The 57,671-nt window shown below is 63.9% G+C and carries 46 protein-coding genes and 3 pseudogenes (2 of these 49 cut by a window edge); 37 read left to right on the top strand and 12 right to left on the bottom strand.

Going from position 1 to position 57,671, the window contains the following annotated elements:
- The 3 genes in view from KR541_RS35605 to KR541_RS35595 are tightly spaced (at most 18 nt apart) and all read left to right on the top strand, a layout consistent with a single transcriptional unit that may run on beyond the window.
- Positions 1-310, top strand: the 3' portion of a protein-coding gene (locus KR541_RS35605) for an acyl-CoA synthetase (RefSeq protein ID WP_089490204.1). 1,358 nt of this gene lie to the left of the window's left edge; the window shows 310 of its 1,668 coding nt (coding positions 1,359-1,668); the start codon falls outside the window, past its left edge; the stop codon is at positions 308-310.
- A gap of 13 nt (positions 311-323) precedes the next feature.
- Positions 324-1,091, top strand: a complete 768-nt coding sequence (locus tag KR541_RS35600) for a 3-hydroxyacyl-CoA dehydrogenase (RefSeq protein WP_050016180.1) — start codon at positions 324-326, stop codon at positions 1,089-1,091.
- Between the two features lie 18 nt (positions 1,092-1,109).
- The gene (locus KR541_RS35595; protein WP_089490205.1) at positions 1,110-2,300 is read left to right on the top strand and encodes an acetyl-CoA C-acyltransferase; all 1,191 of its coding nucleotides are present in this window, start codon (positions 1,110-1,112) and stop codon (positions 2,298-2,300) included.
- A 137-nt stretch (positions 2,301-2,437) separates the two neighbouring features.
- Here KR541_RS35595 and KR541_RS35590 read toward each other — a convergent pair whose 3' ends face one another.
- The gene (locus KR541_RS35590; RefSeq protein ID WP_089490206.1) at positions 2,438-3,130 is read right to left on the bottom strand and encodes a TetR/AcrR family transcriptional regulator; all 693 of its coding nucleotides are present in this window, start codon (positions 3,128-3,130) and stop codon (positions 2,438-2,440) included.
- A 320-nt stretch (positions 3,131-3,450) separates the two neighbouring features.
- Here KR541_RS35590 and KR541_RS35585 point away from each other — a divergent pair, with 320 nt between their 5' ends.
- The 8 genes from KR541_RS35585 (at position 3,451) to KR541_RS35550 (ending at position 13,997) form a co-directional block, all read left to right on the top strand.
- The gene (locus tag KR541_RS35585) at positions 3,451-4,731 is read left to right on the top strand and encodes a Zn-dependent hydrolase (RefSeq protein WP_050016174.1); all 1,281 of its coding nucleotides are present in this window, start codon (positions 3,451-3,453) and stop codon (positions 4,729-4,731) included.
- 129 nt (positions 4,732-4,860) lie between these two features.
- Positions 4,861-6,198, top strand: coding sequence for an NAD(P)-dependent oxidoreductase (locus KR541_RS35580; RefSeq protein WP_216090206.1), 1,338 nt, complete (start codon positions 4,861-4,863; stop codon positions 6,196-6,198).
- 55 nt (positions 6,199-6,253) lie between these two features.
- A complete protein-coding gene (gene preA, locus KR541_RS35575; RefSeq protein ID WP_050016169.1) occupies positions 6,254-7,570 on the top strand; it encodes an NAD-dependent dihydropyrimidine dehydrogenase subunit PreA in 1,317 nt (438 codons plus the stop codon).
- Between the two features lie 101 nt (positions 7,571-7,671).
- The gene (locus KR541_RS35570) at positions 7,672-9,180 is read left to right on the top strand and encodes an NCS1 family nucleobase:cation symporter-1 (RefSeq protein WP_216090205.1); all 1,509 of its coding nucleotides are present in this window, start codon (positions 7,672-7,674) and stop codon (positions 9,178-9,180) included.
- Between the two features lie 65 nt (positions 9,181-9,245).
- A complete protein-coding gene (gene hydA, locus KR541_RS35565) occupies positions 9,246-10,703 on the top strand; it encodes a dihydropyrimidinase (RefSeq protein ID WP_124557664.1) in 1,458 nt (485 codons plus the stop codon).
- Between the two features lie 248 nt (positions 10,704-10,951).
- Positions 10,952-12,226, top strand: coding sequence for a NupC/NupG family nucleoside CNT transporter (locus KR541_RS35560; protein ID WP_027786234.1), 1,275 nt, complete (start codon positions 10,952-10,954; stop codon positions 12,224-12,226).
- Between the two features lie 39 nt (positions 12,227-12,265).
- Complete coding sequence (deoA, locus tag KR541_RS35555) at positions 12,266-13,582, top strand: thymidine phosphorylase (protein WP_124557663.1); 1,317 nt, start codon at positions 12,266-12,268, stop codon at positions 13,580-13,582.
- A 25-nt stretch (positions 13,583-13,607) separates the two neighbouring features.
- The gene (locus tag KR541_RS35550) at positions 13,608-13,997 is read left to right on the top strand and encodes a cytidine deaminase (protein ID WP_216090204.1); all 390 of its coding nucleotides are present in this window, start codon (positions 13,608-13,610) and stop codon (positions 13,995-13,997) included.
- Positions 13,998-14,040: 43 nt separating this feature from the next.
- Here the strand turns inward: KR541_RS35550 and KR541_RS35545 are convergent, their stop codons facing one another.
- The 4 genes from KR541_RS35545 to msrB form a co-directional block, all read right to left on the bottom strand.
- The gene (locus KR541_RS35545) at positions 14,041-15,156 is read right to left on the bottom strand and encodes an aromatic ring-hydroxylating oxygenase subunit alpha (protein ID WP_050016159.1); all 1,116 of its coding nucleotides are present in this window, start codon (positions 15,154-15,156) and stop codon (positions 14,041-14,043) included.
- Positions 15,157-15,401: 245 nt separating this feature from the next.
- Complete coding sequence (msrA, locus tag KR541_RS35540; protein WP_216090203.1) at positions 15,402-16,145, bottom strand: peptide-methionine (S)-S-oxide reductase MsrA; 744 nt, start codon at positions 16,143-16,145, stop codon at positions 15,402-15,404.
- Between the two features lie 60 nt (positions 16,146-16,205).
- Positions 16,206-18,083: a cytochrome c biogenesis protein DipZ gene (locus KR541_RS35535; protein ID WP_216090202.1), complete on the bottom strand. Its 1,878-nt coding sequence runs from the start codon at positions 18,081-18,083 to the stop codon at positions 16,206-16,208.
- A gap of 35 nt (positions 18,084-18,118) precedes the next feature.
- Positions 18,119-18,649, bottom strand: a complete 531-nt coding sequence (gene msrB / locus KR541_RS35530; protein ID WP_050016152.1) for a peptide-methionine (R)-S-oxide reductase MsrB — start codon at positions 18,647-18,649, stop codon at positions 18,119-18,121.
- 55 nt (positions 18,650-18,704) lie between these two features.
- On the opposite strand from msrB, the gene KR541_RS35525 reads away from it, so the two are divergent.
- From KR541_RS35525 to KR541_RS35465, 12 genes and pseudogenes are all read left to right on the top strand, one after another.
- Complete coding sequence (locus KR541_RS35525) at positions 18,705-19,106, top strand: Arm DNA-binding domain-containing protein (protein ID WP_124631976.1); 402 nt, start codon at positions 18,705-18,707, stop codon at positions 19,104-19,106.
- Positions 19,107-19,229: 123 nt separating this feature from the next.
- Positions 19,230-19,745 (top strand): annotated as a pseudogene (locus KR541_RS35515) (integrase core domain-containing protein); the annotation flags it as partial.
- A gap of 257 nt (positions 19,746-20,002) precedes the next feature.
- Positions 20,003-21,883, top strand: a complete 1,881-nt coding sequence (tssF, locus tag KR541_RS35510; protein ID WP_050016150.1) for a type VI secretion system baseplate subunit TssF — start codon at positions 20,003-20,005, stop codon at positions 21,881-21,883.
- Between the two features lie 147 nt (positions 21,884-22,030).
- Entirely contained in the window at positions 22,031-25,030 is a 3,000-nt protein-coding gene (locus KR541_RS35505; protein ID WP_050016148.1) for a type VI secretion system Vgr family protein, read from the top strand.
- Positions 25,030-25,899: an ankyrin repeat domain-containing protein gene (locus KR541_RS35500; RefSeq protein ID WP_050016146.1), complete on the top strand. Its 870-nt coding sequence runs from the start codon at positions 25,030-25,032 to the stop codon at positions 25,897-25,899. The genes KR541_RS35505 and KR541_RS35500 overlap by 1 nt, the downstream gene beginning before the upstream one ends.
- Before the next feature lie 43 nt (positions 25,900-25,942).
- Complete coding sequence (locus KR541_RS35495; protein ID WP_050016144.1) at positions 25,943-26,386, top strand: hypothetical protein; 444 nt, start codon at positions 25,943-25,945, stop codon at positions 26,384-26,386.
- A gap of 65 nt (positions 26,387-26,451) precedes the next feature.
- Complete coding sequence (locus KR541_RS35490; RefSeq protein ID WP_050016142.1) at positions 26,452-26,910, top strand: DUF1795 domain-containing protein; 459 nt, start codon at positions 26,452-26,454, stop codon at positions 26,908-26,910.
- Between the two features lie 21 nt (positions 26,911-26,931).
- Positions 26,932-31,179: an RHS repeat-associated core domain-containing protein gene (locus tag KR541_RS35485; protein ID WP_050016140.1), complete on the top strand. Its 4,248-nt coding sequence runs from the start codon at positions 26,932-26,934 to the stop codon at positions 31,177-31,179.
- Between the two features lie 9 nt (positions 31,180-31,188).
- Positions 31,189-31,713 (top strand): SMI1/KNR4 family protein, encoded by a 525-nt coding sequence (locus KR541_RS35480; protein ID WP_080334338.1) that lies wholly within the window; start codon positions 31,189-31,191, stop codon positions 31,711-31,713.
- 69 nt (positions 31,714-31,782) lie between these two features.
- Complete coding sequence (locus KR541_RS35475) at positions 31,783-32,208, top strand: NTF2 fold immunity protein (RefSeq protein ID WP_080334341.1); 426 nt, start codon at positions 31,783-31,785, stop codon at positions 32,206-32,208.
- Between the two features lie 234 nt (positions 32,209-32,442).
- Positions 32,443-33,003 carry a double-CXXCG motif protein gene (locus KR541_RS35470; RefSeq protein ID WP_235356264.1) on the top strand — a complete coding sequence of 187 codons (561 nt, stop codon included), beginning with the start codon at positions 32,443-32,445 and terminating at the stop codon, positions 33,001-33,003.
- A gap of 1,496 nt (positions 33,004-34,499) precedes the next feature.
- On the top strand, positions 34,500-34,964 hold the full coding sequence (locus tag KR541_RS35465; RefSeq protein ID WP_050016137.1) for a hypothetical protein: 465 nt from the start codon (positions 34,500-34,502) through the stop codon (positions 34,962-34,964).
- A 64-nt stretch (positions 34,965-35,028) separates the two neighbouring features.
- Here KR541_RS35465 and KR541_RS35460 read toward each other — a convergent pair whose 3' ends face one another.
- Together KR541_RS35460 and KR541_RS35455 are read right to left on the bottom strand one after the other, a co-directional pair.
- Positions 35,029-35,232 (bottom strand): hypothetical protein, encoded by a 204-nt coding sequence (locus KR541_RS35460; RefSeq protein ID WP_216090201.1) that lies wholly within the window; start codon positions 35,230-35,232, stop codon positions 35,029-35,031.
- A gap of 243 nt (positions 35,233-35,475) precedes the next feature.
- Positions 35,476-35,772 (bottom strand): H-NS histone family protein, encoded by a 297-nt coding sequence (locus KR541_RS35455; RefSeq protein WP_060733711.1) that lies wholly within the window; start codon positions 35,770-35,772, stop codon positions 35,476-35,478.
- Between the two features lie 981 nt (positions 35,773-36,753).
- On the opposite strand from KR541_RS35455, the gene KR541_RS35450 reads away from it, so the two are divergent.
- The 5 genes and pseudogenes from KR541_RS35450 to KR541_RS36885 all read left to right on the top strand — a co-directional run.
- Positions 36,754-37,734: a hypothetical protein gene (locus KR541_RS35450; RefSeq protein WP_124631880.1), complete on the top strand. Its 981-nt coding sequence runs from the start codon at positions 36,754-36,756 to the stop codon at positions 37,732-37,734.
- A 457-nt stretch (positions 37,735-38,191) separates the two neighbouring features.
- The gene (locus tag KR541_RS35445; RefSeq protein ID WP_160300524.1) at positions 38,192-42,808 is read left to right on the top strand and encodes an RHS repeat-associated core domain-containing protein; all 4,617 of its coding nucleotides are present in this window, start codon (positions 38,192-38,194) and stop codon (positions 42,806-42,808) included.
- A 17-nt stretch (positions 42,809-42,825) separates the two neighbouring features.
- Positions 42,826-43,227 carry a hypothetical protein gene (locus KR541_RS35440; RefSeq protein WP_050016129.1) on the top strand — a complete coding sequence of 134 codons (402 nt, stop codon included), beginning with the start codon at positions 42,826-42,828 and terminating at the stop codon, positions 43,225-43,227.
- A 60-nt stretch (positions 43,228-43,287) separates the two neighbouring features.
- Positions 43,288-43,410, top strand: a pseudogene (locus KR541_RS35435) (H-NS family nucleoid-associated regulatory protein); the annotation flags it as partial.
- 120 nt (positions 43,411-43,530) lie between these two features.
- A pseudogene (locus KR541_RS36885) lies at positions 43,531-43,954 on the top strand (ISNCY family transposase); the annotation flags it as partial.
- A gap of 93 nt (positions 43,955-44,047) precedes the next feature.
- On the opposite strand, the gene KR541_RS37100 reads toward KR541_RS36885, so the two are convergent.
- The 3 genes from KR541_RS37100 to KR541_RS35425 all read right to left on the bottom strand — a co-directional run bounded on the left by KR541_RS37100 (position 44,048) and on the right by KR541_RS35425 (position 46,317).
- The gene (locus KR541_RS37100; RefSeq protein WP_221624147.1) at positions 44,048-44,494 is read right to left on the bottom strand and encodes a site-2 protease family protein; all 447 of its coding nucleotides are present in this window, start codon (positions 44,492-44,494) and stop codon (positions 44,048-44,050) included.
- Between the two features lie 135 nt (positions 44,495-44,629).
- Positions 44,630-44,899 carry a hypothetical protein gene (locus KR541_RS35430; RefSeq protein ID WP_050016127.1) on the bottom strand — a complete coding sequence of 90 codons (270 nt, stop codon included), beginning with the start codon at positions 44,897-44,899 and terminating at the stop codon, positions 44,630-44,632.
- Positions 44,900-45,402: 503 nt separating this feature from the next.
- A complete protein-coding gene (locus KR541_RS35425; protein ID WP_050016122.1) occupies positions 45,403-46,317 on the bottom strand; it encodes a helix-turn-helix domain-containing protein in 915 nt (304 codons plus the stop codon).
- Positions 46,318-46,642: 325 nt separating this feature from the next.
- Between KR541_RS35425 and KR541_RS35420 the strand changes: the two genes are divergently transcribed.
- From KR541_RS35420 to KR541_RS35395, 6 genes are all read left to right on the top strand, one after another.
- Positions 46,643-47,716, top strand: coding sequence for a porin (locus KR541_RS35420; RefSeq protein ID WP_050016121.1), 1,074 nt, complete (start codon positions 46,643-46,645; stop codon positions 47,714-47,716).
- Positions 47,717-47,820: 104 nt separating this feature from the next.
- Complete coding sequence (locus KR541_RS35415) at positions 47,821-48,144, top strand: hypothetical protein (protein WP_011660795.1); 324 nt, start codon at positions 47,821-47,823, stop codon at positions 48,142-48,144.
- A 151-nt stretch (positions 48,145-48,295) separates the two neighbouring features.
- Positions 48,296-49,543: an MFS transporter gene (locus KR541_RS35410; RefSeq protein WP_050016119.1), complete on the top strand. Its 1,248-nt coding sequence runs from the start codon at positions 48,296-48,298 to the stop codon at positions 49,541-49,543.
- 38 nt (positions 49,544-49,581) lie between these two features.
- On the top strand, positions 49,582-50,448 hold the full coding sequence (locus KR541_RS35405; RefSeq protein ID WP_213346789.1) for a dihydroorotate dehydrogenase electron transfer subunit: 867 nt from the start codon (positions 49,582-49,584) through the stop codon (positions 50,446-50,448).
- On the top strand, positions 50,441-51,418 hold the full coding sequence (locus KR541_RS35400) for a dihydroorotate dehydrogenase (protein WP_176016397.1): 978 nt from the start codon (positions 50,441-50,443) through the stop codon (positions 51,416-51,418). The genes KR541_RS35405 and KR541_RS35400 overlap by 8 nt, the downstream gene beginning before the upstream one ends.
- The gene (locus KR541_RS35395) at positions 51,418-52,734 is read left to right on the top strand and encodes a hydantoinase/carbamoylase family amidase (RefSeq protein WP_216090199.1); all 1,317 of its coding nucleotides are present in this window, start codon (positions 51,418-51,420) and stop codon (positions 52,732-52,734) included. Before KR541_RS35400 ends, KR541_RS35395 begins: the two co-directional genes overlap by 1 nt.
- A gap of 67 nt (positions 52,735-52,801) precedes the next feature.
- Here the strand turns inward: KR541_RS35395 and KR541_RS35390 are convergent, their stop codons facing one another.
- Positions 52,802-53,362 (bottom strand): SLOG cluster 4 domain-containing protein, encoded by a 561-nt coding sequence (locus KR541_RS35390; RefSeq protein WP_050016115.1) that lies wholly within the window; start codon positions 53,360-53,362, stop codon positions 52,802-52,804.
- A gap of 274 nt (positions 53,363-53,636) precedes the next feature.
- Here KR541_RS35390 and KR541_RS35385 point away from each other — a divergent pair, with 274 nt between their 5' ends.
- From KR541_RS35385 to KR541_RS35375, 3 genes are read left to right on the top strand one after another with little or no spacing between them, the layout of a single operon-like run.
- Entirely contained in the window at positions 53,637-54,863 is a 1,227-nt protein-coding gene (locus KR541_RS35385) for an aromatic ring-hydroxylating dioxygenase subunit alpha (protein ID WP_050016111.1), read from the top strand.
- Positions 54,860-56,257, top strand: coding sequence for an SLC13 family permease (locus KR541_RS35380; RefSeq protein ID WP_050016109.1), 1,398 nt, complete (start codon positions 54,860-54,862; stop codon positions 56,255-56,257). Before KR541_RS35385 ends, KR541_RS35380 begins: the two co-directional genes overlap by 4 nt.
- Before the next feature lie 22 nt (positions 56,258-56,279).
- A complete protein-coding gene (locus KR541_RS35375) occupies positions 56,280-57,251 on the top strand; it encodes a PDR/VanB family oxidoreductase (protein ID WP_050016105.1) in 972 nt (323 codons plus the stop codon).
- Positions 57,252-57,553: 302 nt separating this feature from the next.
- Here the strand turns inward: KR541_RS35375 and KR541_RS35365 are convergent, their stop codons facing one another.
- Positions 57,554-57,671: the 3' end of a LysR family transcriptional regulator gene (locus KR541_RS35365; RefSeq protein ID WP_244138001.1), read on the bottom strand. The gene runs 761 nt beyond the window's last position; only the last 118 of its 879 coding nucleotides appear in the window; the start codon falls outside the window, past its right edge — the gene reads right to left on this strand; the stop codon is at positions 57,554-57,556.

The following is a 57,671-nucleotide window of genomic DNA, read 5'->3' as shown; positions in this document are numbered from 1 at the left end:
TTACCGGATCGGCCCGTTCGACGTGGAGAGCGCGCTGATCGAGCATCCGGCCGTCAGCGAGGCCGCCGTGATCGGCGTGCCCGACCCGGAGCGCACGGAAATCGTGAAGGCGTTCGTCGTCCTGTCGAAAGGGTTCGACGGCACGCCCGAACTGGCCGAGGAATTGAGTCTGCACGTGAAGCGGCGGCTGTCCGCTCACGCTTATCCGCGCGCGATCGACTTCGTCGACGCGCTGCCGAAAACCCCGAGCGGCAAGATCCAGCGCTTCGTGTTGCGCAAGATGGAAGCCGAGAAGGCCGCTCAACCCTGAATATGGACTGCCAATGAATATCAAGGATCGCGTTTTTCTGATTACGGGCGCCGGTTCCGGCCTCGGCGCCGCGGTGGCGCGCATGGTCGTTGCGCAAGGCGGCAAGGCCGTGCTGCTGGACGTCAACGACGAGGCGGGAGCGAGTCTCGCCAACGAACTCGGCGCGGCCGCGCGCTTCGTGAAGACCGACGTGACGAGTGAAGCCGACGGTCAGGCGGCCGTCGCGGCAGCACGCGACACGTTCGGCCGCGTCGATGCGCTCGTCAATTGCGCGGGCGTCGCACCGGGCGAGAAGGTCGTCGGCCGCGACGGCCCGCATTCGCTCGACCGCTTCGCACGGGCGGTATCGATCAACCTGGTCGGCACGTTCAACATGATCCGGCTGGCCGCCGAAGCGATGTCGAAGCAGGACGCTGACGCGGAAGGCGAGCGCGGGGTGATCGTCAACACCGCGTCGGTCGCGGCGTTCGACGGGCAGATCGGACAGGCCGCGTATGCGGCGTCGAAGAGCGGCGTGGTCGGCATGACGTTGCCGATCGCACGCGAGCTCGCGCGCTTCGGCATTCGCGTCGTGACGGTCGCGCCCGGCATCTTCGCGACGCCGATGATGGCCGGCATGCCGCAGGACGTGCAGGACGCGCTCGGCAAGAGCGTGCCGTTTCCGCCGCGGCTCGGCCGCCCGGAAGAATTTGCGGCGCTGGTGCGCCACATCGCCGAGAACACGATGCTGAACGGCGAAGTCATCCGTCTCGATGGCGCGTTGCGCATGGCACCGCGCTGACACTGGAGGAAGCGAATCATGACGACTCAGGATCCGATCGTAATCGTGGGCGCGGCGCGCACGCCGATGGGTGGTTTTCAGGGCGACCTGGCGGCGGCCAGCGCCAGCGACCTCGGCGCGGTGGCGATTCGCGCGGCGCTCGAGCGCGCGAACGTGCCGGCCGAACGCATCGATGAAATCGTGTTCGGCTGCGTGCTGCCGGCCGGCCAGGGTCAGGCGCCCGCGCGCCAGGCCGCGCTGAAGGCTGGGCTGCCGCTCGCGGCGGGCGCGACCACGGTCAACAAGATGTGCGGTTCCGGGATGAAGGCGGCGATGTTCGCGCACGACCTGCTGCTGGCGGGTTCGGCGGGCGTGGCCGTGGCGGGCGGGATGGAGAGCATGACGAATGCGCCGTACCTGCTGCCGAAGGCGCGCGCGGGCATGCGAATGGGGCACGGGCAGGTGCTCGACCACATGTTCCTCGACGGGCTCGAGGATGCGTATGAAAAAGGCCGCCTGATGGGCACGTTCGCCGAGGATTGCGCGCAGGCTTACCAGTTCACGCGCGAAGCGCAGGATGCGTTCGCGATTGCGTCGCTGACGCGCGCGCAGCGCGCGATCGCGGAAGGGCATTTCGTGTCGGAGATCGCGCCGGTGGCCGTGAAGGCGGGCAAGACGGAAAGCGTCGTGTCGATCGACGAGCAGCCGGGCAAGGCGAAACTCGACAAGATCCCGACACTGAAGCCCGCGTTCCGCGACGGCGGCACGGTGACGGCCGCGAACGCCTCGTCGATCTCGGACGGCGCGGCCGCGCTCGTGATGATGCGCCGCTCGGAAGCCGAGCGCCTCGGCCTCACGCCGAAGGCCGTGATCGTCGGGCATTCGACCTATGCGGACAAGCCCGGCCTGTTCGCGACCGCGCCGATCGGCGCGCTGCGCAAGCTGTCGGAGAAAACCGGCTGGAGCCTGCGCGACGTCGATCTGTTCGAGATCAACGAAGCGTTCGCGGTGGTGCCGATGGCCGCGATGCGCGACCTCGACCTGCCGCACGAGAAGGTGAACGTGCACGGCGGCGCGTGCGCGCTCGGGCATCCGATCGGCGCATCGGGCGCGCGCGTGATGGTGACGCTGCTGGCCGCGCTCGAAACGTACGGCCTGACGCGCGGCATCGCCTCGCTGTGCATCGGCGGCGGCGAAGCGACGGCGGTTGCGATCGAGCGGGTCGCGTAATACATCGCGTAACGCATCGCATCGCATCGCACGCTCGCACGCTCGCACGCTCGCGGCATCACGGGCGGCGCGTATCGCACGGGACATCCCGTGTGGTGCGCGCCGCCCGTTTTTATTCGGCGGATCGTCGTGTCGCGCTACGGCTTCGCGTTCGGCGACACCGCGCCGCACGCACGAATCACGAGCTGCACGACCTGCTCGGTCTTTTCGTCGAACGCCTTCTTCGTGAACGCGCGCTTGCCGCTCAGCGCGCGAATCTGCGCATCGAAATCCGCGTAGTGCTGCGTGGTCGCCCAGATCAGGTACATCAGTGCATGCGGGTCGATCGGCGCAAGCAGCCCGCGTGCGATCCAGCCTTCGATCACCTTCACGCGGGTGTCGAACCACGGCTTCACGCGTTGCGACAGGATGTCCTGCATGTGCTCCGCGCCGTGGATGATCTCGTTGGCCCACACCTTCGAGCCGAGCGGGCGTCGCTGCGACAGCGCCATCTTCGCGCGCACGTAGCCGCCGATCGCCTCGACCGGATCGTCGCCGGCCTCGAACGAGCCGGCCGCGCGATGCCAGTCCTCGAACAGGTCGTCGAGCACACGGCGGTACAGCGCGAGCTTGGTCGGGAAGTAGTAGTGCACATTCGCCTTCGGCAGACCCGCGCGCTCCGCGATCATCGCGGTGCTCGCGCCGGCGAGCCCGCGTTCCGCGAATACGGCCTCCGCGCACGCGAGCAGATGCGCTTCGTTGGACTCGCGGATGTGCGCCTTGCGTCGCCGCAAAGGCGCCGGCGCTTCGTCCCGGTCGGTGGCTTCGATCGTCGCCTCGTCATGTCTCATCGTTACCCTCGCGCGGCGGCCATGCCGCGTTGGGCTTCATTCTAGCCGCTGATTCGCGTCGCGCGCACGCAGATGGATGCCGCCACGCCGCGGCGATGCTGCGTTGCGATGGCACGTTTCTCGCTCCGGTGCGTCGCGCAAGAAAGACGTTGCGCTGGTCATTTTGATCGTCTAAAACCTGTCCAATCGGACAGGATTTAACGCGTTTCGCGAACCGACAGGGCATGCACGGCATCTGGGCGGCGTGCCCCGAAACAGGTCTCACATGCACCGGCACAGACCGGGCCGACGACATCACCGACCCCACAGGAGCGATACGAATGAACGCGGTATCGGAAACAGTGAAACGGGCAGCTTTCGACACGTCGATCAAGGTCGATGGCAGGCGGTTGTGGGACAGCCTGATGGAAGTCGCGAAAATCGGTGCGACCCCGAAGGGCGGTGTGTGCCGTCTCGCGCTGACCGATCTCGACAAGGCTGGCCGTGACCTGATCGTCGGCTGGGCGAAGGCCGCTGGCTGCACGGTGACGGTCGATACGATGGGCAACGTGTTCATGCGCCGCGCGGGCCGCGTGGCCGACGCGGCGCCGGTCGTCACGGGCTCGCACGCGGATTCGCAGCCCACCGGCGGGCGTTTCGACGGCATCTACGGCGTGCTCGGCGGCCTCGAGGTGATTCGCAGTCTGAACGATCACGGCATCGAGACCGAGCATCCGGTCGAGGTCGTGATCTGGACCAACGAAGAGGGTTCGCGCTTCGCGCCGGCGATGGTCGCGTCGGGCGTGTTCGCGGGCGTGTTCACGCTCGACTACGGGCTATCGCGCAAGGACGTCGACGGCAAGACGATCGGCGAGGAGCTCGCGCGCATCGGCTACGCGGGCGACGTGCCGTGCGGCGGGCGCAAGCTGCACGCGGCGTTCGAGCTGCATATCGAGCAGGGGCCGATTCTCGAAGCGGAGTGCAAGACGATCGGCGTCGTGACCGACGCGCAGGGACAGCGCTGGTACGAGATCACGTTCACTGGCCAGGAAGCGCACGCGGGACCGACGCCGATGCCGCGCCGCCGCGACGCGCTGCTCGGCGCGTCGCGGGTAGTCGATCTCGTCAACCGGATCGGCCTCGATCATGCGCCGTTCGGCTGCGCGACGGTCGGCATGATGCAGGTCCACCCGAACTCGCGCAACGTGATTCCCGGCCGCGTGTTCTTCACCGTCGATTTCCGTCATCCGGACGATGCCGTGCTCGCGAAGATGGACGCGGCGCTGCGCGACGGCGTCGCGCGCATCGCGGGCGACATCGGGCTCGACACCGAACTCGAGCAGATTTTCTACTACAAGCCGGTCGCGTTCGACCCCGCCTGCGTGGCGGCCGTGCGTGATGCGGCCGACCGCTTCGGCTACTCGCATCGCGACATCGTGTCGGGGGCGGGCCACGACGCGTGCTATCTGGCGCAGGTCGCGCCGACGTCGATGGTGTTCGTGCCATGTATCGACGGCATCAGCCACAACGAGATCGAGGACGCGACGCCCGCATGGATCGAGGCCGGCGCGAACGTGCTGCTGCACGCGATGCTGTCGCGTGCGTGCGAGCCGGCTTCATGACGGATCGGGTATAGCGCGGCCAGTAGACCGCGCACAGTTCGACCGTAGCATTCCTAAGCATGACCGCCCCGACTGTGCATTCGCAGCCGGCGGGGACGGCTTTGTCTCCACCCAGTCGAAGGAACGCGTATGACCACCCAGCCAACCGGCGATATCGCCGCGCATCGCCTGTCGTCCACGCAACTCTCGTGCGAATTCGCCGATATCGCACCGCTGCTCGATCCGACCGCGGCGGCGGCTGCCGCCAGCCGCTGCCACTACTGCTACGACGCGCCGTGCGTGCACGCGTGCCCGACGCAGATCGACATCCCGAGCTTCATCCGCAAGATCGGCAACGGCAACCTGAAAGGCGCGGCGATGGACATCCTGTCCGCGAATCCGCTCGGCGGGATGTGCGCCCGCGTGTGCCCGACCGAGATCCTGTGCGAAAGCGCTTGCGTGCGCAACCATCAGGATGCACAGCCGGTCGCGATCGGCGCGTTGCAGCGGCACGCGACCGACTGGGCGATGGAGACCGGCGCAGTTCAGTTCCGGCGCGCGCCCGAGACGGGCCGCCACGTGGCGGTGGTCGGCGCTGGGCCGGCCGGGCTCGCCTGTGCGCACCGGCTCGCGCTCGCCGGGCACCGCGTCACACTGTTCGACGCGCGGCCGAAGGCCGGTGGCCTCAACGAATACGGGATCGCCGCGTACAAGACCGTCGACGATTTCGCGCAACGCGAAGTCGAATGGCTGCTGTCGGTGGGCGGCATCACGCTGGAAACGGGTATGGCGCTCGGACGCGACGTCACGCTCGACGCATTGCGCGAACAGCATGACGCGGTATTTCTCGCGATGGGCCTCGGCGGTGTGCGCACGCTCGCGATCGACGGCGAGCAACTGGGCGGTGTGATGAACGCGGTCGATTTCATCGAGCAGGTGCGGCAGGCGGACGGGTTGGAGAACGTGCCGGTCGGGCGGCGCGTGGTCGTGATCGGCGGCGGCAACACGGCGATCGATGCGGCGGTGCAGAGCCGCAAGCTCGGCGCCGAGCGCGTGACGATGGTGTACCGGCGCGGCGTGGATGCGATGAGCGCGACGTGGGCTGAGCGCGAGTTCGCGCAGAAGAGCGGCGTCACGCTCGTCACGCACGCGAAGCCGGTGCGTATCGCAGGTACGGACGGGCAGGTCACGGGCGTCGAATTCGAGGCCGCGTCGGGGGAGCGTTTCAGCGTCGACGCGGACATGGTGCTGAAGGCGATCGGCCAGATGCTCGTGCCGGACGGCGTCGCGGCGGAATTGCTGACCGCGGACGGTTCGCGTATCGCGGTCGATGCGGACGGGCGCACGGCGCTGCCGGACGTATGGGCCGGCGGCGACTGCGCGGCGACGGGCGGCATCGACCTCACGGTGCAGGCCGTGCAGGACGGCAAGCGCGCGGCCGCGTCGATCGACGCGACGCTCGCGGCGCGCGACGCGAAGGCGGCCTGAACGCGCGACGCACCGCACGCACACCGAACACGACCCCCTTCTCACGGAGCCGAACATGGCCGATCTCCGCTGCACCATCGCAGGCATTACTTCTCCGAATCCCTTCTGGCTGGCGTCCGCGCCGCCGACCGACAAGGCCTACAACGTCAATCGCGCGTTCGAGGCGGGCTGGGGCGGCGTCGTCTGGAAGACGCTCGGGCTCGATCCGCACGTCGTCAACGTCAGTTCGCGCTACGGCGCGGTGCAGTGGAACGGCCAGCGCATCGCGGGGCTGAACAACATCGAGCTGATCACCGACCGTCCGCTCGACGTGAACCTGAGAGAAATCGCGCAGGTGAAGCGCGACTGGCCGGACCGCGCGCTGATCGTGTCGCTGATGGTGCCGTGCAACGAGCGCGACTGGAAATGGATTCTGCCGCTCGTCGAGGATACCGGCGCCGACGCGGTCGAACTCAACTTCGGCTGTCCGCACGGGATGAGCGAGCGCGGGATGGGCGCGGCGGTCGGGCAAGTGCCCGAATACGTGGAGATGGTCACGCGCTGGGTGAAGGAAGGCACGAAGCTGCCGTGCCTCGTGAAGCTCACGCCGAACATCAGCGACATCCGGATGGGCTCGCGCGCCGCATACAAGGGCGGCGCGGACGGCGTGTCGCTGATCAACACGATCAACTCGATCGTCGCGGTCGATCTCGACCAGATGGCGCCGATGCCGACCGTCGACGGCAAGGGCACGCACGGCGGCTATTGCGGGCCGGCGGTCAAGCCGATCGCGCTGAACATGGTCGCGGAGATCGCGCGCGATCCGGAAACGCCGAACCTGCCGATCTCGGGCATCGGCGGCATCTCGTCGTGGCGCGACGCGGCCGAGTTCATGGTGCTCGGCGCCGGCAGCGTGCAGGTGTGCACCGCCGCGATGCATTACGGCTTCCGGATCGTGTCGGATCTCGCCGACGGCTTGTCGAACTGGATGGACGAGAAGGGCTACGCGACGCTCGACGACATCCGCGGCCGCGCGGTGCCGAACGTGACGGACTGGAAATACCTGAACCTGAAGTACGACATCAAGGCGCGCATCGACCAGGATCGCTGCATCCAGTGCGGGCTGTGCCATATCGCGTGCGAGGACACGTCGCATCAGGCGATCACGGCGACGAAGGACGGCGTGCGGCACTTCGAAGTGATCGATTCGGCGTGCGTCGGGTGCAATCTTTGCATGCATGTGTGTCCGGTCGAGCAATGCATCACGATGGAGCGCGTCGACGCGGGCGACTACGCGAACTGGACCACGCATCCGAACAATCCGGCGAGCGCGGAGGCGGGGCCGAGTGCAGGCGCCGCGGCGCCCGAGAAGCACGCGAAGCAGGCTGCCTGACCGGCGTCCGGCGATGCGGGGCATCCTGCACCGCCGCCTTTCGTTCCACCCGGGCCGGCATCGCACGATGCCGGCGTTGACGTTTTCGTGGAGTGTGTTCGATGAATCACGCAGCGATTCCCGCCGATCCCGACAGCGCCGCGGCGCACGGCGGCAGCCTGTACAACGACGACCTCGCGCCGACGACGCCGGCGCAGCGCACGTGGAAGTGGTACCACTTCGCGGCGCTGTGGGTCGGGATGGTGATGAACATCGCGTCGTACATGCTCGCGGCCGGGCTGATCCAGGAAGGCATGTCGCCGTGGCAGGCGGTGATGACGGTACTGCTCGGCAACCTGATCGTGCTCGTGCCGATGCTGCTGATCGGCCATGCGGGCGCGAAGCACGGGATTCCGTACGCGGTGCTCGTGCGCGCGTCGTTCGGCACGCAGGGCGCGAAGCTGCCGGCGTTGCTGCGCGCGATCGTCGCATGCGGCTGGTACGGGATCCAGACCTGGCTCGGCGGCAGCGCGATCTACACGCTGCTGAACATCCTGACCGGCAACGCGTTGCACGGCGCGACGCTGCCGCTCGTCGGCATCTCGTTCGGGCAACTCGCGTGCTTTCTCGTGTTCTGGGTGTTGCAGCTGTACTTCATCTGGCACGGCACCGATTCGATCCGCTGGCTCGAAAGCTGGTCCGCGCCGATCAAGGTCGTGATGTGCGTGGCGCTCGTGTGGTGGGCGACGTCGAAGGCGGGCGGGTTCGGCTCGATGCTGTCGGCGCCGTCGCAGTTCGCGGCGGGCGGCAAGAAGGCCGGGCTGTTCTGGGCGACCTTCTGGCCGGGCCTGACCGCGATGGTCGGCTTCTGGGCGACGCTTGCGCTGAACATTCCTGATTTCACGCGCTTCGCGCATTCGCAGCGCGACCAGATGATCGGTCAGTCGATCGGGCTGCCGCTGCCGATGGCGCTGCTGTCGGTGGTGTCGGTCGTCGTCACGTCGGCGACCGTCGTGATCTACGGCAATGCGATCTGGGATCCGATCGACCTGACGAGCCGGATGACCGGCATCGGCGTGGGCATCGCGCTCGTGATCCTCACGCTCGACACGATGTGCTGCAACCTCGCGGCGAACCTGGTCGGTCCTGCTTACGATTTTTCGAGCCTGTGGCCGAAGGCGATCTCGTACCGCACGGGCGGGATGATCACCGCGACGATCGCGATCGTGATGATGCCGTGGAAGATCCTCGCGACGACGGACGGCTATATCTTCACCTGGCTCGTCGGCTATTCGGCGCTGCTCGGGCCGGTCGCGGGCATCCTGATGGTCGACTATTTCCTGATTCGCGGCACGCAGCTCGACACGCGCGCGCTGTTCGACGAGCGCGGCGGCTTCAGCTATGCGCGCGGCTGGAACCCGGCCGCGCTCGTCGCGCTCGCGGTCGGCGTGCTGCCGAACCTGCCGGGCTTCGTGCATACGGCGTTTCCGGCGTCGTTTCCGAACGTGCCGGCGTTCTTCAACACGCTTTACACGTACGCGTGGTTCGTCGGCCTCGTGCTGGCGTCCGGCGTGTACGGCACCTGGATGAAGTGGCGCGCCGGACCGCGCGCGCAGATCGCGAGCGCATGACGCGCGAGCCGGAGGCGACTCGCGCGCGGCATGCGGCACCCGACAGTCAACGAGGAGGCAACGACATGGCAATCCTGATTCGTGGCGGCACCGTGGTCGATGCGGACCGCTCCTATCGCGCGGACGTGCTCTGCGCGGACCCGCAGGACGGCGGCACGATCCTGCAGATTGCGGAGCGGATCGACGCGCCGGCCGGCGCAACCGTCGTCGACGCGCACGACCAGTACGTGATGCCGGGCGGCATCGATCCGCATACGCACATGGAACTGCCGTTCATGGGCACGACCGCGAGCGACGATTTCTATTCGGGCACGGCGGCCGGGCTGTCGGGCGGCACGACGAGCATCATCGACTTCGTGATTCCGAGCCCGAAGCAGCCGCTGATGGAGGCGTTCCGCGCATGGCGCGGCTGGGCCGAGAAGGCGGCTTCCGATTACGGTTTTCACGTGGCCGTGACGTGGTGGGATGAGAGCGTGCACCGCGACATGGGCACGCTCGTGCGCGAGCATGGCGTGTCGAGCTTCAAGCACTTCATGGCGTACAAGAACGCGATCATGGCCGACGACGAGGTGCTCGTGAACAGCTTCACGCGTTCGCTCGAACTCGGCGCGCTGCCGACCGTGCACGCGGAGAATGGCGAGCTCGTGTTCCAGCTGCAAAAGGCGCTGCTTGCGCGCGGGATCACGGGGCCGGAGGCGCATCCGCTATCGCGGCCGCCCGAGGTGGAAGGCGAGGCCGCGAACCGCGCGATCCGCATCGCGCAGGTGCTTGGCGTGCCGGTGTATATCGTGCACGTGTCGGCGAAGGACGCGGTGGACGTGATCACGCGCGCGCGTAGCGAAGGGCTGCGCGTGTTCGGTGAAGTGCTACCGGGGCATCTGGTCATCGACGAGGCCGTCTATCGCGATCCGGACTGGACGCGCGCGGCGGCCCACGTGATGAGCCCGCCGTTCCGCTCGGCCGAGCATCGCGAGGCGCTGTGGCGCGGGCTGCAGTCGGGGCAGCTGCATACGACGGCGACCGATCACTGCGTATTCTGCGCATCGCAGAAGGCGATGGGCCGCGAGGATTTCACGAAGATCCCGAACGGCTGCGGCGGCGTCGAGGATCGCATGTCGGTGCTGTGGCATCACGGCGTGAATCACGGCCGCATCACGCCGAACGAGTTCGTGCGGATCACGTCGACCAATGCCGCGCAGATTTTCAATCTGTATCCGCGCAAGGGCGCGGTGCAGGTCGGCGCCGACGCCGATCTCGTCGTGTGGGACCCGGCCGCGACCAAGACGATCTCGGTGAAGACGCATCACCAGCAGGTCGACTTCAACGTGTTCGAGGGGATGACGGTGCAGGGCGTCGCGACGCACACGCTCACGCGCGGCGCACTCGCATGGGCCGACGGCGACTTGCGCGCGGTGCGTGGCGCGGGCCGCTATCTGAAACGTCCGCCGGCGGCTGGCTACTACGAGGCCGCGCGGATCGCGAACCGGCTGCGCGAGCCGCATCCGGTCGAGCGCGCGGGTTGAACGATGCGTGTCGCGCGGGGCGTGTCCGTTCTGACGGCACGCCCCGCGCGTGTTTTAGCGGCGTAGATAGAACAACTGATCAAGTTCTCGAAGACGAAAACAGAAACGAGCGATGCCATTGATCGCGGCGATTTTGGCGACGTTGCGGGCGTGCATATCGAGCGAGTAACATCCACCCACCCGATCACGCGGGTCGCGGGCACGGGCCGCCCGCCGGACAGTTCAAATAGTGAGAAAGGAGCACAAAGGTGGATATTCTGCGCAGTCTCCTCGGTATGCTGTTTCTGTTGCTGGTCGCGTATCTACTGTCGAACAACCGCCGCGCGGTCAGCGCGCGGACCATGATCGCCGCGCTGCTCACGCAGTTCGCGATCGGCGCGCTCGTGCTGTTCGTGCCGTCCGGCCGCGCAGCGCTGGCCGCGGCCGCGAACGGCGTCAATCGCGTGCTCGACATGGGCAATCACGGCATCGCGTTCGTGTTCGGCGGGCTCGTCGACGCGCGGATGTTCCAGTTGTTCGGCGATGGCGGGTTCGTATTCGGCCTGCGCGTGCTGCCGATGATCATCTTCGTCACCGCGCTGATCTCGGTGCTGTACTACATCGGCGTGATGAAGTGGATCGTCGCGATTCTCGGCGCGGGGCTCGCGAAAGTGCTGGGCGTGAGCCGCATCGAGGCGTGCTCGGCCGTCGCGACGATCTTCCTCGGGCAGAGCGAGATGCCCGCGCTCGTGAAGCCGTTCGTGCGCAACATGACGAGCGCCGAGATCTTCACGGTGATGGCGAGCGGGATGGCGTCGGTCGCGGGCTCGGTGCTGGTCGGCTATGCCGGCCTCGGGGTGAAGATGGAGTACCTGCTCGCCGCGTCGTTCATGGCGGTGCCGGGCGGGCTGCTGTTCGGCAAGCTGCTGTTTCCGACCGTCGAGCCGAGCCGCGTGGTGGTCGACGGCCTCGATTTCGACGACAAGCGCGCCGCCAACGTGATCGAGGCGGCTGCATCCGGCGCGTCGGTCGGCCTGCGCATCGCGATCAACGTCGGCGCGATGCTGATCGCGTTCGTCGGGCTGATCGCGCTGATGAACCTGATCGTCGGCGGCGCGGCCGCGTTCGCGGGCTTTCCGCAGGTCACGCTGGTCGGCATCATCGGCCACCTGTTCGCGCCGCTCGCGTGGATCATCGGCGTGCCGTGGCACGATGCGACGCTGGCCGGCAACTTCATCGGCGAGAAGCTGATCTTCAACGAATTCGTCGCGTATGGCGACCTGTCGCCGTACCTGAAGGGCGGCGCGCATGCGGCGGCGGCCGGCCTGCAGGTGCTCGACCCGAAGACGCTCGCGATCGTGTCGTTCGCGCTGTGCGGTTTCGCGAACTTCTCGTCGATCGCGATTCTCGCGGGCGGCTTCAGCGCGGTCGCACCGGAGCGCCGCTCGGACGTCGCGCGGCTCGGCTTGCGCGCGCTGACGGCCGCGACGCTGTCGAACCTGATGAGCGCGGCGATTGCCGGGCTGTTTTTCTCGCTGCATTGAACCGTGCAGCAGACTCCGACCGATCAAGGCGAGGCAACGATGTTTCTACCGCAGGAATTCATTCGCAGGAAGCGCGACGGGCAGCCGCTCGATCGCGACGGGATGGCCGCGTTCGTGCGCGGCGTGACCGACGGCAGCGTGACCGAGGGCCAGGTGGCCGCGTTCGCGATGGCCGTGTATTTCAACGACCTGAGCACCGACGAACGCGTCGCGCTGACGCTCGCGCAGCGCGATTCGGGCGACGTGCTCGACTGGCGCGCGCTCGATCTCGGCGGGCCGGTGATCGACAAGCATTCGACGGGCGGCGTCGGCGATGTCGTGTCGCTGATGCTCGGGCCGATGGTCGCCGCGTGCGGCGGCTACGTGCCGATGATTTCGGGGCGCGGGCTCGGACACACCGGCGGCACGCTCGACAAGCTCAGCGCGATTCCCGGTTACGACGTGATGCCCGAGACGGACGCGTTTCGCCGCACGGTGCGCGAGGTCGGCGTCGCGATCATCGGGCAGACCGCGCGGCTCGCGCCGGCCGACAAGCGCATCTATGCGATCCGCGACGTGACGGCGACCGTCGAATCGGTCGCGATGATCACCGCGTCGATCCTGTCGAAGAAACTCGCGGCAGGGCTCGACGGGCTCGTGATGGACGTCAAGGTCGGCTCCGGCGCGTTCATGCCGACCGCGGAGAAATCGGCGGAACTGGCGCGCAGCATCGTCGACGTCGGCAACGGCGCCGGCATGAAGACGACCGCGATCCTCACCGACATGAACCAGTCGCTCGCGCCGTGCGCGGGCAATGCGCTCGAAGTGGCGTGCGCGATCGACTACCTGACGGGCAAGTCGCGTCCCGCGCGTCTGCACGACGTGACGATGGCGCTGTCGGCCGAATTGCTCGTGACCGGCGGGCTGGCGCGCGATGCCACCCACGCACGCGAGAAGCTGCAGCAGGCGCTTGATTCCGGCGCGGCGGCCGAGCGTTTCGCGCGGATGGTCGTCGCGCTCGGCGGCCCGGCCGACCTGATCGACGCGCCCGCGCGGCATCTGGCGCGGGCGGCCGTGATCGTGCCGGTGGCGGCACCCGCGAGCGGCGTGGTGCAGCGCGTCGATTGCCGCGCGCTCGGGCTGGCGGTGGTCGCGCTCGGCGGCGGCCGCACGCGCGCGGAGGACGCGATCGACGTCAGCGTCGGCTTGACGGCGCTTGCAGAGATCGGGCAGCGCATCGAGGCGGGCGAGCCGCTCGGTTTCGTGCATGCCCGCGACGAAGCGGCCGCGGCCCACGCGGCGGACGCCGTGCGCCACAGCTACGTGCTCGGCGAGACCGGCGAAGCGCCGCCGACCCTTTACCAGCAGATCGGCTGACCCTGCTCCCGGAGGCATCACCACGATGGAACGAGACGAACTGATCGAACAGGCGAAGGCGGCGCGCGAACGCGCGTATGCGCCGTATTCGCGCTTCAAGGTCGGCGCGGCGCTGCTGGCGTGCGACGGCACGGTGTTCCACGGCTGCAACGTCGAGAACGCGTCGTACGGACTGTGCAATTGCGCGGAACGTACGGCGCTGTTCGCGGCGATCGCCGCCGGCCATCGGCCGGGGGATTTCGCGCGGCTCGCGGTCGTCGGCGACACGGACGGCCCGATCGCGCCGTGCGGCGCATGTCGTCAGGTGATCATCGAGATCGGCAAGCCCGATATCGAGGTGATCCTCGCGAACCTGAAAGGGGCCGTCGAGGTCACGACGGCCCGCGCATTGCTGCCGGGCGCGTTCACGCTGTAACGACACGCGCGGCGGCGAGCCGCCGCGCGTCGCATGCGTCATGTCACGCGCTGTCGCGCGCGTCGCGGATCGGGATCACGGTGCGTGCGCCGCACTGGCGCAGCAGGTCGCGCAGCTCGTTGATGACCGGAAACACCTCGTGGTTCCAGTCGGCGCCTTGGGCGTCGTGCGCTTCCTGCTCGCGCTCGACGATCCAGCGATCCTCGCGGAAGATCCGCTCGGTGAACCACACGAGCAGCGGCCACGCGAGATCGAGCGCGAACGGGATGCCGGGCTTGTGGATCGACAGCAGCCCGAACGTGCGGTTGGTGCGCTGTTCGGCGTCGAGCGGCACGTAGACGATCCACAGGTCCATCACGAGCGTGCCTTCGCTCGAGCGGATCTGCAGCGTCTGGTACGGGTAGCCGGTGCGCACCGTCATCACGCTCTTGTCGGACTGGTCGGCCGGCTTCTTGCTCGCGCCGAACACGAGCGCCTCGCCGACCGGCTGCTTGCCTTCCATCCGCGCGAACGTGTAGTCGACCTCGACCCAGTCGTCGCCGCGGCGGCGGCCCACGGAGCGCGCGCGCATCTGCCCCATCTGCTTGCGATGCAGGAACTGATGGTTCATGTCCATCAGGTTCTCGTGCATGAACGAGTAGTGGCACTTGACCTCGCGGCCGAAGCGGCGCGTCTTGTACGCGGGATTGTCCGCGGATTCGAGCGCGGGGAACGGCCGTTCGTCGGCGAGCGTCGCGTCGCCCGGGAACACGAAGATCAGCCCATGCGCTTCGCGGCACGGATACGCGCGCACGCCGTTGGGCAAGCGCTCGCGGCCGAGGTAGGGCACGTCGACGCAGCGGCCGCTGTCGCACGCGTAGGTCCAGCCGTGATAGCAGCAGCGCAGCGTTTCGCCGCTCACGACGCCCGCGTGCAGCGGCACCTGGCGGTGCGCGCAACGATCTTCGAGCGCATACACGGCGCCCGATTCGGTGCGCACGAGCACGATCGGATCGCCGGCGAAGCGCACGCCGAGCGTCTTGCCGCGCTTGAGCTCGCGCGACCACGCGAGCGGGTACCAGTGATCCGGGTGAATGGGCACGCGGCGCAGGTCGCGCACGACCGCGCCGGTGGACGGTTCTTCGAGGGTGTTGCTGTCAGGCAAAGGCACTGCGCGCATGCGTGACGCCTCCTGGCGGGACTGAATGTCGAACGCCGCAAGAAGCGGCGGGAATCAGGAGAGTCTACGCGAAGTTGCCGATCGCGGCGGATGCGATGCGGGTTTGCCCCGGCATCGCGTCCGCCGGTTCGTTGATCCGGCGCAAACGGGACGCCGCTGGTGCGTGGTGCCGGCGGCTCTGCCGGGCGACGGGCGGCAACCCCGTCATGCCGCGAGCAGACGGTCGCAAGCGATTCATGAACGAATCATAAGCGGGCTTCGCGCCATAGCACCGGGTCGGCGCGGTACAGCGCCGGGAAGCGCTGCTTCAGCCCGGCGACCTTCGGCAGGTCGTTGAACGCGATATACGGCGCGTCGGGGTGCAGTTCGAGGTAGTTCTGATGATAGGCCTCGGCCGGATAGAAGCCCTTGTAGGCTTCGACACGCGTGACGACGGGCGCCGCAAACACATGCGCGCCGCCGAGCTGCGCGATGTACGCGGTCGCGACCGTGCGTTGCTGCGCGGTGGTCGGGAAGATCGCGGAGCGGTACTGCGACCCTTCGTCGGGGCCCTGCCGATTCAGCTCCGTCGGATCGTGCGCGACCGAGAAGAACACCTGCAGCAGCCGGCCGTACGTGACCTGGGTCGGGTCGTAGACGATGCGTACCGATTCCGCGTGCCCCGTGAGCTCCGAGCCGACGAGCGCGTAGTGCGCGGTTTCGGACGCGCCGCCCGCGTAGCCGGCGGTCACCTGCTTCACGCCCTTCACGTGCTCGAACACGCCTTGCACGCCCCAGAAGCAGCCGCCGGCGAACACGGCCGTCTCGTCGTGCGACGCGCCGGGCGTTTCGTCGAGCGTCGGCGCGGGCACGGTGCGCATCGGCTCGGCGGAATGGACGATGCGCTGGTAGCCGAACACGGCGGCCGCCGCGACGGCGATGGCGCCGATGCGGCGCAGCATGGCGGCGCGCCGGCGTCCGGCGGCATCGCGGATAGGGATCGGGTTCATGTTTTGCTCCTTCGGAATGCGTTGGGAAAAGCGGCGCCCGGATGGCGGTAGCGCGCGCGATCAGCCGAAAGTGAATGCGTACGCATCGACCCCCGGATCGAGAAACTCGATCGCGAACGTGCGGTCGGCGATCGTGCCGGTCTGCCGGACGAGCTGGTACAGGCGCTGGCCGGTGACGGTGCCGTAGCCCTGCGCGTCGACATCCGTGCCATGCGCGGCGCCGGGCGCGGCGCCGTCGAGCGTCACGCGAAAGCGCACGGGCCGGCCGCTCGTGCCCGGGCCGAGCACCAGGTGCAGGTCGCGTGCATGGAAGCGGTAGACGATCCGGCCATCCGGCGCGGCCAGCGACGCGTGCTCGGCGCCGACGTTCCACGTGCCCGCGAGGCCCCAGCCGTTCAGATCCGGGCCGGCCGGCGCGTCGTAGCGGTGCGCCGCATCGCGCACGACGCCGCCCGGCGACGCGAAGCTTTCCGCGCGCGCATAGCCGACATAGGTTTCGGGTGAGCGGACGTCCGCGCTGTCGGCCGCCGCGAGCGCACCCTTCGCGGGCGCGCCGGCGAGGCCGAGCGGCACGTTCAGCGCGTCCGGGTGGCCGGCTTCGGCGAGCAGCGACTGGATCGCGCGTTCCGACTGCGCGTATTCGCCTTCGCCGAAGTGGTGATGGCGGATCCGCCCTTGCGCATCGATGAAGTAGTGCGCGGGCCAGTATTCGTTGTTGAACGCGCGCCAGATCGAATAGCCGTTGTCGATCGCGACCGGGTAGTCGATGCCGAGGTCGTGCACGGCCTTCTTCACGTTGCCGATGTCGCGCTCGAACGCGAATTCCGGCGCGTGGACGCCGATCACGACGAGCCCGTACGACGCGTACTTGCGTGCCCACGCAGTCGTGTACGGCAGCGTGCGCAGGCAGTTGATGCACGAATACGTCCAGAAATCGACCAGCACGACCTTGCCGCGCAGCCCGGCCGCCGTCAGCGGCGGCGAGTTCAGCCACTGCACCGCGCCGTCGAGCGACGGCAGCGTGCCTTCGACCGGCAGCGCGGACGCGGTGGCGCCGGCCGCGCGCATCATCGCGCTGCCGGCCATCGCACCGCCGCCGGCCGGTGCGCCATCGGCTGCGGCGGCCATCATCGCGCCGCCCGTCGCGTCGTCGGTAGCGGCGGTCGCAGCCGGTGCCGCCGGTGCCGCCGGTGCCGCCGGCGCGCCGTTCGAGCGGCCGCCGAGGCGGTCGACGAGCTTCGTTTCGAGCCCGCCCGTGGTGACCGTCGACAGTTGCGCGAGGGCGCCGGTATCGAGGCCGAGCGCGATCGCGCCGACGCCGGCCAGGAGCGCCGCGCCGATCCCGCGGCGGATCCATTCGCCGGCACCGAGCGAGCGCTTCATCGCGGCGAACACCTTGCCGCCGATCACGAGCGCGACGCCGAGCGACGTCGCCGCGCCGGCCGCATATGCGACGAGCAGCAGCGTCGTGCCGACGCTCGCGCCGCGCAGCGCGGCGCCGGTCAGCACGAGGCCGAGGATCGGGCCCGCGCACGGCGCCCACAGCAGGCCCGTCGCGACGCCGAGCAGCAGCGACGACGCCGGGCCGGCCGGGCGGCCGTCGCGTTGCGCGAAGCCGGTGAGCCGGTTGCCGACGGAGACGAGCGGGCGCGTCAGGTGCTCCGCGAAACGCGGCATCAGCAGCGTCAGGCCGAACACGGCGAGCAGCACGATCGCGATCCAGCGGCCGGCCTGGTTGGCCTGCGCGACCCAGCCGCCGCCGACGGCGGCGAGCGTCGCGACGACGGCGAACGTGAGCGCCATGCCGGCGAGCAGCGGCAGGCCGGTGCGCACGAACGGCTGGTCGGCGCGCGCGAATACGAACGGCAGCACGGGCAGGATGCACGGGCTCAGGATCGTGAGCACGCCGCCGAGATAGGCAAGGACGATGAGCAGCATGAGGCGTTCTCCAGTCGGATGGGAGCGGGGCCGGATCAGGCGGCAGCCGGGTGGAACGCGAGCGCGAGGCCGTTCATGCAGTAGCGCAGACCGGTCGGCGCGGGGCCGTCGTCGAACACGTGGCCGAGGTGGCCGCCGCAGCGGCGGCAGTGCACTTCGGTGCGGACCATCCCGAACGACGCGTCGGTGTCGGTGCCGACAGCATGGTCGAGCGGTTTCCAGAAGCTCGGCCAGCCCGTATGGCTGTCGAACTTGGTGGCCGACGAGAACAGCGCGAGGTCGCAGCCGGCGCACGCGAACGTTCCGTGCCGGTGCTCGTCGTTCAGCGGGCTGGTGAACGGCCGCTCGGTGCCGGCTTCGCGCAGGACCGTGTATTGGGCGGGCGTGAGCCGGCGATGCCATTCGGCGTCGCTGAGCGTGATCTCGAACGGGGCGGCCTTCGGCGAGCCGGCCGGCGGCGCGGCGAACGCGCGGCCGACCAGCGCGCGGTGGCCGGCGGACGACAGCGCCGCGAGCGCGGCGAGGCCGGTGGCGCCGGCGAACAGCAGATGTCTGCGGGTGGGCATGATGGGCTCCTGGAAGCAGGTGCTGAAAACATGCGCCCATCGTAGGCGGCGGCCGGTGTCGAAGTCCTCACGGAAAGTTAAACGAATCGTGATTGTTTTTTGGGTGATCCGGCCAGGTCCGTTGAAATCCGTCAAAGCCCCATCCATCAAGGGGTTGCGGGAAGTTGGTGGTCCACCAACTTCTGCGGAAATTCTCCACGAGCCGCAACTTTTTAGTGTTTTTTTAGTGTTTGCGATGTGGGGTAGGCTCTGCGTAGAGATGCGCGGGCCAACCCGGTTGCAATATCAAAGGAGGGCGATCATGGGTGCTCTGACGGTTAGACAAATCGAAGCCGAGAAGGCGACCGGGAAGTTGTATTTCCTCTCGGATGGGCGCGGACTGTTCCTGCGCATCGGCCCGGATGGCTCGATGGAGCAGCCCCCTGAAACGCCGGACACAGTCACCCACTTACAATAACGGGTAGGCATAAGACTGTGTTTTTGACTAACACCAGGCAGGAAGTGATGGAAGTGTTGACGGGCCCGGTGCGTCGGCGGCGCTGGACGGCGGAGCAGAAGCTGGCGATGGTCCGCGAGAGTTTCGAATCAGCGATGGTGTTCCGATAGATTCGAGTTTCGCTGTGACAACGGCGAGCCGCTGCGCGTGACGTTTGCGCTGGACTGTTGCGATCGTGAGGCGATGAGCTGGGCGGCCACGACGGCAGGCCACAGCGGTGACATCGTGCGCGACGTGATGCTGGCTGCAGTGGAAAATCGGTTTGGCAACGAACTGCACACCCCGTCCGAAATCGAGTGGCTGAGTGACAACGGCTCGGGCTACACGGCCGACGACACGCGCCGGTTCGCAGTGGCCATCGGCCTGAAGCCATTGACCACGCCGGTGTGCGGCCCGCAAAGTAACGGGATAGCCGAGAGCTTCGTGAAGACGATGAAACGCGACTACGTCGCCTTCATGCCGAAGCCGGACGCAGCGACTGCCGCACGCAACTTGGCCATCGCGTTCGAGCATTACAACGAGAAGCATCCTCATAGCGCGCTGAAATACCGCTCGCCTCGCGAGTTCCGGCGCTCGATGGATTCAGCAACCTTAGTGTGATGCCGTGTCCGGTATTACAGGGGCAACTCCAGTTTTGACACCACCGAAGCCCAGAGGGCTGTCACGAGGGCCATAGTGGCTGCCCTCGCTTCATAAAATCGGCGGTGCTCAGGGCTTGCGTATTTCGAGCATTCTCATTTATTCGCCCCCGACTCGATAAATTCGAGATAAGCGTGCGCGGTGCCCGGTTAGAATCGGCGCGTCTACCTATGAGCACGGTACCGATTGACAGATCGGCGTGACCATCTGAAACGCGTATGGCCATCGAACCCGAGGATCTTCTACCGCATTTTGAGCGTGAGCTGGGTCTGCTGCGCCGTTCGACGCGCGCATTCGCCGAGCTTTACCCCAAAGTCGCGGCTCGTCTTGCGATGTCCGGTGAGCACTCGGATGACCCATATGTCGAACGGCTGCTGCAATCGTTCGCGTTGATGTGCGCTCGGCACGACATCCGACTCGAAGATGAGGTGCCGGAGTTTACGCACGCGTTGATTGACACGATCCACGGAGCGTTCCTGCGGCCGTTTCCATCTTGTGCGATGGCCCAATTTCGCGTGGATCGAGACAGCAAGCAGACTGAGCCGCGGCTTGTTCCACGCGGCACGCAGCTGGTGGCGCCGAATAGCCGTCAGGTGTTCCGCACCGCCGCCGACGTCACGTTGGTGCCGGTGGCTGTCTCCGGCGTACGTTACGCGACGTCGACCGTCGCGCCGATGCAAACCCCACTGCCGCCCGACACGACGGGGATTTTGTCTTTCACCCTTGAGCTCACATCGCCGTCAACCCAGTTCTCGGATGCTCCAGACATGCTGCGGCTGCATTTGGCGGGGGAGAGGGAGGTGGTGGCCGCGCTCGCCGACGGCGTGCTGTTGCACGCCACGCGTGCCTTTGTTGAACTGGACGGCAACGGGCGCTGGCGTCGGGTGGACATGCCGCTGGCGGCCGCAGGTTTCGACGATGCCGACGCGCTGCTTCCGCCGCCTCCCGACAACACGATTGCTCCGTTTCATCTGTTGATGGAGTACGGCGCGTTTCCCGCTCGATTTGACAACCTCGATCTGAATTTGGCGCGGTTGGAACGGTTGGCGGTTGGCGCGCGCCGGATCACGTTGCATTTGGCCCTTGCCGGCATCCATCCGGACTCACGTCGCGCTCAACGGTTGGTCGGAGCGTCGGCCGACAATCTCCGGCTATTTTGCACACCAGTAGTCAACTTGTTCTCGAGCAATGCGGAGCCGATCGAAACGAAGGCCGGGCAAGCGTACTATCCGCTGAAACCGTTTTCGCTCAAGACCGCAGCTACGAGCGAGGTGTGGTCAGTTGACCAGGTTCGCATAACGACCGCCCGGGGCACCGCGATTTTGCCGCCCTTCGAATCTTTGCAGCACGCGTTTGGCGCAGCGCCAGGCCTGTATTGGGTTGTTTTGCGCGACGAAGCCAGGCGCGCGCCGAAGCCGCCTTCCGAGCCCGGGAAGACGGGACAGGAAACGCCGCGCGGACAGGCAACTGGAGCGCGCGCAGACGGGTTGCGTGGCTTGGAACTCGCACTTGTGAATGCTCGCGGCGAGCCCGTTGATCCGGCCGCGCAGCGCCAACTCGACATCGTGCTGTCTTGCACAAATGGCAACCTGGTGGACATACGCGAACGCCAGTTGGCCGTGCGCGATGGAGACGCCGGTGACGAAATCGAGTTATTGGCGCAGCCCAGCGCAAGTCCCGCGCCGATGCTTCGTCGCGGCGAGCTGTGGGAATTGATGTCGTGGCTGGTTCCGCAGGCAGTGCGGCTGAACGCCGAAGGCCTCAATGAATTCAAGCGGCTGTGCACCCGCTTCGGCAAGTTTGCCCCCGACGCCGGGCGGCGTTTCGACGCGCTCGTATCCCTGTCGACTGAACGGGTGCGGCGCTGGATGCCGGGCAAGCCGGCTTCAGCGTTCGTCCAAGGATTGGAGATCCGGCTCGTGATTGACGAGCCGCGTTTCGTCCAATTCAGTCTCGCCGGATTGGGGCGCGTGATGGATCGATTATTTTCCCCGTACGTTCCTGTCACCAGCTTCGTGCAAATCGTCTTGGTCTCGGCGGAGACCTGTGCGGTATTGCGACGCGGTGAACCCTGCGCCGGCACCCAACCACTTATTTGATTGGCGGGTGGAGAGGGTATCAGCAGGGAAATTGCAAAGGAATTTCAGGTATCTTTCGCTGGCAAACGTTTTGTCCTACAGTAGCGGGGCCTCAAGTTGGTGAGCCAATTGGGGACAGAACCTGAGACGAAAATAAAGGGAATTCAAATGAGTTTCGCCCCGAATGGCGGTATTCCGGCTGGTTCCGGCGGGAATCTGTTCGGCTCTCTGAGCGCGCTCGGCGGCCTTGCCGGGCCGGTTGCGTCCACGGTAGCAGGCCAGATTGGCCCGCTCGCCGGCGTCGCAAGTCATATCGACACCGTGCAACGCGCCGTCCAGCTCGCGCAGACCGGTTTCTCGCTGATGAACAAGACGCCGGCCGCGATTGCGGACGCGCTCAACAATGCGGCCGGCGGCGTTGCTCGACTGACTCAGCTAAATCGATACGTGACCATCGATTCGCCGCTCGGTCCGGACGTGCTGCTGGTCAGCACCGCGGTTATCGACGAACACGTCAATCGGTTGCCGGAGATCCACCTGGATTTGCTGTCACACCAGCATGATCTGGTGCCCGACCAACTGATCGGGCAACCGATCAAGATCCGATTCGACCAGAGCGCACGGCAGTCCACGCTTGAGCGCATCGTGTCGTCAGGCGCCACCGACAGCATCCGTTACTTCGACGGCTACGTCACGTCGTTCGATCGGGCGGGCAATCCGGGCAAGGTGACGCAATATCAAATGACGGTGGCGCCGTGGTTCTGGTTTCTGACGCGCTCGACCGACTGCCGGATTTTCCAGAACAAGACCGCGCAGGATATCCTCACCGAGATTTTCCAGGATCACGGGTTCACCGATTTCGAATTCGACATCCGGACTGCGCAGAAGCCGCTCGAATATATCGTGATGTATCAGGAGTCGTATTACAACTTCTGCGCGCGGCTGATGGAGCAGGAAGGCCTGATCTGGACGCACCGCTACGAAAAGGAAAAGCACTTCCTTGTCGTTGGCGATACGAATTTCGTTTTCCGTCCGATCGACGGGCTGGCCAATTTGCCGTATGCCGCCACTGCGGCGAGTGAAGACAACGGCATCGACCAGTTGCATGAAGGTCGGCGCTTCGGCGTCGGCAAGATCGCCTTTCGCGACTTCAATCACCAGAACCCATCGTCGCCGCTGATGCTGGTGCAGGCCGAGCCGGAGAATCTGCGGCATGCGGGGCTCGAGACAACGGAGCGTTTCGAACACCAGTCGTTGTTCGATCACGGCGATGATGGCGACCGTTACGCTCGCATTGCGATGCAAGCAGAAGAAGCAAGCGCGCATCGGTATACGGGCAGCGGCTATGCGTGGCGGATGACCACTGCAGGCAGCGTGACGGTGATGAACCATCCAGTCATGGCCAACAATCAGGAATACGCCATCCTGCATGTTCGTCACGAGGCCGTGAACGATTACACGGAACACAACGCAAAGCTGCCGTACCGCAATACATTTTCTCTGCTCCCGAAGAAGTTTCCGTATCGTTCACCCAGAAATACGCCGAAGCCCGTCATTCATGGCACGCAGTCGGCAATCGTGGTCGGCCCAAAGGGCGAAGAAATTCACACGAACGGCAGTGCCGTGAAGGTGCACTTCCTGTGGGATCGCCGCGGCAAGTTGGACGGCTCGGATTCGATGTGGATCCGCGTGTCCCAACCGTGGGCGGGTGACGGGTGGGGGGCGGCCGCCATCCCGCGGATCAATCAGGAGGTCTTGGTCGCGTTTAATCAAGGGGATCCCGACAATCCGGTCATTGTGGGCCGCGTCTACAACGGCCAGCAGGGCAACCCTTATCACGGTGCTGCCGGACAGACGATGGGGATCAAGAGCCAGACCCACAAGGGCGCGGGCTCAAACGAATTGCGATTCTCCGACGTGAACGGCGCACAAGAAGTCTTTCTGCACGCGCAGAAGGATATGAACACGGTCATCAAGGATTCGGAAACGCACACGGTCGAAGCCGGCGGTCGCACGGTGTCGCTGCTCAAGGGCAGCGAGACGAAGCAGATCGCGCAGGGCGGATTGAAGGAAACCATCGCGTTGACGCGCGACACCACGGCGAACGTGATCAATACGAAGGCCATCGCGAGCAAGGCCGGGCCCGGCATGCAAAGCCATCAGGCGAGCGACGGCATCGAGCATCGTGTCGGCGATGGCGTCGTGACAATGACGCCGGACAGCATCAAGCTGACCTTCGGTCCGTCAACGATCGTCATCAACGCGAACGGCATCTATCTCGACGGGCCTGTCATCCATCTGAATCGCGGCAGTGCGCAATCCGCGGAACAGGCGCTCGCGCTCGAGTGGGCGGCAGAGCAGGCGACGATCGCGAAGGGGCTGGCGAGCCCCGACCCGGCGACGCGCGCGGCGGCGGCCAAGCTGGCGAGCTCGCTGAAGGCGCAGCAACTGGCGAAACTCGCGGATCACGTGTATCACCCGAACGATCCGCCGCCGACCGGGTGGAAGATGGCGACCAACGATCCGGAAGCATTGAAGGCGTTCGGCCTCAAGCCGAGCGATTTCGAGAAAAGCGGTAGCAACTTCGGGTCGCAGATGTATATCCCGGATCCGAATGTCTTCGGCGACAGCATGAAGCCGACGATCGCGTTCAAGGGTACCCAGCAGCTCTTCGGCGAAGACATGAGCAACAACATGGCGCAAGGGCTCGGCGCCGATGCGCCGTACTACCGCAATGCGGTCACGATCGGCAAGAACATCGAGACCACGGGCGCGTCGGCCGGCGTCGATTTCACCGGGCATTCGCTCGGCGGTGGCCTGGCGTCCGCTGCAGCCGAGGCCAGCGGCGGTTCGGCTGTGACCTTCAATGCTGCAGGCCTCAATCCGGAGACGGTCGCGCAATACGGCGGAACAGCCCAGCCGGCCAACATCACGGCCTATCGCGTCGACGGCGATATCCTGACCGGCCTGCAGGAAGGCCGACTCGGGCCGATCAGCGACGGTACGGCGGCACTGATGCCCAAGGCGGTTGGCAGCCCCGTCACGCTCGACGGCGAAAGCGTGACCACGGTCGGCCGTCACCTGATGGGTGACGTGACGAACGGGATCAACCAGCAGGTCGCGAAGGATCAGCTCGACCTGGTCTCCCAACTGAATTCATCTCACTGATGCGATACAAGAAAGCGATAACCGCCGGCGCGATTGCCGCACTCGTTGGAGTGTCCTCGCCGCTGTGGTGGCCCACTCAAGCCCAAGGGACGAACATGACTGGCTTCAAGCGTTACGCACCGGAAGATTTCTTTTCGGGGCAGCAACTCACGTTGGCTCAGGCCATTCATGACGGCGATCTCACCCGCGTTCAGCAGCTCGCGCACAAGACCGATCTGAATGCGCCGGGCGCGAAGAATACGACGCTGCTGTCGTATGCAGTTCAGGAAATCGTTCCGGTCAAGAACGACGCGTCTAATCCGCGCTTCCAGATCATTTCGGTGCTCGTGAAGAACGGCGCGGACCCCAAGGCGCCGGTCGGTGCCAGCGGCGGATCGGTAGTCGACGTCGCATTGCGGGCCGATACGCCCAACCTCCTGCGCGTGTTGTTGAACAGCGGGCTCGATCCCAACTGGCAATACAACGGCGACACGCCGATGATTTTTGCAGTTGCAGAGAACCGGCTGCTGCCCCAGCTGAAGCTGCTGGTTGAGCACAAGGCGAACGTGAATGCTCGTGATTCGCTCGGAAAGACGGCACTCTTCGAGGCGACGATGATTCAGCAGTGGGATGTCGTCGATTACCTGCTCGCGCACGGCGCGGATCCGAAGATTGCCAGCCAGCTCGGCGTGTCGTACGGATGGGTGCTGCAGAACGAGTTGAAGAACCATACGTCTGCGGACTCGCCGGCGCGTACGCGTATCGAAGAGATTCGTCGCAAGATCGTTACGGCCGGCGCGCCCTGGCCGCCACTCGATCCGAAGGCGCAACGCTCAGCGATGCGCGCACGCGGCGAGAAGGTCGTGACACCTGCCGGCCAGACGGATTGAACGCATGCGCGACCGTTGAAGTGTCGTGCAATGGATTCGGGAAATGACGAACGTTCTTGATTCGACGCCGCGTGTCAGGCGAGAGGTGGTCCTCGGCGTATCCGGGGCGCTGTACGTGCTCTCGCTGACGATGCCGGCGATGCATTTCGAGAAAGAAGCGTCGCTTAGCGGGCTGTCGGTTCTCGCTCAGGGCTGGTGGGGACTGTTCATGCTCAATCCGGCATGGCTCGCCAATCCGCTCTACGTCGTTGCGGCTGTCCAGCTCGCCCGGAACCGATATACCCGCGCGAGTCAGCTTTCGGCCGCTGGGCTCGCGTGTGCGCTCTGTTCATTGTTCACGACAAAGTGGTACTTCAACGAAGCAGACGCGACGCCGATATCCGGCTACGGCGTCGCGTTTTACGTGTGGCTCGTCGCGCATATCGTATTGCTCGCGGGCAGTTTGCGCTTGCACCGGGAAAGCATCGTCGCGTTGCAGGGAAAATGAGCGTCGGCGCGTGTGCGCGTTGATTTCAACCCATTCCAACAACTACACATCACGAGAGAACTAGCATGACGGATTCCGAAAACCGTATTCGGATTCACGAAGGCAGCATCGTTCTGCCGGACGGTTTCGAGGATCGCACGACCAACCTCTTCGTGCCGGCCGATACGGCTGCGCAACCGAACCTCAGTGTCGCACGCGACTGGCTCAAGGACGGAGAGACCCTTGCGCCGTATATCGATCGGCAGATCGCGCTGCTCAAATCGAGGTTGCAGGGACACCGGGTGCTTTCGCGCCAGGCTGAACGGCTTGGACCTGAAACCGATGGAATGCCGGGGGAGCGCATCGACGCTGCCTATCGGAACGGCCCCAAGACCGTTTTTCAACGGCAAGGCGCATTCATTGTTGCCCCAGGACGCGTGCTGATCTTTACCGCTTCGAGCGCGAAGAGCTTCGGCGAAACGCTCGACGCATTGTGGCGCGACTGGCTCGACGGCTATCGTCCGGCAGAACAAGAGTCGGCATAACAACAGCAAAGGACCATCATCGTGTACGAAGCCGCACGAGTCACTGACCCGATCGATCACACCAGCGCGCTCGCGGGCTTTCTGGTCGGCGCCGTGCTGGGCATTGCCCTGATCGCCGCAGTCGCCTTCGCCACATTCACATGCGGATTCGGCGTGGCCTTGCTGGCCGGCATGATGGCCGGTATCGGAGCGCAGGCTCTCCTATCAATAGGGGAGTCGATCGGGAAGATGTTCAGCTCGCAATCCGGCAACATCATTACCGGCTCGCCGGACGTCTACGTCAACTCCCTTTCGGCGGCCTATGCGACGCTGAGCGGCGTGGCTTGCAGCAAGCACAATCCCATTCCGCTTGTCGCGCAAGGATCGACGAACATCTTCATCAACGGGCGGCCAGCGGCGCGGAAGGACGACAAGATCAAGTGCGGCGCGACAATCTCCGGCGGTTCGCACGATACGTTCTTTCACGGCGGCACGCAGACTTACCTGCCGGTCGACGACGAAGTGCCGCCGTGGCTGCGAACGGCGACGGAATGGGCGTTCGTGCTGGCGGGGCTGGTCGGCGGCTTAGGTGGGTTGTTGAAGCAGGCTGGCGGGCTGTCGCGCGCGGTCCTTCCTTGCGCTGCGAAGTTCATCGGCGGGTACGTGCTCGGTGAGGCGTTCGGACGGTACGTCGCCGGGCCCGCGATCAACAAGGCGCTCGGCGGGATGTTCGGCAACCCAGTCGACGTCACGACCGGAAGAAAGATCCTGTTGGCCGAATCGGAAACAGACTTCGTGATCCCGAGCCCGATGCCGGTTGCGATCAAGCGGTTCTATTCGAGCAGCATTGACTATGCGGGGACGCTCGGGCGCGGCTGGGTCGCCCCGTGGGAGCTTCGTTTGCACGCTCGCGACGGACGCCTTTGGTACACCGACGCGCAAGGGCGCGAGAGCGGATTTCCGTTGCTGCGTGCCGGGCAAGCCGCATTCAGCGAGGCCGAGCAACGGTATCTGACCTGTACGCCCGACGGCCGCTACATCCTGCATGACATTGGCGAGACGTATTACGACTTCGGCCGATATGAGCCGGACTCCGGCCGCATTGCTTGGGTGCGCCGCATCGAGGATCAGGCGGGACAGTGGTGCCAGTTCGAGCGCGATAGCCGCGGCCGCGTCACCGAGATTCTGACGTGCGGCGGATTGAATGCCGTGCTCGATTACGAGCAGGAACACGGACGGCTTAGCGCGGTCACGCTCGTTCATGGCAATGAGCGCCGCCTGGCCGTCGCTTACGGATACGATGAGAACGGCCAGCTGGCGTCGGTGACGGACGCAAATGGGGCGGTCGTGCGCCAGTTCACATATACCAACGGCCTGATGGCGAGTCATGTGAACGCACTGGGTTTCACGTCGAGTTACATGTGGTCGACGATCGAAGGGCAGCCCCGGGTTGTGGCGGCGCGTACCAGCGAGGGCGAGGACGCGACGCTCGAATACGACATCGAAGGCCGCCAGACCCGCGTTCGTTACGCCGATGGTCGAACCGCGCATTGGCGCTTCGACGCACAGTTTCAGATTGTCGAGTACACCGACCTCGATGGCGGCGTTTACAGAATCAAGTACAACGACGCCGGCATGCCGGTGATGCTGATGCTGCCGGGAGAGCGCACGGCCGAGTTCGAGCACGACGACGTGGGTCGGATCGTCTCTGAGACGGATCCGCTTGGCCGCACGACACGCACTCGCTATGACGGCAACAGCATGCGGCCCGTGGAGATTGTCGGGCCTGACGGTGGTGCCTGGCGTGCAGAATACGATCCGCAGGGTCGGCTGCTGGTGAGTCAGGATCCGCTTGGCCGCGAAAACCGTTACGAGTATCCGAAAGGGCTGACCTCGCTCCCGCTCGCGCACATTGATGCACTGGGGGGACGTAAGACTCTGGAGTGGAATAGGCTTGGCGAGCTCGTCGCGCGCACTGACTGTTCCGGCAAAGTGACGCGAACCACTTTTGATCCGTTCGGTCTGCCGGTTATGCGTGAGAACGCGCTTGGTCAGCGCATCACGTACGATGTGCGTCCGACCGGCGAGCCGCGCCGCATCACATATCCCGACGGAAGTTCGGAGGCCTTCGAATACGATGCAGCCGGGCTTATGGTTCGGCACGTTGGCCTCGGCGGAAGGGTCCGACAGTCGCTGCGCAATGCGCGTGGCCAGGTCGTCGAGATAAGCGATCCAGCAGGGCGCCGGACCCGTTATCGGTACGATGCCGACGGGCGGCTTCGAGAGCTACTGCAGGACCGCGCATGCTATGCGTTCACGTACAGTGCCGGCGGTCGGCTCTTGACCGAGACGCGACCGGACGGCGTGGAACGGCGGTTCGGGTATGGGGACGCTGGCGAATTGCTCACACTTGATATCGTAGGGGCCCCGGTCAATGGCGCTAATGCGAATCGCCCGATTCGCACTATTCGCTTTGAGCGCGACCGGATGGGCAATCTGAAGGTTCAGCATACGCCGACCGAGGTAACCCGCTTTGAGCGCGACAAGGGCGACCGGACTGTGAAAGTTGAGCGTACGCCAACTCCAGCCGGTATTGCGCTTGGCATCACTCCGGACGTCGTGAGTTTCGAATACGACAAAGCGGGTCGCCTTATGGCCGAGCACGGCGTGAACGGCACAGTGGAATATGTGCTCGATGCGCTCGACAACGTGACAAAGCTAGCGCTGCCGCACGACCAGAGCTTGCAGATCCTGCGGTATGGTTCAGGCCACGTTCACCAGATCCGTTGTGGCGATCAGGTGGTGAGTGACTTCGAGCGTGACGATTTGCATCGTGAAGTGATGCGCACACAGGGGCGGTTGACTCAGCGTTCCGCATACGATCCGCTTGGTCGGAAAGTCTGGCAGTCGGCAGGATTCCAACCCGAAGCGCTGGGTCGTGGGCGCGGGCACTTGTGGCGGAATTACGGCTACGACGCCGCTGGCGAGCTCATCGAGATGAGCGACGGCCTCCGTGGCAGTACGCAGTACAACTACGATCCTGCCGGGCAGCTGACCCGGCGGGTGAACACGATGGATCGGCAAGTTGAAGAATTCGCGTGGGACGGTGCCGGCAACCTGCTTGACGATGCGCAGCGCAGTAGCCGGGGGTACGTCGAAGGCAATCGCCTGCTCATGTGGCAAGATCTCCGTTTCGAGTACGATCCGTTTGGCAATCTCACGACGAAGCTGCGCGGAGCGAACCAGACGCAGCGGTTCACCTACGACGGGCAGAACCGACTGATCGCAGTCCGAACGCACGACGCGCGTGGCACGGTCGAATCTCGGTTCGAATACGACCCGATCGGGAGGCGGATTGCGAAGACGGATACCAGTTACGACCTGCGTGGCGTAAAACTGCGCAGCGAGACGAAGCGGTTCGTATGGGAGGGGCTACGGCTCGCCCAAGAGGTGCGCGAGACTGGCGTGAGCAGTTACATATACAGTCCAGATGCGTCGTACTCTCCAGCGGCACGCGTTGATGCGGTTATCGCGAACGCACTGGCGGCGGCAGCGATCGACACGGCGAAGCTGGCGTCGCGGATATACCACTTCCATACGGATCTGGTGGGCGCCCCATTGGAAGTTACAGACGAAGCTGGAGAGCTAGCGTGGGCGGGGCAATATACGGCGTGGGGCAAGGTCAAGCCGAACAGTGGAGAACTGACTTCGGCACGCACGGATCAGCCGCTCCGCTATGCCGGACAATATGCCGATGAAAGCACGGGCCTTCACTATAATACTTTCAGGTTCTACGACCCTGATGTAGGCCGGTTCATTAACCACGATCCGATCGGGCTGCTGGGTGGCGACAATTTGTATGCGTATGCCCCCAATCCTACAGGATGGATCGATCCGTGGGGCTGGTTTGGGGAGAAGCCGTTGAACTCTCCGGATGTGACGAAATGGCTTGAAAAAGGTGGTACCGTTCACGTTGAGGTGGAGTCGGGGACGTGGGTATATACCAACGCAAAAGGTACGGTTGTCCGTTATCCAAATGGTTATCCTGATTTCAAGCCGTATGAGGTCAGATCTGTAGACGTTGAGGGGCTGAAAGGAAATCACAGTAGGGCGCCAGCAGGGGACTTTGGATTGGCGGATGCAAAGGCAGGAAGCCCCGCCGACTACACGAAAAATACTTGGCACCACCACGAGAACATGGTAACGATGCAGGAAATTCCGAAGGATATTCACAGTGAATTCACCCATAGGGGTGGCGTCTCTAATTTGAAGAATCAATCGTCGTGTTAAGGAGGTAAGGTGCCAGTTCTGTATGGAGCAAAACCTGCACAGCCGCTCCTCGGTAAATTGGAGGCGGAACTCGGATTCGTTCTTCCGACGGATTACAAGGATTTTTTGAAGAAGTGGAATGGCATATTCATTGGCGGCGCCGACTATCTCGATTTTGATTTTCTTGGTGTCGATAATGGAATGATTTCCTTTGCTTCGCTTTTTGGAGTCGGAACGAGTAACGAGAATTTTGATTTAATAGAGCAAAACGAGCGTGTCAGAGGTGAGGTCGATTTTCTAAACGATTTCTTTGTGATTGGAGATGACCCGGGGGGTAATTACTACGCGCTGGCGCGACTCGATAGCGTTGAAAAGGTCCTGTATTGGGATAGAACGCATCTGCATGCGAATGACACAGCGAAGCCGGATATTGCAGAGGTGTCAGAATGTGGCAACCTCTACAATATAGCCGATGGATTCTCGGCATTTCTGGATATGATCGTCGCCGGAACAAAACAGATGCAGTTTGTCGCGGTCGACGACTGGCCTGGCTAAAATATGGATGTCATCGTCGCTGAGGTCTCGCACTAGGGCGGTATTTTCAATGATTAAGGGTTGAAGGCGATGAATGACGATTTTGAGCAAGCGCGAACGGCATTGCGATCATTCATGTTGGAAATGAATCAATGGGAAAAGGATTTTTACGAGAAAAAGCATAGTGCTCTGAAAAGTGGTGGCGATGTTTCTGGTATTGATGACCGTGCACGGAAAGATCTTTCTGCTATTTTAGAGAAATGGGCGTTCCAAGAAAAAACAAACCAAGGTCGTTTAATTGACTTGGGTTGTTCGGAGCCACCGACATACGATCCTGAAACCGACGTTGAAGATAGCATCGAATCCGTGAACGGAGAGGTAGTTTTCGCCATTCGCCAGACATTGGGAATGTTGACGATATCCCGATTCACGATGAAGGAAAAGGCGGGTAAATGGATGGTGAAGAAAAAAGAGTTTCTTAATTTTAACGACAAATGGCAGCGTTCAGTTCTCTAACAACGTCGTTCGCCCCGTTTTTCTGATTGGGCGTTGTCAAGCCGGACGGAATGGCGCACCCTTTGGTTCCGTGCAGAAAGGTAAATAGTATCGGTCTGGATGTCGTGGGTGCTGAGAGTAACACGCCGACATTTTTTCTTGAGCCGTGTGAGGCCGGGATGCACGAGGAGTTGCACCGCGCCATAATAGCTGATGGATTCTCGGTATTTATGGAATTTGGATGTGGGGCGGTGCGTGAGTAACGTTTACGGTTTGAGGCAGGATGAAGCATTTCAGCCTCTCGTTCAAGTCGATGATGACGGTGAAATCGCATATGACAAGAGCGTAGCTATACGAGCAACCGCTCTATGTGGGCGAGGGTTTGGCCAAGACTATGACCCCGTTAAGCTTACGTGGGGTACTTCGCGCAGAAAAAAGACCAGCGACGTTCATACGATGCTATCTCCGTTTCTCCTGTTTAGTGAGAGGGCGCTTGATGTATTGGCGCCGGTACTTCGTGGCAGCGGGGAGATATTGCAGGTCGAGGCCCCGATAAAAGACATGCTCGGATTTCATGTAACCCGGGTGATCGAGAATGCCGTCGATATGGACGCATCAAAATTCAAAGTCTACCCTCAGGCGACGGTTTTTAATAAAATATTCCTTCTGAAGAGTCGCATTGAAGGGGTTGATATATTTCGCCTAAAAGAAAGTCCTGCTTCAGTATTTGTATCCGAGCGTTTTAGGGAGCTTGTAGAGCAAAATGAATTAAAAGGGTTCGATTTCGGAGGGGTCATTTCGCAATCTGAGAAGTAGGATTTCGCAACTCCCGGTGACTGGTCAGAGAATGGCCCGGGTGTCCTCGATTTCACGAGAGTAACGTGTGAGAATCATACATCGGGGTGGTGGACTTCTAGGCCTCTATGCGCGGGTACGCCAACGAAAGGAATTTAGCGGAGCAGCAACGTTGTCACTCGATCAGTTGAAGCGAATGCGAGAGGCACTTCGTCCATACGGACTGAAGTTGCTGGAATCAGAATGGAAAGGTTGGCACGCGCAATATCGATTTCGATGTCGCAAGGGACACGAATCCAGCCGATGCGGCTCCTATCTGTTCTACACGATGGTCCAGTGCCCGGCATGTCGCGTTGACGGGGTACTTCGTCAGATCCACCAACTCGCGCGGCAGGCCGGCGGGCGCTGTCTTTCGGAGCAGTATGCGGGCCGCGGCACACCACTCCAGTTTGTATGTAAGGCAGGGCACGTTTTCGAGAAGACCGCCGAGAATCTGCGAAAGGGCTCTTGGTGCGCGCTCTGCGCGAGGGCGCAACATTCGAAACGCATGGCCGATCCGGACGGGATGACACGCATGCGAGGGGCTGCAAACGCGAGAGGCGGCAAGTGTTTGTCGACCGGCTACACGAAACTGACAGCGCGCTATCGTTTCCGGTGTGCTGCAGGCCATGAATGGGAGACTTCAGGTAGTGGGATCGTGCGGGGCGCCTGGTGCCGCATTTGCGCGGACCGAGAGAAGGTACACGCATATCGTCACAAGGACGGCCTGGCAAGGTTACGTGAACGCGCGAGGAGCCATGGTGGAGTCTGTCTCTCGAAGGTCTACGAGGGCAGCAAGGCCTACTATAGGTTCCGATGTGGTGCAGACCACGAGTGGGAGACGCAAGGCGCGAGAATCTTTCGTGGCGCTTGGTGCCCGGAGTGTCAGCGGGAGGCAATGCGCTTTGGGATCGAGCGCATGCGCCTGTGGGCGAGGGAACTCGGCGGGCGGTGCTTGTCCGAAACATACCGAAACGCGGCGACGCGCCTGAAATGGGAGTGCGAACACGGGCATCGCTGGGAGGCCGCTCCTGGGGCTGTTGTTCGGGGGCATTGGTGCCCAGTGTGCAGCCGCGACGGGTCCAGGCTCGGGCTCGAGCTGATGAAAAGCATTGCGCTTGAGCGTGGTGGGAAGTGTGTCTCAGCGATCTATGTGAATAGCGCGACCAGACTTGAATGGGAATGTGCCCGAGGACATCGATGGCTCGCCACACCGAATACGATTCGACGTGGCCACTGGTGTGCTCGGTGTTATTTCATCAGTATCACGACAACCGAAAGGACTCGCCGCAAGCGGCGACATGAAGCGGTCGGGAGGTGAGCTATTCAACCAGATGTGCGGCGCGCCGGCGCGTTTCAGCTCAGTGAGGACGTCTTTGGCGGGCAATGACGCGATAGGATATGGGCCGTTGCTCAATCGCTCATGACGTCCTGTTTTGTTATGCTCTGGTGTGATCGTATGGAATCAGAGACGAACGATGCTCATTCGAGAACAAGGGCGCCTCATCAAGTTGCTTCGGGCCGTGCCGCCGAAGCGGCCTTCCATCAGGGCGCGGGCGCGCGAATGCGTCATCGGTACGTTTCGTGTCGATGAACCTGTCCCGACTGGGCTGCTTGACACTCTGTCCCGCGACGAGCGCAAGCTGCTCGAGCGATGGCTTGAAGCATATCGGGAAAGCAAGGCGCGCGATCAAGTGCGCCCCGTGCTGGCCGGCGCACCCGAACAGCTCGAGAGGCTCGTTGGTGCGCTCGAAGTGGCGGCCGACACTTTGTCGAGCGCCGAAGCAGATCAGATTTGGGCGCAGCTTCATGCGATTGCGCGCACGTTGAAGAGAGCGGGGCATCCGCGGCCGCGAGCAGCACGTCGGTCGCCGGCGGCACTGCCAGGGCAGCAGGACTTCTTTGGTGAATTCGACGAGCTCGAGCGGCTGGCCGAACAATGAACATGCGCCGCTTGATCTTCTCTGTGCGAGGCGGACGGGCATAGGCTGGAGGGCCGGTCGTCGTCTACAACAACGACATCTGGCTCGAAGTGCTTTCGTCGATCGTCTGACCGGTTTCCTTGGCGGGCCGGTTCCGCCGAGTTGCGGATTGCGTATGCCCGTTTGGCACTTCAATTTCGGTGATCTGCTGATACTTACGCGCCCAGTCGGCCCCGAGTACATCGGCGGAGAACACGACACCCGGCGCAATCTGAACAAACTGGCTCATCGGCAGGTCTTCCTAAGCGGACTGAACGTCGAAGTGCGCAGCGGCGTAGCGCGCGCTGCAGTTCCACACTTCGACGCCGTCACGGGTGAACGTAGCCCATCCATCTTTCACGATCATCTCTGCGTGCGGAAATACGTCGCCGTGACCGTTTGCCGAGGCCGCAAATACCGTCCGCTCCCGACATGTCGCCCAGTATGTCCCATCTGGTAAAGATGACGACATTGTGCCCAACTGCCGATCGGCTTACTGTTCGATCAAAAAGCGATCGCGGTTCTTCGCGTTCGCAATCCACTGGGGAGCCTTGCCACGGCCGCTCCAGGTTGCACCTGTCTTCGGATCGCGATACTTCGGCGCAATCGGCGCGCGAGGGCTCGGTGCAACGGCGCGACGTCGACCGAAAAGTTGTTCCGGCGTGATCCCGTATTCTGCAATCTGTTCGCGCATGGAGGAAATGATGGCGTCCAGCTCGGCAAGTCGAGCTTCTTCTGCTTGTTGTGCCAGCGCTTCTGCCTGCGCTTTGAGCTCGAGATATGTAGGCATGAGAGTGTAGGATCCTTTTTCGAAATGTTTCGGTAGGTTAATCGTTCCGAAGTCAGCGGTAGTCACGAAACTTCGGCTCACGAATTATATCCGCGATGGAGAGATAGCCGATCGCAATTGACCTCACGAGCGCACGCTCAATATTCTCGCGCGCTGGCTCGGACTGCCCCGACGTGTGAAGGTCGCCCAGACCTTGTCGCTGCCAATGCCCCGACAGAAAGCAGGAGAACGCGTATTGCAGTATCACGCGGCATTCCAGGCCCTGCGCATGGGTCGCGGCTCGGTGCATGGGGCTGGCTGTTCTACTCCAGCTGATTGTGCTTTGGGGCTTCATCAACGAAACCCCCACACGAATTGTGTGTCGAGGTCCCGCTGGCAACCGAACGCGGCATCAATGCAGCGCTCGAGTTGGGCAAGACGACGGATAACACGAGATGTCGAGCTGGTCGTGCAGTCCGCTCGGCGCCGACCGCGTCCCGCATTTCAGTTCCTGTGGTGTGTGAGATCGTGCCAGCGTTGCGAGGTACCGCTGACCCCGGACCAGAATTAATCCCGGTCGGACATGGAGATTTCCGGCCCCCAGCACGGCCGATCTATCGCGCAAGGTACAGGTAGCAACCAAACTCAGATTTGGCAAACCATTCTCCCGAGTTCGCTACAATTTTTCCGTAATCGCGTCGGAAGCAAACCAAATGTCCGCCCCGGCAATATCTGGAAAATTCTGGCCTTCCTGTCCGCCCAGGCACAACATGGGAATTTCTCCAATTTTGGACTAGACTATTTCTTGGACTAGGGTCCCACTTAGAATCATAATCAACACAAATCCTGCTCCGCTTGTTACTGGCCAGCAACGGAGAGGCAGGCGCCCGCAGTTTAGACATAAACACAACTGAGACGGATGTGAAATTTCGCCGCGCCCACACACGGCGGATCGCATTAATCTCTCTCACCACTAACGTTGTGCGGCACGGGGAATCGAATATGACATCACGTCTTTTCGCGACTATCGGCTCTCTTATTTTTCTCATCGCGGGTGCCGGCCCATCCGTGGGACAAGCACAATGTACGCTGCCAAACCAGTTGGTCAACGGCCAGACTGCTGACGCGTCTAAGGTGATGGATAATTTCAATACGGTGGCGGGTTGCGCGAATGCCGCCGTGGCGTCTTCAGGTGCTCCCGTGAGCGGGAATTTGGCGGTATTTTCTGGCCCCAAGTCCATCACCAGCGGCGACCTGTCCGGCGATTGCTCCACATCGGGGACGACGACCCTAACCTGCAACAAGGCATCCTCGGCGCAGTTCGGTGTCACCAAAGTCGACGGACACACCATTGTATCGAGCGGTGGTGTTATATCGGCCACTGGCGGGAACGCTGTTGAGGCTGCACGGACGCTTCCGAAGATCGCTCAATTCACCTGGAATAACCAAGGTTCAGCAGTCGCGACAGACGGCAAGGCATCTCTCATCCTCAATCCAGTCAATGCGACATCCAATGTTGAATCGCTCGAGCAGCCTGCACCAGACGCGCCATGGGACGTCTATATGCGCATCGAGGTGCCCGTTTTTCAGGCATCGAATAACCAAGCAGGCTTTTGGCTGCGTAATTCGTCGAACGGGCGGATGATATTTTTTGGTTACTACAATTCCGGCACAGCTTGGCCGGCCCAACTCATCGCGCAACGGTGGACGAATAACACCACTTGGTCCCAAACGCTGAGCGGCTTTCCAGCGTCGGCCGCAGCGTGGACACCCTGGCTCCGCGTGTCGAACGATGGAACAACACTCACGTTTTATGTCAGCTCGGACGGATACGATTGGGTTCCCGTGCCCGGAGGTTCTGAGCCACTTGGCACGTTCCTGACCGCACTTGGCGGGGGACTGGACATGGTGGGGCTTGGCGTCTGGGCACAAGGGCAATCCATCATGCTCGTTCAGTCGTTCAGCTTTACAGCACCGAACTGATAACCATCCAACCGTCGGAAATTGACCGTGATGATGCTCCGGTCAATCCTATTGGAGGCGGCGCATGTTCTCCAGAAATTGGCAACTCGCAATCTATTTCACGGTGATTGTCTTTGGTCTGTTCGGGAGCGTGCCCGTAGAAGCCGCGAGCGCCACCACGCAGTACACCTACGATCCGCTCGGACGAGTGACGACCGCGCTATACGACAATGGGATCTGCGTCGTCTATAGCTATGATGCCAACGGGAATCGGACCTCTCAAACCAATACTGCGGGCAATGGGGTGCCCCCAATGACGTGGGGGACCGGAGTATGGGGTTGCGTACCCTGGACACCCTCCTAACCCTACTTGCTTCGCTACTCCGTTTGCCAAACGGAAGACATTGCCTTCAGATAACGGCTGCATAGCCGCCGTTTCCGGACAAGACATCCGAGGTTGGGTATGAGAATAACGAATATGCGATACGTCGTCGCGCTCCTCGCCACAGTCTTTGCACTCTTGCCGCTCGCGGGCCACGGGCAATCGCACCCGGAGCAAGTTTTGCCAGGGGGAATCCAATCTGGCGGCTCCGATGCCATTCGCGTCGCGGGCTTGGCCGAGCCGCTTGTACGCGCTGGCGCTACAACACCGACCGAAGATGGTGCGTTGTCGAACGCATTGTCGACGTATCGGGCCCGCAGCGAGCCAGATGACATCCGCAGTTTGACGACGTTTCTCGCGCACTATCCACACTCCGGCTGGGCACCGGCCATCTACGCGAATTTGGGCTTTGCCTATCTGCACGATGGCTTCTTATCGAAGGCGATCGACGCCTGGCAGCAGGCATGGGCGCTCGGCAAGCGGGCGAACGATCCGCAAGCCAAGGCGGTTGTCGATCGCGCGGGTGCTGAGCTTGCCGCGTTGTATGCGTCGCTGGGCCAAATGCAAAACCTGTCGAATCTCTTCGATGACATGGGCGACCGTGCGATCGCGGGATCCGCGACCGAGCGAATCCAACAGGCACATGAGCAACTGGCTCTGGTGAACAAGGATCCGCGGCACCTATTCAATTGCGGCCCGGTCGCGCTGAGGCTGATGATCCTCTCGCGTAACTCGCACAATCGGCAAGCAGACCGGCTGCAATACTACCGAGCGGGCTCAAACGGGACGAATCTGGCGGAGCTCGAGCAGCTCGCCGGCAACGCGAAGTTTGCGTCTCGTGTCGTGTACCGCCAACCAGGCCAAGCGGTTCCGGTGCCGTCGATTGTTCATTGGAAGGTCGGACATTATGGGGCGATCCTTGGTCGCGCCAATGGCCGGTATCACGTGCAGGATCCTGTGTTCCCTGGTGACGGTCTATGGGCAAAAGACAAGGCTCTTGATGCCGAAGCGAGCGGTTATTTCCTAATTCCATCTAGTACGCCGCTGCAGCCGGGATGGCGAGTTGTCGCCAAGGGTGAGGCCGAGTCCATTTGGGGAAAGGGGCCCACGAGCGCGACCCAACCGGGTGACGCCAACGATCCGACCGCCAACAACGGACCGAACAATTGCAATAGCCCGATGTGTGGCTATGACATCAAGGAAGGGACAGTCGGCGTTACGCTGTCGGACACCCCGGTCGGTTACGTGCCACCAATCGGCCCGTCGATGAAAGTGAAGGTGACGTACAACCAGCGCGAAGACAGCCAGCCCGCCAATTTCACATTCTTCAACGTTGGTCAGAAGTGGACATTGAATTGGCTAACCTACGTGACTGACGACCCGACAAATGCGGGCGGGAACGTGTCACGCTACCTTCCCGGCGGAGGAGCGTACTACTATACCGGGTACAGTGCTGGCACTGGACGCTTCACTCAGCAGAGTGATGACGGCTCGATACTGCTGCTGGCATCGCAATCGCCCATCACCTACCGTCGCATGCTCGCGAACGGCGGCGTCGAAGTTTACTCGCAGTCCAATGGTAGCGCCGCGTATCCGCGGAGAATCTTCCTGAGCCAAGTGATTGACCCGCAGGGGAATGTGGTCACGCTCAACTATGACAGTAGTCTGCGATTGACATCGATTACGGATGCGACGGGTAGGCAAACAACGTTCGCATATGGACGGCCCTCGTCGCCGTTGGCTGTCACCCAAATTACCGATCCGTTCGGGCGCAGTGCAATTCTGCGTTACGACAACTCTGGCCGGCTCACCTCGATTACAGACGTCATCGGATTAACTTCGAGTTTCGGCTACGACGCCAACTCACTGATTAACAAAATGACGACGCCTTACGGCACGACGAGTTTTTCGTATACGGCGCCGACCTCGAGTGGGCCACCGAGATTCGTCGATGTAACGGATCCGTTAGGCTATCACGAGAGGGAGGAGTGGGTGGAGCCGGCCTCGATACCGGACAGCGATCCGGCTGCCACCGTGCCGCAGGGTATGCCGATTACCTTGACCAACCAGTATCTTTCGTATCGAAGCAGCTTCCATTGGGACAAGAGTGCATACGTCACGGCGGGGTGTACTCCGACGGGCGGCTGCGACTACACGAAGGCACGGGATACGCATTTTGCCCACGTGTCGGGCGGGGCCGCAACAAAGTCGACCACGATCGAGAGTATCAAATATCCGCTCGAGAATCGCATCTGGTTCGCCTATCCAGGGCAGACCCAGAGTATCGCCGCGGGAATCTACAGTAGCCCCATAGCGACTGGCCGCGTCCTGGATGACGGCTCAACCCAGCTGACGCAAGCGTCATATGACACTTCCGGCTTCTTCAACCAGATCCAATCGAGTGATGCAGTAGGCCGGGTAACTGGGTTCAGCATTCCAAACCAGATCGATCTAGCTGCAGTGGTGCAGACGACAGCTGGTGCTCGGACAACCGTTGACCAGTACACCTACAACTATCTGCACCGCCCGATCGTACATACAGATGCGGCGGGGCAGACGACGATTAGCGCGTATAACGCGGCGGGACAGTTGACCGCGAAGACTAACCCGCTTGGTCAGACAACGCGTTATCAATACGATCCGAACGGAAATCTGACATCGATTGTGAATGCCAACGGGGTAACCTCGGCATCCTATACGTACGATACGTTCAATCGCGTTGCGACTTTTACCGACTCTGAAGGCTGGCAAGTATCGTATAGCTACGACAATGCCGATCGTGTTACGCGGGTCACCTACCCCGATGGGACGTACAAGAGGTTCACATATGACAAGCTGGACCTTGTTTCATATTCCGATCGAATTGGTCGCGTCTGGCGCTATACCTACGATGCGAATCGTCGACGGACCTCGATAGTCGATCCGGGCGGTCAACAGACTCTTCTGAACTATGATCCAAGCGGGCGGCTTGTCAGCCGAACGGATCCCAAGGGTAACGTCACAAGCTGGGACTATGACGTGCAAGGCCGATTAACGACGAAAACCTACGCGGATACAAGCAAGGTCACCTATACCTACGAGAATACGACGAGTCGCGTGAAGTCAATTACCGACGCGCTCGGACAGACCAAGCAATTCAATTATGCGAAGGACAATGCGGTTACGGCGATCACATACACCGGTGCGGTAAATCCGACGCCGAACGTTTCGTTTTCCTACGATGCGTATTGGCCTCGCATCGTGTCGATGAGTGATGGTACGGGCACGAACCAGTATAGCTACGTGCCAGTCGGAACATACGGCGCACTCCAACGTCAGCAGGAGAGCACGCCGTTTGCGAGCGGGACAATCTCCTATGCTTATGACGCGCTCGGTAGATTGAGCAACCGAACAGTTGCAGGTGCGGGGCCAGAAACTTTCCAGTACGACGCGCTTGGTCGACCGGTGACCCATGCAAGTGATCTGGGTTCTTTCACACTTGGTTACCTCGGACAGACCCGTCAGATCGCGTCACGCCAGCTTGCGGGTGCCTCGCTCGGAACGACATGGAGTTATCTTCCGAATTCGGGTGATCGGCGTCTTTCCGGTGTCAATACGACCGGATTGTCGTCTGGCCAGTACACAACGTTTCAATATACGTCAAACGACGAGGACATGACGACGGGCACCACTCAAACGAGTGACGCAACGATTTCCTATCCGTCAAGCGCGACGACGCAGACAGCGAACTACAATACGCTCAACCAACTCACGACGCTGTCAAATCCGCCCGCAGCAAGCCAGCCTTTGACGTACGACGCCAACGGAAATCTCCTATCGGATGGAGGGCGCACGTATAGTTGGGACGCCGAGAACAGACTGGTCGCGATCGCGTATCCTGGCCAGTCTGGCAAGGCGACCAGTTTCACCTATGACGGGCTGGGACGCAGAACATCAATTAGCAGTACGCCCGCGGGCGCTGGCGGAACGGTAACGACTTCCTACATCTGGTGTGGTCTGCGTCCTTGTCAAGCAAGAGGCATCAGCAACGCCGTGACACGCGGCTACTACGCGGAGGGCGAATTCCAACCGGGGAGTCCGGCGCAATACGCCTATTACGGGGTCGATCAAATCGGATCAGTTCGACGGGCCTTTACGAGCGGTAGCGCACCGGCTTACGACTATGACGCATACGGTGCCGCGTTGCAATCGAATCCCCCCTTGACCGACTATGGATATGCGGGGATGTTCGCGAACGCGGATAGCGGTCTGTACCTGACAATGTTCCGCGCCTACGATCCCGTGACGGGGCGATGGCTCTCACGCGATCCGAGTGGCGAGACAAGCGACTCAGAAGGAAACCTGTACGCTTATGTCAGTGGGGATCCGGTGCAGTTCAGCGACCCGACGGGGTTGCAGGCAATTCCAATTCCCATTCTGCCGCCAATGCCTGCGCCGGGTTGCAGTCCTGATACAGGAGGTGTTCCGAACTGGTTCATGGATCTGTTTAATGGGCCGACGTTTAATAGGCCAAAAAATCCTCCCGATGAGGGTCCCGAGAATGGTTGGATTGAGGGGCCGCGTCGAGGACGTGAATACGGACCGGATGGCTTGCCACTGCGCGATTATGACAAACCGCATCAAGGCAATGAGGTCGACCATGTGCATGAGTGGCCGGGGGGAGAGCGCGAGGAGCCAGGGCGCCCTTATTCTCCATGGCCCCGCAGGCCATGACAAACAGGAGTTCACCAATGATCGATTTCTCTGATTTCGTAGAAGCGCATGTCACTGGGATCGTCCTGACCGAGGACGATAATGGTGTCAGCATTTCTTTCCGCGGACAAGCCAAGCAGCGTTTCACCCTAGTTGCGAAAGGAGTGGAGCGTTTTGTCGCTGAAAAGTTCCGCGACAAGAGCATCGTTGACAGGGCTTTTCTATGGGACTTAATGAGTGATCCGAATGACTATCGGACCTCGCTAGCGCTTCTGCTGTCAGGGGTACCCCGTGACCAAATGAATGAGGCCATCTGGCTACCGGCAGTTGAGCGCGAGATCGCTGCGATCAAGCGCGGCGAGAAAGTCTTCCTTGAAATCGAGCCTGTATATGGAGGTTGGATTGTTCTTCTGGCGAAGAGCGTAACCGTAAGTAGATAGACGCCTTCTGGTGTGACACCATGGCACGGGATGCCTTCATTCGCGGCGCCTCTGCACTTGCGTACTCCCTCCGTACCGAAATATCAGAATCCGAAGAGCGGCGCCACCTGGAGCGGTCTAGGCAAGCCGCCTTCGTGGATTGCCAAGGCCAGAAATCGAGACCGCTTCTTGATTCCGCAATGAATTCGAGCCGGCGGGTCACCTTCGGTAGCTCACCGAAATCCGGCGGCTCACAGCAGGGGCTGAACCATTCCTTTCCACACGCGCCCACTGTCTGCTGATTTCGTTAGGAATTCATTTTACATAATTGTATCTGGCGAATTTTTTGTTGTAGCAGCTAGATTGAAATGTCCGCTTTGGTGTGCGGCAGCACGGCTGGAGTTGACGACGCGGCAGGCTCGCCGGCTGGTCGCCCGGCTGCGTGAGCATGGCCCGGCGGATTTGGTGTCTGGACACCGAGCGAAGCCTGGCAATCGTCGCCTCGACCCGGGAGCCGCCGACCGGGCGCTGTCGTTCATCCCCGATCGCTACGCCGATTTTGGGCCGACGCCGGCCTGCGAGAAGCTCTTGGAATGCCACGGCATTCGGCTGGCCAAGGAAACCAGTCAGGAAGCTGATGACGGACGCTGGCTTGTGGATTCCGCGCCGGCAACGACCGCCGAAGGTGTATCAGCCGCGAGCGCGCCGGGCGTGCCTGGGCGAACTGATCCAGATCGATGGCAGCGACCAGGATCGGGGATGGCGACATAGCGATGCAGTTCGCCCTGGATTGCCGCGCCGTTATTGCCTTCGCTGACTGTGCGCGGGTTCCCAATCGCGCTCAGGGAGCTTTTTTGTACGCCAGCAGTCCCCGCATCGCCTCTCCATCTGACCAACGACCAATCTCTGGATGGCGCGTTGCGAGGTTCTCGAGCCCTGACAGAACGACAACAAGCAGGACCCCCGCTTGTGAGGCCGTCTGTCCCTGGAGAGGAAAGACGCAAACTACCGCCGCTGCCAGAAACGTTGCACCCACGCCTGCAGCGTACACCGCGACACGCCGTGGCCGGGATATCGGCAACCATTTGAATTCGACGTGACCGGTGAATGGTAACCAACCATGCAGGAGCCGGAAATTCGGGCCGAACTGAAGGACCAAGCGCTGCTTTCCACCACCAAGTCTGAGCTCCGAAACGGGTACGCCGAATGCGATCCCCATCAGCAGATGCCCAAGCTCATGGATGACCGTCGATACCGGAACGGAAAGCCAAGCTGAGGCCACTAACATAAGCGCAGGGTCACGGTAGGCCGGATAGAGGTCAGCTGCAGCCGCGCTTGCGTAGATAAGCGAAATTGTTAATACGGGTCCCTAGATGAAAGACCATATCCGACTGATTTTCCGTGCCGTTACTCCGTCCACCGGCTACATAACCCAGAAGTACGAAGCGGCAAGGAGGCCCAGCGCCACGCTGACGGTTGCGGAAGCGATCAAGACGATCCGATCGCGCTCTCTCAATGGACCGTCTTCGTTCCAGGCGGTTACGGTGAACACCGTTGCTGCGAGGTATGCAACAGTAAGCGTCAGAAAGGCCGCGATCCCGTTCTTCGGCATCGCGTGCCCCAGCATAGAGCCGATCGAGAACATCACAATGAATGTCGAAATCGGAAGTGTGAGCGCGATCAGGCGCGTCACGCCCCCGACCCGCGTCCGCCTTTTAGTGTTTTTTTAGTGTTCAGACTGGGGTAAGGGAAGTTTGGCTTTGGGGGCCGGAGTGCAAAGCCTTGCTGGCATTGCCTCGGTACACAGCCACAATTCAAAGTTAAATGAAACGTGATGATCGGGATGGTCCGTCGAGGTGCGCTGGAATTTGCCGAAGCGCCGGCTGGTTACGGCCATCGAGCGGGTGAGCCGCCGACGGTGGCCGAGCCTCTGTTCGAGACGCGGTTTTTATTGTCTTTTTAGTGTTCGTCGAGCCGCGTGATGAATCCGGACTTGGGCTTGCCGATCGAATCGGATCGGGATGTGAGCGTTGTTCGATCGCGGTCGCGCATCACGTCGGGCGGCCGATGCGCGTGTGGACGCGGAAGTTTGACGGTTTTTATGTAGAAACTTCAGGGGGCCAGGTCAGGAAGAACGGTGCAGGAACGCACGCGATGCGGGTCCACCGGACCGCGCATGGTCGATGCGACGCCGCACTACGCCCGGTCGAGCAGGTCGGCGAGCAGCCTGGCCCCGGCGGCCCCCTTCGTGGAATCGGTCCACAGCCGGTCGATCATCTTCCGGTACATCGCGACGGCATCCGCCGACGTGGTGATCGTCGCGATGCCGGTACGGATGTTCGGCAGCTCGCCGAGCCGGAACGGCGATACCGCGATATGCGCGCTGTCGTCGTCCTCGAAGATCTGGAAGGTCTCGTTCGGCAGGTTGTCGCTGACGATGCCGATACGCACGCCTTTCGCATCGTCCTCGAGCATCCCGACGATTCGCATCACTTCCCGGCGCGCCGCCAGTTTGCGCTCGAGCTGCACGCCCGGCGGCAGCCCGAGGCGGCCGACCAGGCCGTGGTGCAGGAACTGCTCGATCTGGCGCAGCCCGATCAGGCTCGTCACGTTCAGCGGTGCGCGTCGGAACGCGGCTTTCCGGTCCGCGAGGATCGCCATCACTTTCGACAGCGTCTGCCGCCACGCGGCATCGGTCAGCGACGGCGGGATGCTTTCCTCGAGCATCTGGCGCAGCCAGCCTTCGTAATCGTCGGAGGTCAGCAGGAACGAGAACGGATCGAAATGCGCGAAGATCCGCTGCGAGCGGCTCTCGATCTGCCGCATGCGCTCGAAATAGCTGATCGCCGAATCGTGATACTCGACCTCGACGCCCATCAGGTTCGCGAGCGACACGCCGAACAGCGCGGCGAGCCGCTCGAGCGTATCGATCTTGACGATCTCGCCACGTTCGAGCTTGTAGACCGCCGCGCGCGAGATGTTCAGGCGCTCGGCGACATCCTCGCTGCGCAACTCGGCAGCCATCCGGTACGCGCGCAAGCGCTCGCCAATGCTGTCGAAGTCGAAGCGCGCGCCGCGCAGACGTGTTTTTCGGGAACCGGCGGTGGACATGAAGTACCTCTAGGTGGCGGGTGAAAAATCGACAGACACCGGTTGCGCGACCGCGCCGCCATCCTGCCGGGGGCATCGCGAAGATCGATGTTTGTCTATTTTTTTGTATCGGGTATTTTAACGTAGCCGACGACGGATGCTCGCACACCCGCGGCTTGCGCTCGTCTTGTGCGCGGTAACGGCCTGCGACCGGCCCGTGTCCGTGCGCGGGCACGCCGTCTAAATATTTGGACGAACGGCGCGCGCGCAGACGTGTCGGCGATAGAGGCATCGCACCTTCCAGACATTCCCACGTGCCGGCCCATTGCGCCGGGAGGAGAAAAGCATGACGTTGCGCACCCCGTGCGCCCGATTTCGGGCAGGATTCCTGATGGCCGGCGCGGCAGGCGCCATTGGCATCGCGCCGCTCGCGCACGCGCAGTCGAGCGTGACGCTGTACGGCGTTGCCGACGCTTTCGTCGGTTCGGTGAAGCAACCCGGCGCTCGCACGGCGCTCGTGCAGTCGGGCGGCGGGATGACGACGTCGTTCTGGGGCCTCGGCGGCAGCGAGGATCTCGGCAACGGCAACAAGGCGTTCTTCGTGCTCGAAAGCTACTTTCAACCGCAAAGCGGCGCGTACGGCCGCTACGCCGGGGACAGCCTGTTTTCGCGCAATGCGTACGCGGGATTGCAGACGCGGTTCGGCCAGCTTCGTCTTGGCCGGATCACGACGCCGCTGTATCTCGCGACGATCCAGTTCAACCCGCTGTTCAATTCGTACACGTTCTCGCCGATGATCTTCCACACGTTCAAGGGCGTGGGCGCCGAGGGCGTGGTCGGCGATTCGGCGTGGAACAACGCGCTCGCCTATACGAGCCCGACGTTCGGCGGCTTCAATGCGGGGCTGCTGTATGCACTCGGCAATACGGCCGGCCGGAACGGCGCCAAGAAATGGAGCGTCAACGCGAACTACGCGCGCGGCGCGTTCGCGGCCGCCGTGGTCTTCCAGTACGTGAATTTCAGCGCGACGCCTGGCGATCTCGACGGCGCGCTCGCCGCGGCGCCGGGCCTGTCGAGCCAGCGCACGGTGCAGGTCGGCGCGTGGTACGACTGGCGTGTCGTGAAGCTGTTCGCGCAGTACATGAACGTCGCGAACCGCGCGCAGCGCGGCAACTTCCACGGCGATACGCTGCAGGCCGGCGTCAGCGTGCCGATCGGCGTGGGTTCGCTGCTGGCGAGCTACGCGTATACGCATTCGAGCGGGGCGCTCGCCGACGGCGCGCATCGCAGCACCGGTGCGCTCGGCTACGACTATCTGCTGTCGAAGCGCACCGACCTCTATTCGGCGATCAAGGTCGATCACGTCGGCGGGCTGTCGACCGGCATCACGTACGGCGCGGGCCTGCGCACGCGTTTCTGACGCAGGCATCGCGATGCGAGGCTTCGCGGTTTACCCCGATACATCGGACGCTTGCATTCCGTTTTTGATGCGGGTAGTCTAAATATTTAGACGAGGAGGAAAGCATGAACCTTATGGACGCCACGCAGTGGCTGGCACAGGACGTCGTCGGCTTTTCCGACATTCACCGGTTCGCGACGCGCTGCCGGGACGCGGCGGCGCCGCACGGGCGGGAATCGGCGGCGCTGGTGCTGCTCGCACAGGCGGCCGCGACGTTCGCCGAACGGCAGGAGGGCGTGGCGGTCTGCACGGAGACGGTGCAGGCGTTTCTCGCCGAACTGCGCGAGCACGCGCGGCGGCTGAGCGATGCGAGCGGGCGCTCGGACGACGCGCTGCTCGCGGCGCTCAACGGCTTCGCCGCGCAGGTGTCGAAGGAACTGGTCGTCTGATGCGCGACGCCGGCGCGAATCTGCCCGGGCCGCGCCCTTAAGCTGTGCGATGCCGACGATCGGGTCGCGGTCAGTTCGTCTAGAAAAAACGACAAACGACCGCGAAACGGACCGCCGGCATCGATATTTCCTCCTCACGATACGGACAATCATGGAAGCGAACCTTCGATCCTCCGCGGCCGCGCCCGCCGGCGCACCGCCCGAACGGGTGTCGCGCTACGCGTGGAAAGTGCTGGCCGGCTCGGCCATCGGCTATGCGATGGACGGCTTCGACCTGCTGATCCTCGGCTTCATGCTGCCGGCAATTTCGGCGTCGCTGCAGCTCGGCGCGCAGCAGGCGGGGGCGCTCGTCACGTGGACGCTGGTCGGCGCGGTCGCGGGCGGCGTGATTTTCGGCACGCTCAGCGATCGCTACGGCCGCGTACGCGTGCTGACCTGGACGATCCTGCTTTTCGCGGTGTTCACCGGGCTATGCGCGTTCGCACAGGGCTTCTGGGATCTGCTCGCGTACCGGACCATCGCCGGCATCGGCCTCGGCGGCGAATTCGGTATCGGCATGGCGCTCGCGGCCGAAGCGTGGCCTGCAGCCAAGCGCGCCCGCGTGTCGTCGTACGTGGCGCTCGGCTGGCAGAGCGGCGTGCTCGCGGCGTCGCTGCTGACGCCGCTGCTACTGCAGAGCGTCGGCTGGCGCGGCATGTTCGCGATCGGCGTGCTGCCCGCGATCGTCGCCTGGGTGCTGCGCAACAAGCTGCACGAGCCGGAAGTGTTCGTCCGGAGCCAGCAGCCGGCGCGCACGGGCGCGCGTTTCCGGCTGCTGTTCGCCGATGCGCGCACGACCCGCACGAGCATCGGCATCGTCGTGCTGTGCGCGGTGCAGAACTTCGGCTACTACGGGATCATGATCTGGATGCCGACGTTCCTGTCGAAGCAGCTCGGCTTCTCGCTGACGAAATCCGGAGTGTGGACCGCGGTGACCGTGCTCGGGATGATGGCCGGCGTCTGGCTGTTCGGACATCTGGCCGATCGGATCGGCCGCAAGCCGACGTTCCTGCTGTACCAGCTCGGCGCGGTGGCGATGGTATTCGTGTATTCGCGGCTGACGGACCCGGCCACGATGCTGTGGGCTGGCGCGCTGATGGGCATGTTCGTGAACGGCATGGTCGGCGGCTACGGCACGCTGATGTCCGAAGCGTATCCGACCGCGGTGCGGGCGACCGCGCAGAACGTGCTGTGGAACGTCGGCCGTGCGATCGGCGGGCTCGGGCCGCTCGTCGTCGGCGCGCTCGCCGCGCGCTATTCGTTTCAGATCGCGATCGCGATGCTGGCCGCGCTTTACGTGCTCGACATGATCGTCACGGTCACGCTGATTCCGGAACTGAAGGACCGCGCGCTCGACTGACGCGCGTGCCTCCGCCCAACCGTAACGAGGAGAGAACGATGGACGTGATCGACGGGGCGCGCGCCTGCGCGCAGCCGTGGGCGGCCACGGTCGCCACGCACGCGTGCGACGTGGTCGCGCATCGCGCGGTGAACCGGCGCTATCGCTATCTGCGCGTGCGCGGCGACGCACCGCTCGCGAGCGTCACGCAGGCCGGCCAGTTCTATCAGCTCGTCTGCCCCGTCAGCGATCTGCATCGGCCATTCCTGCCGCGCCCGATGAGCGTGTACGGCGTCGGCCCCGGCGCTGGCGAAATCGAGTTCCTGTACAACGTCACCGGCGAAGGCACGCGTGCGCTCGCGCAGCTCGGCGTCGGCGCGCGGCTGTCGATCGTCGGGCCGCTCGGTCGCCCGTTCACGCTCGACGCCGATGCGCGACGGCTGCTGCTCGTCGCGCGCGGCGTCGGTCTCGCGACGATGGCGCCGCTCGTGCAGCGCGCGGCGCGGGCGGGCCTCGCGCTGACGGTCGTGATGTCGGCGCGCACGCCGGACGACCTGATGACCGCGGAATTCCTGCGCGGCGCGCCGGCCGACGTGCATGCGGTGTTCGACAGCGACGGCTCGTCGGCGGTCGCGAACGTGGACGCGCTGCTGCGCGCGAGAATCGCGCGCGATCGGCCGGACGCGGTCTACACGTGCGGCTCGCAACGGTTGCTCGCGCTGCTGCAGCGCGTGCTCGCCGACCATCCGTCGATGCGCGGCGAGGTCGCGCTCGAGCAGCGGATGGCATGCGGGATGGGCGTCTGTCTGTCGTGCGTGCGGATGTTCGACGACGGCGCGACCCGCGCATTCCGGCGCGTGTGCCGCGAGGGCCCGGTATTCGCGATTCGCGACGTGGTGACGGAGGGGGAGGTGGAAGTTGGCTGACCTGAGCGTACGCGTGGGCGAACTGCGCCTGCGCAATCCCGTGATGCCGGCATCCGGCTGTTTCGCGATCGAGTATCGCGATGCGCTCGACCTGACCGGGCTCGGCGCGCTCGTGATCAAGAGCGTGTCGCCCGTCAGCCGCCCGGGTAACCCGACGCCGCGTGTCGCCGACGCGGGTGACGGCATGTTGAATTCGATCGGCATTCCGAGCCGCGGCATCGACGACTATCTCGAGCACGTGCTGCCCGCGTACACGGGCCACGGCACGCCGGTCGTCGCGTCGGTGTCCGCCGATACGGCGGACGCGTTCGCGCGCGCGTGCGAGGCGCTATCGCGGCCGGACGTCGCCGCGATCGAGGCGAACATCTCGTGCCCGAATCTCGAGGCGGACGGCATGGCGTTCGGGATGGACGCGGGCATGACCTGGCAGGTCGTCGACGCGATCCGCATGCGCACCGGGCATCCGCTGTGGGTGAAGCTGACGCCGAACGCGGGCAACATCGCGAAGATCGCGCAAGCGGCACAGGACGCGGGCGCCGATGCGATCGTGATGGGCAACACGGTGCTCGGCATGTCGATCGACGTGCGCACGCGCCGGCCGTCGCTCGGCAACGTGATGGGCGGCCTGTCCGGGCCGTCGATCAAGCCGATCGCGCTGCGGCTCGTCCACCAGTGCTATCGCGCCGTGTCGATTCCGGTGATCGGCTGCGGCGGCATCCGGAGCGCCGCCGACGCCATCGAGTTCCTGCTCGCCGGCGCGAGCGCGGTGCAGGTGGGCACGGCGTCGTTCCGCGATCCGGGCGTGATGCGCACGATCATCGACGGGCTCGAGCAGTTTTGCGCGGACGAGGGCGTCGGCGCGATCGCGTCGCTGACCGGGCAGGTCAGGCTCGACGCGGCGCTGAGCGAGCGCTGGCAGCGCTTTTGCGCGGCGCCGGCGCGCGCGCGCGGCACGACGGCGGGGGCGTGATGAACGCGCATACCGACAGGCCGGACGCGCCAGCGGACCTCGACGTGCACGACGCGGCGGCGCTGCCGCTTGCCGAACTGACGGCGCTCGCCGAGCAGTGGTTCGACGAGATCCGCGTGCTGTCGGCGGACGGCGTCGGCGTCACGCGCGAGAGCTACGGCGACAGCGAAACGGCGGCCGCGCAGCGGCTGGCGGCGCACGCCGAACGCGAGGGCATCGCGGTGCGCGTGGACCGTGCGGCCAACCTGGTCTTCAGCCTGCCCGACGCGGACCCGCATGCGCGTGCGATCTGGGTCGGCTCGCATCTCGACTCGGTGCCGCATGGCGGCAACTACGACGGGCTCGCGGGCATCGTCGCGGGGCTGCTGTGCCTCGTCGCGCAACGGCGCGGCGGCCGCGCGTCGCCGCACCCGTTGAACGTGATCGCGCTGCGCGGCGAAGAGAGCGCCTGGTTCGGCAAGGCCTACATGGGATCGAGCGCGCTGTTCGGCCGGCTGACGCCGGACGATCTCGCGATGAAGCATCGCAGCGCCGGCCGCCCGCTGGCCGATTGCATGGCGGCGGCGGGCGTCGACATCGACGCGGTGCGGGCGCGCAAGCCGCTGTTCGACGTGCGGCGCGCGCATGCGTATCTGGAGCTCCACATCGAGCAGGGGCCCGTGATGGTCGCGCGCGGGCTGCCGGTCGCGGTCGTGTCCGGCATTCGCGGCAACGTGCGGCACAACTCCATCAGCTGCATCGGCGAGGCCGGCCACTCCGGCGCGGTGCCGCGCGACCTGCGGCACGACGCGATCTTCGCGGTCGCCGAGCTGATCACGCGGCTCGACGAGCACTGGCGCCGGCTGCTCGAACGCAACATCGATCTCGTCGTGACGACCGGCATCGTGTCGACCGACCAGGACGAGCATTCGATTTCGCGGATTCCCGGCCAGGTGCATTTCAGCTTCGAGGCGCGCAGCGAGAGCACGGAGACGCTCGACGTCTTCCATGAATTGCTGATCGCCGAATGCAATTCGATCGCGCGCGAGCGTGGCGTGCGATTCGATTTCGACCGGCGGTTGGCGAGCGCGCCGGCGCGGATGGATGCCACCCTGCGCGCCGCACTTGCCGACGCGTGCACGCGGCTCGACGTGCCGTATGCGACGCTGCCGAGCGGCGCGGGCCACGACGCGGCGCTGTTCGCGAACGCGGGCGTGCCAAGCGGGATGCTGTTCGTGCGCAACGATCACGGGTCGCACAACCCGCACGAGGCGATGTCGATCGATGATTTCATGCTGGGCGTGCGCGTGCTCGCCGACACGATTGCGCGGCTGTGACCGGCAATACGGGAAGCGACGGGAAGCGATGGCGGCCGACGCGCCGTGGAGCCGGAACGCGTGCGGTTCACGCCGACGGAACGTGTGCGCCTGCGCCGCCCGCCGCGCGGTTCACGTGCGCGAGCACGAATGCATAGACGTCATCGAGCGCCGACACGATGCGCGTGCCGGCCGCGACGCCATCGAACGCGCTCGCGGGCCCGGTGCAGATCAACGGCTTCGCGAAGCGCGTCGCGAGGCGGATCTCGTCGAGCGTGCCCTTGCTCCCCGGCAGCGCGACGACGACGTCGCTCGTCAGCACGTTCACGTAGTTGCGGCTCAATGCGTCGTCCGGCGCGTCAGCTTCCTTGCGCGGCAGTGGCGTGACGATAGGCAGGTCGATGAACGGATTCGGATAGCCGGCGATCGGCACGAAGCCGAACAGCGGGTGCGCTTCGCTCGGCACGATGCCGATCGAGCGGCCGCGGCGCCCCGGCGTCGTCGCGTAGGCGCGCGCGACCGACAGCATCACGCCGCGGCCGGCGCCGGTCAGCAGGTCGAATCCTTGCGCGGCGATCCACGTTCCGAGCGGCGTCGCCCACTCCGGCCATTCGTTCTTGCCCGAGCCCATCACGCCAATGATCGCCATCTTGTCCTCCTGGTTGGCCGACGCGCGGCGTGTCGATCTCGGCGATCGCGCGCACCGTTCGTCTTTTTAATTATACACATCGACCGATTTCTGGTGATGCGGCGGCGATGACGGGCTGAAAATTGTGGATTTTCCCGCCTTGCATTTTTCCTTCACTTTATTTAGTCTAAAAAAATAGATTTATCGACGGACGTATCGCGACTCGAGGGTTCGCCGGTACGCAGCCGTCTCCGGGGCGATACAGCCCGCTACAACCTGAGAGAGAGGTGTATTCATGCTTGACCACGCCACCAACGAATTGCTGACCCGCGTGGGGCCCGGCACGCCGTGCGGCGAGTTGCTGCGTCGCTACTGGCATCCGGTCGGTTATTCGTCGGAGCTGGCCGAAGCCGGCCAGACGAAACGCGTGCGGATTCTCGGCGAGGATCTGGTGCTCGCGCGCACCGGCAACGGCGGCGTGCTGCTCGTGCAGGAGCGTTGCCCGCATCGCGGTGCATCGCTGCTGTACGGCTTCGTCGAGGAAGCCACGATCCGCTGCGCGTATCACGGCTGGCAGTACAACGCGGCCGGCGAATGCGTGGAGCGGCCGTTCGAATCGGCGAAGGCGAGCCGCGTCTGCAAGAAGCTGATCGACAGCTATGCGACGCACGAATGCGGCGGGCTGATCTTCGCCTACATGGGGCCGGCGGAGCAGAAGCCCGCGTTTCCGAACTGGGACATCCTCGTGCGCAACGACGGCCTCCGCCATTTCGAGGTGCAGGACGATCTCGCGTGCAACTGGTTCCAGGTGCAGGAAAACGCGGTCGACGTCACGCACACCTTCTATACGCACTCGAAATACTTCGAGCGCCTCGGCATGCGCGACGCGTCCGGGTTCGGCAAGCCGTTCAAGCGGTTCGGCTTCCAGCGCTTCGACTGGGGCATCGTGAAGAGCTGGGAATACGAAGGCGAGGGCCGCGGCTGGGGCAACCTGATGGTGTTCCCGAACATGCTGCGGATCATGACCGAGATGCACTGGCGCGTGCCGGTCGACGATACGACGACGCGGATCGTCTGGGTGTCGTTCACGCCGAACGCGGACGGCGCGCAGCCGCCCGCTCACGAGGCGCCGAAGATCGTCCGGCAGCCGGCGCGCACCGACGCGGCGGGCCGCTACCTGATGGACACGTTCATGAGCCAGGATGCGATGGCGGTCGAGACGCAGGGCCCGATCTTCGATCGTTCGCGCGAGAACCTCGGCGCGTCCGATCGCGGCATCGTGATGTTCCGCCAGATGCTGCAGGAGCAGATCGACGCGGTCGCGCGCGGCGAGCGGCCGGTCGCGAACGTGTACGGCGGCGCGCCGGACGTGACCGACCTGCGCGCGTGGATGGGCGGCTATCTGCCGATGAGCTGCGCGCCGGACCCGACGTTCCGCCAGCAGCGCGAATTCGGCGACATCTTCGACGAGTCGCACGTCGAGTACGAGATCCCGGCGAACTCGCCGGTGATGCGCGCTTGAGCGGCGGTGCGCTCGGCGGGCCGGGCCGCGGCGCCGGCATGCTGACGGCCGGCCGCGTCACGGTCGCGCTGCTCGCGGCGGGGCTCGCGAGCGTCGCCGCGCTCGGCGCGCGCGGCACGGTGTCGGCCGGCGACGCACGCATCGTCGCGATCGTGTTCACCTGCATCGTGCTGTGGGCGACGGGCGCGGTCGCGAGCCTGTGGGTGTCGCTGCTGTTTTTCTTCCTCGCGGCGACCTGCACGCCGGTGCCCACCGCCGAGATCTTCTCCGGCTTCGGGTCGAGCGCGTTCTGGCTCGTGTTCAGCGGCGCGGCGATCGGCTTCGCGCTGAAGGAGAGCGGCCTGAGCGAACGGATCGGCATCGCGCTCGCGCGCCGGATCGGCGGCTCGTATCTGAAGGCGCTGCTCGCATTCGCGATCCTGAGCTTCCTGCTGTCGCTCGTGATGCCGTCGACGTTCGGGCGGATCGCGATCCTGATTCCGATCGCGATCGGCTACTGCGACGTCGTGAAGCTCGGCGCGCACGCGAACGGGCGGCGCGGCATCCTGCTGCTCGTGATCGTCGGCTCGTACGAGCTCGCTGCCGCGGTGCTGCCCGCGAACCTGCCGAACGTGATCATGGCGGGGATTCTCGAGCAGTCGCACGGGATGCATCTGCGCTTCTCCGAGTATCTGCTGCTGTTCTTTCCGGCCGGCGTGATCGTGCGCGGCGCGGTGCTGGTGTTCGCGTCCTGGTGGCTGTTCGCGGATACGGTCGGCGAAGTCGAGATACCGGCGGCGCGCGTCGCGCTCGGCCGCCGCGAATGGCACGCGATCGTGCTGCTGGCGATCACGCTCGCGTTCTGGTTCACCGACGCCGTGCATCGCATCGCGCCCGGCTGGGTCGGGCTCGGCTTCGCGCTCGTCTACTTCGGCACGTCGCCGCCCGCACAGCTCGAGCGCTTCACCGCGACGCTGAAGATGGACCTGCTGTGGTTCATCGCGGCGATCATCGGGCTGACTGCGCTCGTCAACCATCTCGACATGCGCGTGCCGGACACGCTCGCGCTCGACGCGTTGCGCGACAGCCCGATGCTCATGTACTTCGCGCTGACCGCGCTGTCGATCGTCGTCTGCTTCGCGGTCACGTCGAATGCGGAACCGGCGCTATACGTGCCGATCGTGTCGCGCCTGCTCGCGCAGGGGCTGCACCTGAAGGCCGGCCTGCTCGCGCAGGTAATGGGCTATGCGACCACGGTCCTGCCGTACCAGTCGCCGCCGATTGTGTTCGGCAACGCGCTCGCGCAGCTGGACCGGAGGGCGGTGCTCCGGTACTGCATCGCGACGGCGCTGCTGGGCGTGGTGTTCGTGATCCCGATCAATGCGTTGTGGTGGCGGCTGATCGGGCTGCTGTGAGTTTTCCTGAACGGTGAATCCAATGATCGAAAACGATCTGCTTGCCGCGCGCGTGATTGCGCGCGAGCGCGTCGCGTGCGACGTGATTTCGCTGCGGCTCGTCAGCGACGCGCCGGGTCTCCCCCTGCCCGCGTTCGAGGCCGGCGCGCATATCGACCTGCATCTGCGCGACGGGCTCACGCGCAAGTATTCGCTGTGCAACGATCCGGTCGAGCGCGGCGTGTACGAGATCGCGATCAAGCGCGAGCCGGCGTCGAGCGGCGGCTCCGCGCACGTGCACGATGCGATCCGGGTAGGCGATGTGCTGCGGATCGGCGCGCCGCTGAATTACTTCCCGCTCGCGCCGGACGACAGCCCGGCCGTGCTGCTCGCCGCCGGGATCGGCGTGACGCCGTTACTCGCGATGGCGCACAGCCTGATGCGCGCGGGGCGGCCGCTCGCGTTCCACTACTTCGTGCGTTCGGCCGACGCGGCCGCGTACGGGGCGACGCTCGCGTCGCGGCTCGCGGACGTCGCGACGGTGCACACGGGGCTGACGCCCGACGCGACCCGCGACGCGATCGCGACGATCGTCGGCGCGATGGATTCGCGCTCGCATCTGTATTTCTGCGGACCGGCGCCGTTCATGGCGGCCGTCGACGCGATCGCGCGCCCGGCGCTCGGCGATGCGCGGCTTCATCACGAGTATTTTTCCGCGCCAGCCGCGGAGCCTGCCGACGGCGCGGCCGACGCGTTCCGGATCGAGCTCGCGCGCGCGCAGCGTGCGCTGCTCGTACCGCCGGGGCAGTCGATCACCGATGTGCTGTACGAGCACGGCATCGCGGTCGCCACGTCGTGCGAGGCGGGCGTGTGCGGCGCATGCCGGACGACCGTGCTCGAGGGCACGCCCGATCATCGGGATGCGTTCCTGAGCGCGGCGGAAAAGGCCCGCAACGACTGCATGATGCCGTGCGTGTCGCGATGCCGCGGCGAACGGCTGGTGCTGGATCTCTGAGCCGTCACGGAGGGCTGAGTGAGGCCGGTCGGAAAAAATGGAAGCCAACGTTTCGTAGAATCGGGAAACGGAGGCATGGATGAATCGCATTCCACGAGCGGTCGATACGAAGGCGCTTCGCGACGAAGCTGCCAAACTGGCGTGGACTGAAGGTGTTGGGGGATCGGAAGCTTTCCGGCGCTTGCCGATCCCGATCGAGACGCTGGCAAATCGGCACGTCGTTCGACGATGTGCAGGACGACGAGCGCGAATGGATCGCCTCCGCATAACGCTTGGGATGCGCTCTTTTATTTTTCGGCGAATCACTCCGAAGCATGGCACAGCATACCGACCAACTTGTCTCGGTACAGGTTCTTCTCTGCCGGACTGCGCTGTACGCATACGTGCAGGTTGCGCTGGGACCAAGGCTCAATCAGCGGG

It is taken from the genome of Burkholderia sola, from assembly GCF_905400185.1.
In the GTDB taxonomy this organism is placed as follows: Bacteria; Pseudomonadota; Gammaproteobacteria; order Burkholderiales; family Burkholderiaceae; genus Burkholderia; species Burkholderia sola.
Note: the sequence above shows the minus strand (reverse complement) of the source record. Positions and strands in the feature narration are given on the sequence as shown.

Coding starts and splice junctions, on each gene's coding strand:
- KR541_RS35570 (WP_216090205.1), top strand. CDS start 7,672: ATGAATCACGCAGCGATTCCCGCCGATCCCGACAGCGCCGCGGCGCAC.
- preA (WP_050016169.1), top strand. CDS start 6,254: ATGGCCGATCTCCGCTGCACCATCGCAGGCATTACTTCTCCGAATCCC.
- KR541_RS35395 (WP_216090199.1), top strand. CDS start 51,418: ATGAACGCGCATACCGACAGGCCGGACGCGCCAGCGGACCTCGACGTG.
- KR541_RS35585 (WP_050016174.1), top strand. CDS start 3,451: ATGAACGCGGTATCGGAAACAGTGAAACGGGCAGCTTTCGACACGTCG.
- msrB (WP_050016152.1), bottom strand. CDS start 18,649: ATGCCCACCCGCAGACATCTGCTGTTCGCCGGCGCCACCGGCCTCGCC.
- KR541_RS35475 (WP_080334341.1), top strand. CDS start 31,783: ATGAATGACGATTTTGAGCAAGCGCGAACGGCATTGCGATCATTCATG.
- KR541_RS35425 (WP_050016122.1), bottom strand. CDS start 46,317: ATGTCCACCGCCGGTTCCCGAAAAACACGTCTGCGCGGCGCGCGCTTC.
- KR541_RS35495 (WP_050016144.1), top strand. CDS start 25,943: ATGACGAACGTTCTTGATTCGACGCCGCGTGTCAGGCGAGAGGTGGTC.
- KR541_RS35450 (WP_124631880.1), top strand. CDS start 36,754: ATGACATCACGTCTTTTCGCGACTATCGGCTCTCTTATTTTTCTCATC.
- deoA (WP_124557663.1), top strand. CDS start 12,266: ATGTTTCTACCGCAGGAATTCATTCGCAGGAAGCGCGACGGGCAGCCG.
- KR541_RS35375 (WP_050016105.1), top strand. CDS start 56,280: ATGATCGAAAACGATCTGCTTGCCGCGCGCGTGATTGCGCGCGAGCGC.
- KR541_RS35405 (WP_213346789.1), top strand. CDS start 49,582: ATGGACGTGATCGACGGGGCGCGCGCCTGCGCGCAGCCGTGGGCGGCC.
- KR541_RS35465 (WP_050016137.1), top strand. CDS start 34,500: ATGCTCATTCGAGAACAAGGGCGCCTCATCAAGTTGCTTCGGGCCGTG.
- KR541_RS35410 (WP_050016119.1), top strand. CDS start 48,296: ATGGAAGCGAACCTTCGATCCTCCGCGGCCGCGCCCGCCGGCGCACCG.
- tssF (WP_050016150.1), top strand. CDS start 20,003: ATGGCCATCGAACCCGAGGATCTTCTACCGCATTTTGAGCGTGAGCTG.
- KR541_RS35460 (WP_216090201.1), bottom strand. CDS start 35,232: ATGAGCCAGTTTGTTCAGATTGCGCCGGGTGTCGTGTTCTCCGCCGAT.
- KR541_RS35440 (WP_050016129.1), top strand. CDS start 42,826: ATGATCGATTTCTCTGATTTCGTAGAAGCGCATGTCACTGGGATCGTC.
- KR541_RS35550 (WP_216090204.1), top strand. CDS start 13,608: ATGGAACGAGACGAACTGATCGAACAGGCGAAGGCGGCGCGCGAACGC.
- hydA (WP_124557664.1), top strand. CDS start 9,246: ATGGCAATCCTGATTCGTGGCGGCACCGTGGTCGATGCGGACCGCTCC.
- KR541_RS35590 (WP_089490206.1), bottom strand. CDS start 3,130: ATGAGACATGACGAGGCGACGATCGAAGCCACCGACCGGGACGAAGCG.
- KR541_RS35385 (WP_050016111.1), top strand. CDS start 53,637: ATGCTTGACCACGCCACCAACGAATTGCTGACCCGCGTGGGGCCCGGC.
- KR541_RS35500 (WP_050016146.1), top strand. CDS start 25,030: ATGCGATACAAGAAAGCGATAACCGCCGGCGCGATTGCCGCACTCGTT.
- KR541_RS35420 (WP_050016121.1), top strand. CDS start 46,643: ATGACGTTGCGCACCCCGTGCGCCCGATTTCGGGCAGGATTCCTGATG.
- KR541_RS35505 (WP_050016148.1), top strand. CDS start 22,031: ATGAGTTTCGCCCCGAATGGCGGTATTCCGGCTGGTTCCGGCGGGAAT.
- KR541_RS35390 (WP_050016115.1), bottom strand. CDS start 53,362: ATGGCGATCATTGGCGTGATGGGCTCGGGCAAGAACGAATGGCCGGAG.
- KR541_RS35595 (WP_089490205.1), top strand. CDS start 1,110: ATGACGACTCAGGATCCGATCGTAATCGTGGGCGCGGCGCGCACGCCG.
- KR541_RS37100 (WP_221624147.1), bottom strand. CDS start 44,494: ATGTTAGTGGCCTCAGCTTGGCTTTCCGTTCCGGTATCGACGGTCATC.
- KR541_RS35455 (WP_060733711.1), bottom strand. CDS start 35,772: ATGCCTACATATCTCGAGCTCAAAGCGCAGGCAGAAGCGCTGGCACAA.
- KR541_RS35545 (WP_050016159.1), bottom strand. CDS start 15,156: ATGCGCGCAGTGCCTTTGCCTGACAGCAACACCCTCGAAGAACCGTCC.
- KR541_RS35445 (WP_160300524.1), top strand. CDS start 38,192: ATGCGATACGTCGTCGCGCTCCTCGCCACAGTCTTTGCACTCTTGCCG.
- KR541_RS35490 (WP_050016142.1), top strand. CDS start 26,452: ATGACGGATTCCGAAAACCGTATTCGGATTCACGAAGGCAGCATCGTT.
- KR541_RS35535 (WP_216090202.1), bottom strand. CDS start 18,083: ATGCTGCTCATCGTCCTTGCCTATCTCGGCGGCGTGCTCACGATCCTG.
- KR541_RS35415 (WP_011660795.1), top strand. CDS start 47,821: ATGAACCTTATGGACGCCACGCAGTGGCTGGCACAGGACGTCGTCGGC.
- KR541_RS35600 (WP_050016180.1), top strand. CDS start 324: ATGAATATCAAGGATCGCGTTTTTCTGATTACGGGCGCCGGTTCCGGC.
- msrA (WP_216090203.1), bottom strand. CDS start 16,145: ATGAACCCGATCCCTATCCGCGATGCCGCCGGACGCCGGCGCGCCGCC.
- KR541_RS35580 (WP_216090206.1), top strand. CDS start 4,861: ATGACCACCCAGCCAACCGGCGATATCGCCGCGCATCGCCTGTCGTCC.